This is a genomic window from Stenotrophomonas sp. LMG 10879 (assembly GCF_002750935.1).
In the GTDB taxonomy this organism is placed as follows: domain Bacteria; phylum Pseudomonadota; class Gammaproteobacteria; order Xanthomonadales; family Xanthomonadaceae; genus Stenotrophomonas; species Stenotrophomonas lactitubi_B.
This window is the reverse complement of sequence record NZ_PEJT01000004.1, coordinates 172,766-228,171: the sequence shown is the minus strand read 5'-3', so window position 1 is coordinate 228,171 and position 55,406 is coordinate 172,766. Positions and strand designations below refer to the sequence as shown.

Below are 55,406 nucleotides of genomic sequence, written 5' to 3'. Positions count from 1 at the left end.
GATTGCTTTGTCCTTCCTGCGCCAGCAAGGGCTTCAGACAAAACCTGACTGAAGACTGAACAAAAGCAGGAAATCGAAAATTCCGCTTGCATCCCCAGAACTGGTGTTCTACCTTACTACCACACCACTGCTCACCAACACTAAACAGGCCCCGTCATGAACGCCAAGACCATTGCCATCGCCATCGCCCTGATCGCCGGCACCGCGGTTGTTTCGTCGGTGCAGGCCTCCGAATCCATCAAGACCCTGTCCACCGTGCAGGTCCGCCCGGCCCCCGACCAGCTGGTCCAGCAGGCCTGGGAACAGGCCAGCGGCATCCGCACCCTGGCCACCGTTGAAGTGCGCCCGAGCGCGGACCAGCTGAGCGAGCGCGACGGCTTCATCGCCGCCCCGGTCGCCGCCGCGCTGCCGATCACCACCCTGGCCTCGGTTGAAGTCCGCCCGAGCCTGGAGCAGCGTGTCGCCCTGGCTGCCGAGCAGGAAGCCCAGCGCTACGCCGCCACCCTGGCCGCCGCCGCCACCAGCGTCGCCAACCAGGTGATCGTCAACCTGCCGGCCCTGCAGGTGCGTCCGAGCGCCGCCCAGCTGCAGGCCTTCGCTGCCGAAACCGCCCAGGTCCTGCTGCGCCCGTAAGCGACGTCCGCCCTGCCCATCGCAGGGCGTGCGTCGTAAAGGCGGCGGCCGTCGCAGGTACACTGCGCCGATGAATGCCGCGCCCCAGTTCCACGTGATCCTGTTCCAACCGGAAATCCCGCCCAACACGGGCAATGTGATCCGGCTCTGCGCCAACACCGGCGCGCAGCTGCACCTGGTCGAGCCGCTCGGCTTCGCACTGGAAGACAAGCAGCTCAAGCGCGCCGGCCTGGACTACCACGAGTACTCGCGCCTGCAGGTGCATCCCGACCTGGACACTGCGCTGGCACGGATCGCACCGAAGCGGTTGTTCGCCCTGAGTACGCGTGCCAGCGTCCGCTATGACAGCGTGGCGTTCGACGACGGTGATGCCTTCCTGTTCGGCCCGGAAAGTCGTGGCCTGCCGCAGGAGGTGCTCGATGCCCTGCCCGATGGTCGCCGCCTGCGCCTGCCGATGCGGCCGGACAACCGCAGCCTCAATCTTTCCAACACCGTTGCGGTGGTGATGTACGAGGCGTGGCGCCAGCACGGGTTTGCCGGCGGCGCGTAGATCCACGCCATGCGTGGATGATCGTCTGGTAGATGCCGACCTTGGTCGGCACCGGAGCGCCAACCAAGGTTGGCGACTACCGTCATCCCGCTTGATCCACGCCGTGCGTGGAGGGCTTTCAGAACGCGTTGATGCCGGTCAGCTCGCGGCCGATCACCAGCTGATGCACGGTCTCGGTGCCTTCATAGGTGATCACCGATTCCAGGTTCAGCGCATGGCGGATCGCCACGTGCTCGGTGGTGATGCCGGCGCCACCCAGCAGATCGCGACATTCGCGGGCGATGTCGATCGCCATGCGGCAGTTGTTCCACTTGGCCAGGCTGACCTGTTGTGGCTGCACCTGACCGGCTTCCTTCAGGCGGCCCAGCTGCAGCGCCAGCAGCTGCGCCATGGTGATGCGCCGGGCCATCTCGGCCAGCTTGATCTGCGCGCTCTGCGTGGCGGCCAGCGGACGGCCGAACAGCACGCGCTCCTTGGCATAGCCCAGCGCTTCGTCCAGGCAGGCGATGGCCGAGCCGATCGGGCCCCAGCTGATGCCGAATCGCGCCTGGGTCAGGCAGCCCAGCGGCCCCTTCAGGCCCTTTACATTCGGCAGGCGGTGGCTGTCGGGCACGCGCACGTCGTCGAAGAACAGCGCGCCGGTCAGCGACGCACGCAGGCTCATCTTGTGCTTGATTTCCTGGGTGGTGAAGCCGGCCATGCCCTTTTCCAGCACGAAGCCCTGGATGCCGTCTTCGGTCTGCGCCCAGATGATGGCCAGGTCGGCCACCGGGCCGCTGGTGATCCACATCTTGCTGCCGCTGATGCGCCAGTCGCTGCCATCGCGCACCGCGCGGGTCTTCATGCTGGCCGGATCGGAACCGCCGTGCGCCTCGGTCAGGCCGAAGCAACCGATCAGTTCGCCGCGCGCCATTGCCGGCAGCCACTGCCGGCGTTGCTCTTCACTGCCGTACGCGTAGATGGGATACATGCACAGCGAGCTCTGCACCGACACGAAGCTGCGCAGGCCCGAATCACCGCGCTCCAGCTCCTGGCAGATCAGGCCGTAACTGACCGCGCCCAGATCGCCGCCGCCGTACTCGGCCGGCAGCGTGGCGCCGAGCAGGCCAAGCGAGGCGATCTCCGGCACCAGTTCCGACGGGAACCGCGCCTGGTCGAAGGCATCGCCGATGATCGGCAGCACGCGCTCGTTGGTGAAGCGGGCCACGCTTTCCTGGACTGCGCGCTCTTCCTCGCTGAGCAGGGAACGGACATCGAACAGGTCGTACGGATCCAAAGCCATGGCACTCACACGCAGACGGGACCTGGCCATTGTCGGTCATCCGGGTGGGTTTGGTGTGCCGGTAGAGACCGACCTCGGTCGGCGCTGGCGTTTCCGCGGACGCCAACCCAGGTGGGCGGCTACCGACGCTGCGTACGCTGCACTGCAGCAATCGCGGTGTGAACATCGGCGATCTAGCTCGATCACGCGCAGCCCGGTACCCTGACAACATTCAAACAACCGTTTCGCCCGTGGCTGCACGCGCGATTCCCAGGCAACCGCCGGTGGCCCCGATGCCGGCACTACCCACGAGTCATGCAATCGATGAGTGCTGAAGCCAACGCCCTGCCCCCGCGTGAAGTCATGGAATTCGACGTGGTCATCGTCGGTGCCGGCCCGGCCGGCCTGGCCACCGCGATCCGCCTGCGCCAACGCGCGATCGAAGCCGGTCGTGAACTGTCGGTCTGCGTGCTGGAGAAGGGCTCCGAGCCCGGTGCGCACGTGCTGTCCGGCGCAGTGATGGACCCGCGCGCGCTGACCGAACTGTTCCCGGACTGGGCCGAGCGCGGCGCACCGCTGAAGCAGAAGGTCACCCGCGACGAGTTCCTGTTCCTCAGCGAGACCGGCGCGCGCACCACGCCGCACGCGCTGTTGCCCGAGTGCTTCCACAACGAAGGCAACTACATCATCAGCCTCGGCGAGGTCACCCGCTGGCTGGCGCAGCAGGCCGAAGCGCTGGAAGTGGCGATCTTCCCCGGCTTTGCCGCCGCCGAAGTGCTGTACGGCGATGATGGCGCGGTGATCGGCGTGGCCACCGGCGACATGGGCATCGAAAAGGACGGCAGCATCGGCCCGGCCTTCGAACGCGGCATGGCGCTGCAGGCGAAGTACACGATCTTCGCCGAAGGCGCGCGCGGCCATCTGGGCCGCCAGCTGATCAGCCGTTTCAAGCTGGACGAAGGCAAGGATCCGCAGGCCTACGGCATCGGCATCAAGGAACTGTGGCAGATCGACCCGGCCAAGCATGAGCCGGGCCTGGTGGTGCACGCCGCCGGCTGGCCGCTGGACACCGATACCTACGGCGGTGCGTTCCTGTACCACGCCGACGGCGGCAAGGTCGCCATCGGCTACGTGGTCGGCCTGGACTACAAGAACCCGTGGCTGAGCCCGTTCGAGGAGTTCCAGCGCTTCAAGACCCATCCGTCGATCCGCAAGCACCTGGAAGGTGGCACCCGCATCGGTTACGGCGCGCGTGCGATCACCGCCGGCGGCCTGATGTCGCTGCCGAAGACCGTGTTCCCCGGTGGTGCACTGGTCGGCTGCGAGGCCGGCTACCTCAACGTCAGCCGCATCAAGGGCAGCCACGCGGCGATCAAGACCGGCATGCTGTGCGCCGATGCCGCCTTCGACGCGCTGGTGGCCGATCGCCAGCACGACGAGCTCAGCGCCTACCCGGCCGCCTTTGAAAGCAGCTGGCTGCACGACGAACTGAAGCTGTCGAAGAACTTCAAGCAGTGGTTCAAGAAGGGCCAGACCGTGGCCACGCTGATGACCGGCATCGAGCAGTGGCTGCTGCCGAAGCTGGGCGTGCGCAATCCGCCGTGGACCCTGCGCCACAGCATCCCGGACCATGCCTGCCTGGAGCCGGCATCCAAGCACGCGCGCATTGCCTATCCCAAGCCCGATGGCGTGCTGACCTTCGACCGCCTCAGCTCGGTGTTCCTGAGCAGCACCAACCACGACGAGAACCAGCCCAGCCACCTGACGCTGAAGGATGCGAGCATCCCGGTGAAGGTGAACCTGGCCGAGTACGCCGGTCCGGAAGCACGTTATTGCCCGGCGGGCGTGTACGAGTTCGTCGGCGACGGCAACGATGCGCGGCTGCAGATCAACGCGCAGAACTGCGTGCACTGCAAGACCTGCGACATCAAGGATCCGACCCAGAACATCGTCTGGGTGACCCCGCAGGGCGGCGGCGGACCGAACTACTCCGGCATGTGACCGGTGAGGGGGCTGCGACCGCCGGTCGCAGCCCCACGTTGCGTGCGACCGGTATCCTGCCCGCCATGCGCGCCTTTCATCTGCTTCTTGTTGCTGCCATGGCCCTGGCCACCAGCGCGTGCCAGCGCCCACCGGCTGCGCCCAGCACGCCGGAACAGGCGCGCCAGCAGGCGATGCAGCAGGCGTTCGAACTGTGTGCCGGCTGCCACACCGTCAAGGCCGGCGGCATCCACCGCTACGGACCCAACCTGCACGGAGTGATCGGCCGTCGTGCAGGCAGCCTGCCCGATTACGGCTATTCCCCGGCCATGCGCCGCGCCGACATCGTATGGAGTGCGCAGACGCTGGACACCTTCCTGCAGTCGCCCACCCATCTGGTACCCGGCACCCGCATGTACAACGCGTTCCCCAGCGCGGAGCGTCGCGCGCTGGTGATCGCCTACCTGCAGGAACACGCAGCTCAGTGAGCCAGGCGCTGCAGCTGCTGCTGCAGATGCGCCACGAACTGTCCGGCCTCGGCGATCACCGCTGCGATCTCTTCCTCGCCTGCTGCCTGCAACCGTTCCACCAGCGCGTTGGCGCGATCGGCCAGGCCGCGTGCGCCCACCGCCCCCAGCGCGCCGGCCTGCCGATGCAGGTGCAGCGCGGCCGTCACCCGGTCGCCTTCGTGCAGCGCGCGCTGCAGGACCGCGATGTCCTCGTCACTGGCCTTCAGCAGGCTGTCGCGCAGTTGCCGGGCGATCTCGCGTGAACCAAAGCGCCGCTGCAGGGTCGCCAGGTCGGGGAGTCCCTCATCGCCATCGGGTTCATCGTCGCTGTCCACGGCGGCCTGCTCATCCTCCGCACCGTCGGCGCGCGGCAGCCAGCGCAGCAGCGCCTGTCGCAGCGTCGCCAACGACAACGGCTTGGCCAGCACGTCATCCATGCCGGCTTCGCGGCAGCGGCGCGCGTCGTCGTCGAGCACGCTGGCGGTCAGCGCCAGCACCGGCATCCGCGGCTGGCCGTTACGCCCCTCGCGCTCGCGCAGCAGGCGGGTGAAACCGAATCCATCCAGCACCGGCATGCGGCAATCGGTGATGACCAGATCGAAGGATTCCTCCGCCAGCCGGTCCAGTGCCTGCTGCCCGTCATCGACCAGCACATGCGGTACGCCCAGCTGCTGCAGGCGCCAGGCCATCATCGCCTGGTTGGTGGGATGGTCTTCAATGACCATCACCCGCGCCTGGCGCAGATCAGGGGGCAGCAGCGCGCTCTGCTGATGCTCGGCCTGCAGCGCCATCACATCCTCGCTGCGCGCCTCCACCAGCGACAGTAGTACTTCAACCCGCGTCCCTTCGCCCAGCGTGCTTTCCAGCTTCAGTTCGCCGTCCATCTTCTGCACCAGGCGCCGGCAGATGCTCAGGCCCAGCCCGGTGCCCCCGTGGTCGCGCTGGATGTACGCGCCGGCCTGGGTGAAGGGTTCGAACAGGGTCGGCAACTGCTCCGGCGCAATGCCGATGCCGGTATCGGTGACGCTCAGGCGCAGCGGCTGGCTGCCATCCTCCGCAGTAGGGCCCAGCACCTCCAGCTGCAGCCGCACCGAGCCCTTCACAGTGAACTTGATGGCATTGCTGAGCAGGTTGAACACGATCTGCCGAAAACGCACGCCATCCACTTCATGCGCCTGCGCCAGCTGTTCGTCGATGTCCAGCTGCAGGTCCAGGCCGCGCGCCGTGGCCTGCGGCAGCAACAATCGATGGACCCCCTCCAGCAGTGGCCGCACCGGTAGCGGTACCGGCTCCAGGCGCAGTGCGCCCGCTTCCATCCGCGAATAGTCGAGGATGTCGTCCAGGATCTGCCGCAGCATCTGCGCGGAGTCTTCGATCACGCCGAGGATGCGTTGCTGTTCGGCGTCCAGAGGCGAATGCGCCAGCACTTCCAGCATGCCCAGCACACCGCTCATCGGCGTGCGGATTTCATGGCTCATGGTGGCCAGGAAGCGCGACTTCGCTGCCGCTGCCTGTTCGGCTTCGACCATCGCCGCGGCAAGCGCGTCAGCCTGCGCGCGCGCCTGGCTCACGTCCACCCAGTAACCGCTCCAGGTCACCGCGCCCGCTTCGGTGGAATACGGGTGCGCCTGGCTGCGCACCCAGCAGGGTGCGCTTCCTTCACGATGGACCTGGAACTCGAAGGAAAGCGGTGCGAAATTGCGCGCCGCCAGTTCCATCGCGCACAACACCTTTTCGCGGTCATCGGCATCGATGCATGCCAGCAGCGCCTGCCCATCCGTCTCCGCCTGCTGGCGGCTGATGCCGAACATCGACTGCACATCGCCGGCGATGAAGGGGAATCTCAAGGTGCCGTCCGCTTCGCGGCGGGCCTGGTAGACGATGGCAGGCAGGTTGTCGGTCACCTCGGCCAGGCGCTGCTCCAGCTCGCGGCGGCCGGCCACCTCGCGGCGCAACCGCCAGTGGCCCAGCCCGTGCACCGCCACCGCGGTGGCCAGCACCAGCAGCAGCGGAAGACCCCAGCGCAGGAGGGTGCGCCAGTCCACCCCATCGCGGTATTCCACCGACAGCCAATCGCCGCGCAGGGCCTCGCGCTGGCGTGGCCCCATCTGCAGCAGCAGGCGGTCGAAGGTGGTGGCCAATGCCGCATGACGACGTTCCACCGCCAGCACCAGCTGGTCGTTGAACCCGGCCGGCGCGGCCAGTTGCAGGCGCCCCGGGAAGCGGTTGCGCAGCAGTTGGTCGACCAGCGCCAGGTTGCCCACGTAGGCATCGGCCTCGCCATCAGCAAGACGTTGCAGGGCCTGCTCGGCGCTGCGCGCGGCGACGATCTTCACCGACGGCGCCTGCTGCTGCACGTAGCCACGGACGCGCTCCGGATCGGACAGCAGCACGCGTTTGCCGTCCAGGTCCGACAAGCCCAGCATCGACGGACTGTCGGTGCGGGTGACGATCACATTGGGCACGGTGATGAAGGGCTGGCTGAACACCCATTCCGGGCCCAGATAGCGCGAATCGGCAGGAATGCCGATCACCGCCTGCAGTTCCCCGCGACGCGCCTTCTCGCGCACCTCGTACCAGTCATGGCTGTTTTCAACCTGCAGGTTGGCGCCGGCCTGCAGCAGGCGCTGCAGGTACTCATTGGTCAGGCCACTGGGCTTGCCATGCCTGTCGGCGAACGACAGCGGTGCGGCATTGGGCGCAAAACCAATCTTCAACGGCTGCTGCAGCACGCGTTTTTCGGCCTGGCTCAACGCCAGCTGCGCCGATGCCGACCATTGCGGAGGCGGCAGCCAGCGCTGCGCGAGGGCGTCGCGCTGGGCCTCGCTGATGGCGGCGAGCGCCAGATCCAGTGCTTCGGACAACGGCTGCTTGCTGTTGGGCACACCGAAATGCAACTGCTCCGGGGGCAGATCGCTGGGCCGCAGCAACGCCACACCCTTCAGTCCGGTGGCGGCGATCAGTTCGGTTGCCACGTAGGCATTGCCGATGAAAATGTCGGCTTTGTCGTCTCTGACCATATTCAAGGCGGTCAGCGTGTTGTCTGCGACAAGTTGGCGTGCCCGTGGGAACCGTGCACGCACCTGCGGTCCGGTCATGAAGTCCTGCTCGACCACGACGCGCAGCCCATCCAGATCGGGTGCCTCCGAGGCACGCAGGTCCTGGGGGCGCCCAACCATGGCCAGCGGTGCTTCGGCATAGGCGGCGGTGTAGACCATGCAACGGGTACGCTCGGCACTGAGCGCGATGTTCATCACCACGTCGATCTCGCCGCGGCATGCCGCATCCAGCACCGAAGGCCAGTCCGGATAGCGGCGCGTCTCCACCTTCAGGCCAAGCTGACGGGTCGAAAGCGTCAGGTAGTCGGGGCCGAGCCCCACCTGCTTGCCGTCCTGGATCGACTCAAAAGGAGGCCAGCCACTGTCATACTGTCCAACAACGACAACAGGATGTGCGGCCAGGTATTCGCGCTGCAGGGGGCTGAGCGGCAACGGCCCCGGTACGGACGCGGACTGGGCCAGCGCCGGCAGAGCCAGCAGGGTCGTCAACAGGATCAGTCCACGAGCCGCCCAGCTGCACATCTGCAACGATCTCCTGGAAGTCCTGCCAGGGACCGCGACAGTCGCGGTCCGGCGTGCCGGTGGCCATACTAGAGCATGACCTTGCGCATCATCATCGCAGACGATCACCCCGTGGTCCGCATCGGTACCCGCGCCGTCATCGAGTCCAGCGGCGTTGGCAAAGTCGTTGGCGAGGCCGACAACGCCCAGGCGCTGATGACGCTGCTGACCACCCAGGCCTGCGATCTGCTGGTTACCGACTATTCGATGCCCGGCAGCCCCCAGGCCGATGGCTTCGCCATGATCGGCATGATCCGCCGCCGCCATCCCGACCTGCCGGTGCTCATGCTCAGCGTCTCCAACAACCTGGCGATCCTGCGCATGGTGCTCGACAGCGGCGTGCTCGGCCTGGTCGACAAGAGTTCGTCGATGGATGAACTGCCGCAGGCGATCCAGGCGGTCTACCGCGGCCAGTCCTACATCAGCCGCAGCCTGCGCGAGCGGGTGGAGGAAGCCGGCAGCTGGCGCATGCGCGAGGGCGATGGCAAGCCGTTGTCGCCGCGCGAAGTGGAGGTGCTGCGCCTGCTCGGTACCGGCATGACGGTGAAGGAAATCTCGCTGCAGCTGCACAAGAGCGTCAGCACCATCAGCCGCCAGAAGGGTGATGCCATGCTCAAGCTGGGGCTGAAGGGCGATGCGGAACTGTTCGACTACCTGCGCGACGGCAGGATCTGAGACGCCGTTCACAGCTCTCTGGGGGAGGCTCCCCCTGCCCCCCCCCTGTGATCGCCGTCGCATCTGTGCCATCATCCGCCCCGATGGGTTTTCCTATGCGAGGTCGAAGGAATCGACCGGCTCATCACGACGTTCCCCCTCATCGAGGGCGGGGCGTGTTCTGCGTTGGCCTTCCTGCCCGACGCCCGCAAACCATGGAGAGGTGCATGAAGATCCTTCCGCAATCCCGCTTGGCCCGTGTCCGCCCACGCCTGTGTGCGACGTTCGCTGGCCTGCTCGTTGCGTTGCTTGCCAGCGCCTGCACCCCCTCGACTTCGACCGCGTCACCACAGGGCGCCACCGCGCCACGACAGGATGTTGCCCCGATGCAGAGCTCCGCCACACCCGCCACCACGGCCACCGCCACGCCCCCCGATGCCGGCAGCGTGCTGTATTTCATCTACGACGTCGACGGCGATGGCGCCGTTTCGTATGAAGTAGCCAATGGCAGTGTCGCCACCTTCTGGTTCGGCCATGCCTTCGAAGTGGCCGGCACCCGCTATTACACCGGCTTTGCCTGGAACACGCCGCAGAAGTACGGCAAGCCCGGCGAGGACGATGTCGGTCCGGACAGCCAGGTCACCCTGACCGAGGCCACCTTCACCCTGACCGGCGACAAGCCGGACCGGCCGTGGGTGTTCAAGGGTGCCGAGCCGTGGATCGGCACCGTCGGCGCCAACGGCACCGCGCCGGACATCGACAGCAAGCGCAAGCCGCTGGAGTACCGCACCCCGGCCGGCAAGCTGGTGCTGGCGGTGCCGACCAGCACCTTCGCCACCGGTACCAGCATCGAAAGCTACACCGTGCTGGTGTTCAACCCGGACTATGAGAAATCCGAAGACGGCCAGGTCTGGGCCAGCCTCGGCACGGTGATCACCGGCGAAGACAATTCGGCCGCCTGCGACGACGGCCAGGTGATGCCGTGCGTCAGCAACCGGGGCGTTCTGGCCTTCAACGCCGTCGCCGGCAGCGACCTGCCCAGCATCAGTGTCACCGCCACCGGCACCACCATTTCCGGCCCGGGCCAGACCCGTGCCTTGGGTGCGGCCGATGCACGCCAGTACCACTACGACGCCGCCCGCAAGGCCTACGTCGAAAAGTAAGACGCACCACCCCGCAGCACCTGTTGACCGACATGTTGAAGACTCACGGATGAGTCCGGTTGGCGTATCGCGGCAAAGGCCGCACCATCAACCCCAGAGGAAGTGTCATGGCACAACGTGACTACAGCAGAAAGGAAGTTCTCGACATCATCGAGCAGGTTGCACAGCGCAAGGGCATCGCCAGCGAGGACTTCCTGCGCTTTGCCCACATCGAGACCGGTGGCCGCTTCAACGAACGCGCGCACAACGACAAGACCGATGCCAAGGGCCTGTTCCAGTTCCTGCCGTCGTCGGCCAAGCAGTACGGCCTGAGCGGCCACGAGTACGACCCGACCCGCAACACCGAAGCGGCAGCGGAGATGTTCAAGCGCAACCTGGTGGACATGGAAAAGCGCCATGACCGCACCGGCCACCCGTACCTGTCCGGTGATGACAAGCCGAGCGGCCTGGACCTGTATCTGGCACACCAGCAGGGTGCGGCCGGCTACGGTTCGATCCAGACCGCAATCGCCACCGGCACGTTCGGCCTGGTGCGCGACGGCCACGGCGATCCGATCGACATGCGCCCGCGCATCATGGGCCAGATCGGCGGTGACGTGGAAGCGCTGACCGGGCATACGCGCGCCGAGATGCGCACGATGAATGATCGTGACCTGGCCAGCACCTTCGCCCAGTACTACGACCGCAAGTACGACGCGATCAGCATCCCGGAAAAGAACATCGCGCCGATCACCGAGGCCCAGGCACGTCCGGCACCGGTGCAGGCCGCACCGACGCAGACCGTGACCCCGGCCGCGCAGGCCGCTGTTGCCGCCGGTGCCGCGACCATCGCCGCCACGGCTGCCGCAGCCAAGCCGGATGCACCCGGCATTTCGCTGGATGCGGCCTACAACGCCGGCGTGAAGTACGACAACGTCAAGTACGCGATCAACATCGAATCCAGCCAGTACTACCGTGGCAAGGGCGTCACCGGCAAGAACGTCGAGCAGGGCTACATCGACTGCTCCGGCTGGGTCGGCACGATGCTCAACAAGACCCAGGACGAGATCAACCAGAAGGCCGGCCATGCGGTGTTCGCCGACGCCGACAAGATCAAGCTGGGCTTCGCCGGCTCCGGCGGTATCGTGCACGAGGCCTACAAGGACTCGGGCGTGCTGCTCAAGCGCGACGACATCCTCAAGCCGGGTGCGCTGAAGGAAGGCATGGTGATCGGCCTGGATACGGCCAAGACCAAGCACGAGCACTGGAATGGCATCGACCACATCGTGATGGTGGTGCGTGACCCGAACACCGACAAGCTGCTGATCAGCCAGTCCACCGGCAAGCTGGGTGTGCACACGATGCCGGTGGAGGATTACCTCAAGCAGGTGAAGGACCACCCGAACTGGAAGCTGTTCGCCTCCGATCCGCTGCACCAGGCACGCGACCTGCTGGAAAACCGCAGCCAGACGCATGAGCAGGCGCAGGCCAAGGGCGCGACCGAGCCGAAGCCGGCGGCGCAGGAAAAGCCGCAGGCCGGCAACGAAGTGCATAAGCAGGGTGCGCACGGCGAAGGTGTGCGCAGGGCACAGGAACAGTTGGGCCACCTGGGGTATGTGGGTGCCGACGGCAAGCCGCTGGTCGAAGATGGAAAGTTCGGTCGCAACACCGAGGCTGCCGTGCGCCAGCTGCAGAAGGACAACGGCCTGGCGGTGGACGGCATCATCGGCCCGAAGACGCTGGATGCGATCAAGGACGCGCGCGAGCGCCCGCTGCTCAATGACGAGCGCCATCCGCAGAACCCGATGTACAACCAGGCCGTGAAGGGCATGGAAGGCCTGCCGGCAGGCACCTTCAAGGACCGCCATGCACTGGAGGCCGCTGCCGCCGCACTGACCAAGGAAGCGCAGGCCAGCGGCATGCAGCGCATCGACTCGGTGGTGCCCAGCACCAATGGTGAGCGCATGTTTGCCGTACAGGGTACCGCCGGCGACCCGGCCGCCTGCCGCGCGGCGGTGGACACCCGCGCTGCCAGCGAGCAGAGCATGGCGCTCAGCAGTGGCGCGGTGCACGGTGCACCGAATGTCCTGCAGCAGCAGGACGCCCAGCAGGAGCAGGTCAAGCAGGCCCAGCGCGCCATGGGCCACTGAGCCAGGCCGGGGGAGACCAGGGGAAGGGCCGCGTACTGCGGCCCTTTTCCTTTCTGGCAGCTGAGCGGCCGCGGCGCTTTCAGCCTCGCTTCATGCCGCCTGACGCTAGATGAATGCGCAAGCCGCACGGGGATCGCGCGCAATGTTCCGGCAATGTCCGGGCACCAGCGTGGTCCCTACGGCAGCAGGGGCGCCCAGCGCCCTCCCTGCCCACCGTGGCATGCACCTCACAGGAGAACCCAACATGCTCAGCACTTCCGCACTCAGCTTCCGTGGTCTGGCGATGGCCCTGGCACTTCTTGCCGGCGTGGCCGTGGTCAGTGATGCCAGCGCGATGTCGAGGAAGGACAAGCGCACCGTGGTCGGTGCCGTCGTCGGCGGCGTGGCGGGTCACCTGATCTCCAACGGCGACCCGGCCGCCACCGTCGGCGGCGCGGTTGCCGGCGGCGCCATCGGCAACCTGACCACCTCCGACCGCCATGATCGCCGCTACGACGGGCGCTATGACCGCCGTTACGATCGTGGCTACGATCGCCGTTATGACCGGGGCTACAACCGGGGTTATGGCTACGACCGCCGCGATGACCGTCGCTGGCAGCGCGAGCGCCATGACAACCGTTACTACCACGACCGCGGCCGCCATCGCGGCTGGTAAGCGTGCCGGCCGCAGGCCGCACATGATGTCCCTGACGGGCGGGTCGATGACCCGCCCGTTTGCGTCTGTGGCGTCCATGGCGTTGAATGCGCAGCCTTGGATGTTCCTTTACTCACCAGCGGCCGTGGCATGACTTCTTCCCCCCATCGCGTGCAGGGCCTCAACAACGACGAGGTCGCCGCCGACTGGCCGGCGATCGACGCGCAGGAGATCACCTGGCTGCGTGGCCACTTTCCGCAGCTGGGCGCGGACAGCACGCTGCGCTGGCACAGCCCGCGTCCGTTGTCGGCCGCGGCCATCGTCGACGGCACGCGCGGTCCGGTCTTCATCAAGCGCCACCACCACAGTGTTCGCAGCGCTGGAAGCCTGGAAGAGGAACACCGTTTCATCGCGCATCTGGCGACTGCCGGCATGCCGGTAGTGCAGGTACTGGCCAGCAACGAGGGCCGCACCGCACTCGAACACGGCCAGTGGACCTACGAACTGCATGCGGTGGGCGCCGGCATGGACCTGTATCGCGAGCTGCCGTCATGGTCACCGCTGACCGACGTCGCCCAGGCCCGCGAGGCAGGGCGCATGCTGGCCACGCTGCACCGCGCGGCAGCCGGCTACCAGGCCCCGCAACGCAGCACCCACCTGCTGGTGGCACGCGACGACCTGATCCGCGCCGATGACCCGATCGCCGCGTTGAAGGCCGACCTCGGCAACCGCCCCGGGTTGGCCCGCTACCTGGCGCGCATTCCCTGGGAAGAACAGCTGCGCCGCGACGTGCTGCCCTGGCACCACGGCCTGGCCGCGCGCCTGCAGGACGAACCACGGCTGTGGGCGCACAACGACTGGCACGTCTCCAACCTGCTGTGGAACGACGACGGCACGATTGCCACGGTGCTCGATTTCGGCCTGGCCTCACCGACCAGCGCGCTGTTCGATCTGGCCACCGCCATCGAACGCAACGCAGTGGCCTGGCTGCAACTGGAGCGCGGCACCGACGCGGTACGCATCGATATCGCCCTGGCCCTGCTGGAGGGCTACCGGCAGGAACTGCCGCTGTCGCCCACGCGCGTGCACCTGCTGGCCGACCTGCTGCCGATGGTCCATTTCGACTTCGCTCTGTCCGAAGTGGAGTACTTCGAGGGCGTCACCGGCTCCACCGCGAATGCCGACGTCGCCTGGCAGCCGTTCATGCTCGGGCATCCGGCCTGGTTCGCCACGCCCCCTGGCCAGGCCCTGCTGGCGGCCCTGCACGCCGCCGCGTAAGCCGCGAGCCACCCAACACGCTGGGTACCCAGTAGATCGACGCCATGCGTCGATGATGCGCTCGGCCGGGGTCAGATCCCTTTCCGCTGGAAAGGGATCTGACCCTGGCTGAAGGGCGGTAGCTCGCAAATCCGTACCATTTGTAGTGAAATGGTCACCTGAAGCGGGGGTGCCTGGATCTGCCAGGCTGAGAGAGTCCCTTGGAACCTGATCCGGTTTGCACCGGCGTAGGGAGCTTTGAGCCGCAGCCACACCCCCGTCATGGGCCGGTGCACCTGCGCGCCGTCGCTTCGTCTCCCTTGTTGTCTGAAGACGAATCGAATGAACCGCTGCCTGCGCCCCACCCTGCTCGCCCTTGCCCTCTGCGCCGCCCTGCCGCTGTACGCCAGCGAGGCAGGCACCGACGCCGTTGATGCTCCGCCGTCCTCGCCCACCGATCTGGCGGCAGTGCGCGTGCAGGCCGGCAAGCCGGCCACCGACACCTCGCGCGTCAACGCCTTCGGCGGCGGCTCCTGGAAGGACACGCCCGCCTCGGTGAACGTGCTGGAGCGCGACTACCTCGACCGTCGCCAGGTACGTTCGCTGTCCGAGCTGGCCAGCAATGACGCCTCGCTGGGCGATGCCTATGCGCCGGTGGGCTACTACCAGAACATCGCCATCCGCGGCTTCGCGCTGGATGCGGCCACCGGCTACCGCTTCAACGGCATGTCCATCGCCGGCGAACAGCGGTTGGCGCTGGAGAACATCCAGGAAGTGCAGATCCTGAAGGGCGAAGCCGGCCTGGCGGCGGGCGTGATGGCGCCCGGCGGCATCATCAACTACGTGGGCAAGCGCCCGGCGGAAGTGCGCACGGTCACTCTGGGCACCGATTCGGAAGGCTCGCGCTATGCCGCCGTGGATGTCGGCCACTGGCTGACCCCGCGCTTCGGCGTCCGCTTCAATGCCGCCTGGGATGCCAGTGATTCCTACGTCGAGCATGCCGACGGCCGCCGCAACTTCTATTCGCTGGCCACCGACTGGCTGATCGGCGAACACGGCAAGCTGGAAGTGGATGCCAACTACCAGACCAGCTCGCAGCGCTCGGTGTCCGGCTTCCAGCTGCTGGGCGCGCGCGACCTGCCGCGCGGCGTCGACCGCGAGCGCCTGCTCGGCTACCAGCCGTGGCAGCGGCCGGTGGACATCGCCAGCACCAACATCACCGCCCTGCACACCTACGACTTCAACGACGCCTGGCAGTCGCGGCTGTCGATCGGTCACAGCCGCTCGGTGATCGATGACAACGTCGCCTTCGCCTATGGCTGCTACTACACCGCAGGGTGCGCAGACGGCAGTGTGCCGGGCAACTATTTCGCCCCCAACGGCGACTACGACATCTACGACTACCGCAGCCCGGATGACACCCGCCGCAACCAGCAGGCGCGTGCCGAACTGCGCGGCAGCTTCGACACCGGCAGCGTCGGCCACCAGCTGAGCATCGGCGCGGACTACTTCCGCCGCACCGTCGACAAGCGCCCGAGTGTCAACGAGTACGTCGGCACCAGCAACATCCACGATGCGCAGGTGCCGGTGTTCGAGCCCTCACCGAAGATGCCGGGTGCATCGGCACGGCGCCTGGACAGCCGCCAGACCGCGTTCTTCGCACTGGACCGGATGAGCTTCGGCGATGACTGGCAGTGGCTGGCCGGTGGCCGCTTCGTGCGCCTGGACGAGCGCGCCTACGACAAGCGCGGCACGCCGCAGCGCCACAGCCGCCTGTCGCGCTTCCTGCCGCAGACCGCGCTGGTGTGGAAGGCTACTGACCAACTCAACGCCTACGCCAGCTACGTGCGCGGCATTTCGCTGGGCCAGGAAGCACCGTTCTGGACGTCCAACGCCGATACCTTCCTGCCGTCGATGCAGTCGCGGCAGCTGGAAGTGGGTGTGAAGTACGTGCCGGTGGACGCCCTCACCCTGGGTGCCGCGGTGTTCCGCACCACCCAGCCCTACCAGTACGCAAAGCCCGACGGCAGTGATGCCGGCTACACCTTCGTCGAAGAAGGCCAGCAGACCCATACCGGGCTGGAACTGACCGCCAACGGCCAGCTGACCGATGCGCTGCAGATCGTCGCCAGCGCCAGCGTGCTGCAGGCGCGCGCCCGCGACAGCGGCACCCCGGCCTATGAAGGCCATCAGCTGGTGAACGTGCCGAAGGTGCGCGCCAGCGTGCACCTGGCCTACGCGCTGCCGTTCGTTGAAGGCCTGGATGTGACCGGTGGCTGGCGCTATGCCGCCGCCAATGTCGCCCGCGCCGACGGCGGTGTGCGCGCACCGGACTACCCGGTGTTCGACGCTGGCCTGCGCTTCCAGCACCGCCTGCACGAGCGTGCCGTGACCTGGAACCTGTCGGTGGACAACCTGTTCAACCGCTTCTACTGGCGCGACACCGGCAGCAGCGGCGGTGACTACTACCTGTTCCCGGGTGCGCCGCGACAGGCTCGCCTGTCGGTGACGTTCGCACTGTGAGCGGCGTCGCGCTCGAGTGGACTGCGGCCCTCTTCAGCATCCTCGGGGTGTGGCTGATGGCAAAGCGGCGGCTGGCCGCGTGGCCGGTCGGCCTGCTGTCGGTCGCGCTGTATGGCGCAGTGTTCGCCGAGGCCAAGCTGTACTCGGACACGCTGCTGCAGGTCGCCTTCGGTGGTTTCCTGGTCTACGGCTGGATCAACTGGCGCCAGCACGCGGCCGATGAAGGCAGCATCCGCATCGTGCCGCTGGCGCGCGGCACGATGCTGCGCGACCTCGCCATCGGCCTGTGTGGCGGCGTCGCGCTTGGCGCCGGCATGCACACCTTCACCGATGCGGCGCTGCCGTGGCTGGACGCGATGCTGACCGCGCTGAGCCTGGTCGGACAGTGGTGGCAGGCACGCCGACACGCCGCCTGCTGGTGGGTGTGGATCGTGGTGGACGTGGTCTACGTGGGCGCGTACCTGTTCAAGTCGCTGCACGTGACTGCTGCGTTGTACGTGTTCTTCCTGGGCCTGGCGCTGTTCGGGCTGCGGGCGTGGCGTGCCGCCGCACGGGAACCGCAGTTGGCAACGCGGTAGCGCCACGCCATGCGTGGCTGGCGGGCCCGGTAGACGCCAACCTTGGTTGGCGCGCTCCCGCCGACCAAGGTCGGCATCCATCAGGCTCATCCACGCATGGCGTGGATCTACCGGGGTTGCAGTACCAGCCCCAAGCGCAGCGGCTGGCGCAGGTCCTTCGGCGGCGCCGCCGGCAACGCCGTGGCCTGCAGCGTCGCGCGCAGATCGGCATCCACCTGGACATCACCCAGGCTGTCGAATTCCAGTTTGGAGATCGCGCCATCGCGGGCGATCCACACGCTCACCACCAACGGCGCCGGCGTATCGGGATGCTCCTGCAGCCAGGCCAGCAGGCGCTGGGCGCGTGGATCCTGTTCCTGCTGCAGGCGCTGCTGCAGTTCGCCGCTGACGGAGGCGGCATAGGCCATCCAATGCGCAGGCGCGTCCTGTGCGGACACGCTGGCGCTGCCCAGCGCCAGCAGGCCCAGCAACCATGCCAACGGGCGCCAGCCACGGCGCGTGCTGCGCCTGTTGCCTGCAGAAACCATCACCCACGCCTCCACTGCCGTCCAACGCATCATGGTCGGCGCTGTAGATGACAGGCAGATGGCGGACGCCGCAGTAGAGCCACGCCATGCGTGGCCGTTCTGGGCAACCGGTTGATCCATCCACGCATGGCGTGGATCTACCTGGCTGCCCCACCCGGCGTGATCAGTCGCCCAGGTCGGCCAGCACCTTGCGCGAGGGGGCGAAGAAGGTGACGCCGGTGGTCGCGGTGGAGAAATCGAGGATGCGGTCGTGCAGCGGCGCGGGATTGCCGATGAACATCCGTTCCAGCATCTGCTCGATCACCCACAGCCGACGCGTGTAGCCGATGAAATAGGTGCCGTACTCGCCGCGCCCCGGATTGGCGAACGGCATGTTGTCGCGCAGGATCTCGTGCTCGCCGTCGGCATCCTCGATGGTGCACAGCGTCTTGTGCGACTTCTGCGCGTCGGCCGGCGCGTCGTCCAGTTCGATGTTGTCGTGCTTGGTGCGGCCGATGATCGCTTCCTGCGCTTCGGTCTTCTGCGCACGCCAGGCATCGAGGTTGTGCAGGTACTTCTGCACCACCACGTAGCTGCCACCGGCATGGTCGGGATCCTCGTCGCCGACGATGGTCGCCGCCGGCAGCGACAGTCCCTCAGGGTTGGCGGTGCCGTCGACGAAATCGAGCAGGTCGCGGCCGTCGAAGTAGCGAAAACCGGCCACGTCATCCACCGCTTCCACGGCATCACCAAAGGCCAGCAGCAGGTTCTTCTCGAACGCCACGATCAGGTCCATCGTGCGTGCACGGATGTGGTACAGCAGGTCGCCCGGCGTGGAGACTGCCGTGTGGGTCGCACCCTTCACTTCCTGGAACGGCTTCAACTCGCGCGGCGGCGTGCTGCCCACCAGCGGCGCCCACACGCGGTGGCCGATGGCCACGTTGCAGGTGAAGGTGCGCTCGATCTCGCGGATGGCGGTGTTCTTGATCAGGTCATCGGTGCTGGCCAGCACCTCGCGCACTTTCGCCAGCGACGCTTCATCGTCCTTCACCGTCAGCACCAGGAACGCGGCCGAATGGGTCAGCGGCGCGGTGATCTGCTGCGGCTCGTTGTCGAGCGTGTGGTTGAGGGCGGTGATGGGGGCGGGCTGGGCGTTCACGGCAGTTCCTGCTGGCTTGAGGCGGGCACATCGCATGCGGCGATGTGCGGGCGATCATAGCGGAACGGCCTTGCCGGCGACGGAGCGGTTCTCAGTTCGCGGCGAGCGTGAGCCATTCGTTGGCGAGCGCGCGTGCCCGCTGTTCGCTGTCGGTGATCGAATGCTCCGGCTGCTGCAGCCACCACTCTCCCTGCCATTGCGGCAGCATGTGTCCGCGCAGGAAACGCTGGACGCGGAAGCTCTGCCCGACAGCATGGATGCAGACCAGCCGGATGCCGTCCTGGGAGACAACAGCGTCCAGCAGTTGCCAGCCATCCGCCGCATCGCGCAGCAGATGCGCCCCGGCGATTTCGATCACGTCCATGCTGTGCCACTACGCCGTGGTCACGGTGAACTGTTGCGGCGTGCGCCACGCAACCCGGAGGTAGGCGCCCTGCAGCAAGCCGCCATCGCGAAAGTGTTCGAACACGTCGGCCGGGCACCACTCCCTGCCCGCCGAGAAGGCTACGCCGAGGTCACGCAGACGGATGAAGACGATGGCCTTGGCTGCGTCGTCGGCGACCGGCAGGGTGAGGGTGTCTGCCTCGCCAGCGGTGAAGCCCAGCGCCTGCAGCGAGGTCCGCGGGCGGCCGTTCAACAACATCACCTTGATGCAGTTGCCGTCGGCCTGCCTCACGTAGGCGTCGATGTGCGTTTCCATTGGCCGATTGTAGAGGCAGCGCGCGCCCAGAGGCATCGCGCTGCTGACCGCACATCAGGTGGCATCGCTCCACACCGCCAGCACATAGCCGTCCAGATCGCGGAAGTGGAAGCGACGGCCACCGGGGAAAGCAAACACGTCCTGCACGATCTCACCGCCGGCGGCGAGGATGCGCTGCTGTGCCTCTGCCAGATCCGAACAGTAGAGAATCACCAGCGCGCCTCCCGTGGCTGTCACCGCCTCGTCAGCGACGAAACCCCCTTTGAGGCGGCCATCATCGAACTCGGTGTAGGCCGGGCCGTAGTCGGTGAAAGACCAGCCGAAGACCTGCCCATAGAACTGCTTGCTGCGGGCGATGTCGGCGACGTTGAATTCGATGTTGTCGATGCAGCGTTCGGCAGCGGTGGTCTCTGCGTGGCTCATGGTGCGGCTCCGTGGTTGGAGCGCACAGCATCGGTCAGCGTTGGGCTGCGGTCTTGAACGAAACGGCCATCAACGCCCCCACTCCTGGCGCAGCGCACTGGCGGTCAGGCCGGACAGCTCGCGGGCCTCGCGGCTGAGATGCGCCTGATCGGCATAGCCTGCCTCTGCGGCCAGCATCGCCAGGCTGTGCGCGGGCTGCGCCTGGCTGCAGCGCAGGAACCGTTGCAGGCGCAGGATCCGCTCCAGCGACTTTGCACCGTAACCGAACTGCGCCTGGCTGAAGCGACGCAGCGTGCGCGGGCTCATCGCCAAGTGGGTGGCGAGTACATCGATGCTGACGTCGCCCTTGGCAGCGTGCGCGAACAGCACATGCGCACGTTTCGTGTGTTCGTCCACCACGGCCGCGGTCATGTTCTGTTGCAGGCAATCGGCCAGGCGTTGCAGGCGCTGCTCAGGCGCGGCATCACCAATCGAGGCCGCAACCTGCGTTGCCCATCGGGCATTGAATTCAACAAGAGGCACGGCTTGGCCGACGATGTCGGACAAGTCGATGCCGAGCGCAGCCGATGCCTGCCCTGGCCGGAAACGCGCGCCCAGCACCTGCGCACCGGGCGCCAGCTCCGGATGTGCGGCGGTACGGTCGGGACCTACCACGAACAACGCGCCATCACGCCAGAGGATATCCACACAGCCATCCGGCAGCACGGTGATGCTGCCGCTGGCGTCGGCCGACAACTGGCTCTGCCAGAGCTGGCCGAACTGGCCACGCAGCGGCATGGGCGCCAGGTGTTCCTGGTAGGCCGTGCCGGTGCCAGCGAGAGTGGAAGGTTCGCCCATGCCCCATTGTGGCAAAGCGAAACCGGAAAAAGAGAAGCCCAGCACGAGGCCGGGCTTCACTGGCGTATGGGAGAGAGGTCACACGCCAGTTATACGCACTAACGACAGGCGTTTGTTACCAGCTGAAGCGCGGGCCCACGAACCACTCGCGGTCGCCGGCCTTGGCCAGCTTCACTTCGCCACTCAGGCCCCAGTTCTGGTTGAACTTGGCGGTGGCGCCGACGCGGCCGTAGAACTCGCCGTCCGGGTTGATACCGTGCTTCTTGCTGTAATCCTCGTAACCGGCCAGCGCATAGCCTTCCAGGTACGGGTTGAACGCGGTGCGCACGCCCACTTCAGTGGAGTAGCCGTTGAAGTCCAGGCCGTGCTTCATATCAAACTTCTGGTACGCAACACGAGCCACCAGGTCGGTGTTCGGTGCGATGCCGTAGTTGTAGCCGGCACCGATGCGCCACTGGGCGACATCGTTCTTGAAGGTGTCGGTTTCCTGCTTGCTGTAATCACCGAAGACGTGGAAGTTCGGGTGCACGGCAACCGAGCCCTTCACGCCCCAGCCATCAGCGTCGCCGCCCTTGGCATCGGTGTTCACATAGCCGCCTTCAACGTAGTTGTACGACAGACCATCGGCAGCCGATGCGGCGAACGGCAGCGCGGCCAACAAACCCAGGGCAAGCAGCGAATTCTTGATCATCGGGATACACCTTTAATTATTTTGGTTTCGTCGAACGCCCCTCGGGAGGGGAGGGATAAGGGGCGTTCGACAGGTGTGAATTATCCGTTTGTTGATGAAATCAGCCCTGAATATTGAACTGACCGGTACATGAATGAGGTTCCTGTTCAGGGAACTCTCGATACGTCATGTAGTAGCCCGCCGGGCGCAGGACGAAGGGCATGACCGCTTCGTGCATCTGATCGACGAGGAGAACTGCACGTGTAGCAGTGAGGTGCGGGCGTCGATGTTGCGCGACGCTCATCTGCGCCCATTCATTAGGACAGCGTGAGCCCACTTCATCCTGATGAATTGGCAGTATCGAAGCGGCGCAAGGGCATCGACCGATGCAGCACAGCGTGCGTGTTCCCGCTTGTTAAGGTTGGCTGCCTGCCGCACCTTCACAGCCCATCCACGTCTTCCAACTGCAGCTGAAAGCACTTCGCAGCGGCGGGAACAAACGCCGCTATATTCCAGACTCCCCAGACGAAGGAGGGAGTGGAATGTTCCTGACCAAGCAGCACATCAACGCGGCACGTGCCGTCACCGTAGCCATCGTTGCTACCGTAAGCCTCGGTGCTTGCGCCACCTACAAAGACGAATTTGCGACGATCAACTCGCGTCTCGATCAGCTCGACGTGAAGGTGCAGGGCGCGGCGCAGAGCGCCGAATCCGCCAACCAGTCCGCACAGCAGGCCAACCAGCGTCTGGATCAGATTGAAGGCCGCGTCCAGCAGCTCGAAAGGGTCCCGGGCCGCAAGCCGCGCGGGTAACCGCTCTCCCACCCACTTTGATGAACGCTTGAACCAGACACCAGTGGCCTTCACCGGCCACTGGTGTCTTTCAGCCTCCCGGTCTTGATCCGAAGGAGCCGACCCATTCGTACGTACTCATTCCCTGCACGCCGGGCCGTGTCGGCCGCGCTGACCATCGCGCTGGCATTGGCAGGCACCAGCGTGGCCAGTGCCAAGAATGGCAAGGAAGCAAAAGAAGCACCTGCCGCAGAAGCGGCGAACGCCGCCGATGAACTTCCGCAGGGCCAGGAAGTATCCGAGACCGTGATTGCACTGGCCGGCTGGGTCGTCGCCAGCAAGGACAACCAGGGCTATCCGTTCGCGATCATGGACAAGGCCGCTGCACAGGTCCTGGTCTTCGGCGGTGACGGCAAGCTGCGTGGCGCGGCGCCAGCATTGTTTGGTTCGGCCATCGGCGATCACTCGGCGCCCGGCGTCGCCAAGCTCGCGCTGAGCGCGATTCCAGGCCACGACCGCACCACCCCGGCCGGCCGTTTCATTGGCGGCTATGGGCCGTCCGAGGACGCCGGACGCGTGCTGTGGGTAGACTACGATTCCGCCGTGTCGATGCACCCGCTCCCCCCGGGCACCCCGAAAGAGAAGCGCAGCGAACGACTGGCATCCGCCACGCCGGACGACAACCGTGTCACCCACGGCTGCATCAACGTCTCGCCCGGGTTCTACGAGCAGATCGTGCATTCCACGTTCGAGAAGGGCGGCGTGTTCTACGTGCTGCCGGACAAGGACTCGATCGAGGAAACGTTCCCGGAGTTCGCGCAGAGTCGCGCGGCTGCGAAGGGCGACGATGAGAAGGACGCACGCCACGCCCGCAAATGAAGCGCGGCGGTGAAGGCTGAGGAAGCAGTCGCGTCAGACCGCAGCGAGGAGTGCTTCTTTACGGAAGCTCCAGCCTGGGCATCTTGAACGTGAACAAGGTGCCGGTGGCGGCGCTGGACTCCACCTCCAGCGTGCCGCCATGAGCGCGCGCAATCTCCGACGCAATGTAGATGCCGAGGCCGAGGCCGGGCCGTGGCTGCTCACTCTTCTCGCGAGAGAACGGACTGAATATGGCCTCCATCCTCTCTGATGGAATGTGTCCGTCGTTGTGTACGTCGAGCGCAAGCATTTCGGGCGTGGCGTTGACGGTCAGCGCAATTGGCGACGAGCGCACTCCGTGTTCGGCTGCATTGGTGAGCAGGTTGGCCAGGAGCTGCGCCAATCTGCTCGGATCACAGACCACGTTGTCGTCCATCTGCATGCGGACCTTGATCTCCTGGCGGCCAGTGGCGATGGCCACCTCTTCCACAACCTTTTTCAGGTCTTCTTCCAGCGTGCTGGTCAGCTGCAGCGCGATGGGAATGCCGCCACCCAGGCGCCCCCTGGCGAAATCAAGCACGTCGTTGATCAGTCCATCCATTCTGGCAACGCCCGAGGCGATGTGCGCGAGCATTCGTTGCTGACGCTCAGCGTTCAGCTCACATGCCAGCGAATCCGCAGCCATGCTGATTGCCTGCAGAGGGCTGCGCAGGTCATGACCCAGCACGGCAATGAACTGGTCGCGCAGGTCGGCGACGCGGTGCGCGTCGGAGAGCGCAGTTTCCGCTCGCTCGAGGCGATCTTCCTTGTCGAGGTAGCTTCCTACCAGATCGGCCAGCAGCTCCATCGATCTCTGCACGTGGGCGACGTCGAAGTTGGCCGGTGCCGAATCAATCGCGCAGAGCGTGCCGAAGAAGCTCCCGTCTGGCCGATGGATGGGAACGGACGCATAACTCTCGAGCCCGTATATCCGCGGCGTGTGATGCGTGGAGTAAACCGGGTGCTTGCTCGCATGCGCAAATACCACCGACGTCGCCGACTGCCTGATTTCATCGCAGATGGTTGTCTCGAGCACCAGTTGGCCACCGGGAACCAGCCCAAACCCCAGGGTGTCGAACGTGGCGCACGCGGTCCAGGTGGTCTGGGTCACGCGGGCAATGGCCGTGAATCGTGAGCCCGTGATGTGGGCTACGGTCTCCAGGATGCGCGGCACGGCCTGGATTCGACCAATCTCGGCGATGTCGTCCAGCAGATGGGGGTCCGTCAGCTTCTGCATGGTCGTTCGTCCGATGGGCAGCGCATCATCCCATGGAACCCGGGCGAAGGCTGATGCGAGGGCGATTGCCGCCTTTTCAGGCCAAGCCGTGGCGGGCCCTGGGTCGAATACCCGGATCTGCCAGGCCAATCCATGGGTTGGCACGGGCATGGGGGACGCAGGCGGCCACACCTGACCGGGATCGGACGCGCCGTGTGCCGATCACATTGTCCAAGGGATGTCAGCCTCGCGGGCGGCAGACTCGAACTGCGGCCGACCGAACCAGTAGCCTTGCATCAGGCTGATGCCGAGATCCGACAGACAGTGCGCCTCATCGCGGGTCTCGATGCCTTCGGCAATGACATCGATGGCCAGTTGCCCGCACATGGACACCACGCCCTCCACGATCGCGCGACGCGAGGGGCTATGGTCGATTCCCCGGATCAGCGCCATATCCAGCTTGACCATGTCCGGCTGGAAGTCGGCCAGCAGATTCAGGCCGGCAAAACCGGCACCGAAATCATCAATGGCCGTCTTGAAGCCGATACGTTTGTACTCGCTCAGGATCTCGGCCAACCATTTTCCATCGCTGATCTGCTCTCCCTCCACGGTTTCAAAGATGATTCGCTCAACAGGAAAACCATGCCGAGCCGCAGCTTGCAGCGTGGAACGGATGCACACCTCGGGCCGATAGATCGCATTGGGCAGAAAATTGATTGAAAGATGAGAGCGCAGATTCAACGACGCCGCGATCCGGATCGCCTTCTCACGGCAGGCCTGGTCGAACGAATAACGGTTGTCCGCGGTGATACGTGACAGCACCGAACCTGCGGGCTCTCCGGCCGGACCGCGGACCAGCGCCTCATGCGCGAACACCTTGCGTGCATGCACATCGACGATCGGCTGGAATGCGTAACTGAATTCGAACTGCAGCGGATCCGCATTGCGGCACTGTGCACATCCGGCGCGCATATCGGAGGGAGGCATGCGGTTGATTCCATGTTCGGGCTAACGCCACGAGAATAGCCGACGCCCATCAGCGCCATGTGGAGGCCATCGGCGCGCCCATTCCTGTTATCGGCAGTGCTCGCGCGCGGAGCGCGTAGAGCATGCAGCTTCGCCGCCGATGTGAGGCGCCTGAGCAGGGTGGCGGGGTCGGCGCCGAACCTGCGGGCCAGAAGGCAACAGCAACGCCTGCGCTCGTTCTGAAAGCGGGCAGCCCTGCTGGTGCAGCAGCGTGATGGCTTGCCTGGCCCGCCGAACCAAGCCGGTATTGGCGATGAAAGTCATCTTCGCTCCGTGGAACTCCAGCACCACGTTCTCGGTTCCGGGGGCCTTCCGATCGTCCACCCTGGCGATCTCGCCGTAGTGTCGGGTGCGCGTCATCCAGTTGCGCCCGCTTTTTGGCGGCTCTGTCGTTATTGCCTCGCTGAGGTGACAGCACACCACGCTGGCAACCACGACCCGTGTCGCATATTCCTCTATCGCTTAGGGCCCTTGCGCCATCGGCGTCTGGGGCGGCTTAACAGCGTGGGAGAATGCTGAAAGCGTCTTGCATCAAGCGTTGAATGCAACTCTTCTGATTGGCGCTACGCGTCGGCACAGGTACAGATGACGGGCCACCTCATCTGGGGTGGCCGGGCCTCGAAAACCCGTATCGACAATGAAGTGATTACGCTTGCCGGCCGGCGTCACCTCGCGTGGCGCCGGTCGGCAATCCGTCTGCCGGCTGCGGCGGGCGGAGCGTGGAGGCCCTGTGCCTGCCGGTTCATTGTCCCGGTTTTCGAGCCACGTCTCCGCCCGCCACCTTTGTGTGGCGGCTACCGTCTGTCCTGCACGGAGCCCCAGCCATGACTGCACCGGAATTCCCTCGCCCCCAGCCCTATCGCGTTGCGGGCGATGAGGTATCAGAGCAACCACCTGCGCTCGACCCCACGGCTTTCATTGCCACCCTGACGCGGATCGGCAACGGAGCAGCCGCCGACGGCCAGCCCTGGCCGGAGCGTCATCAGATGGCGGGCCGTCGCATGGCACTGGCCGATGCGGACTGCGCACTGGCAGGCCTGCGCATCGCGCTGGAGGTGCTGCTGGCGGCCGAGCGCGTCCGCCAGAACGGCCCGGACGACGAATACGTGGGCGATCGGGTGATGGAGGGTTTGATGATGGCGTGCCTGGCGCTGACCGCGCAGGTCAGTGCGCGGATGCGACCGGAGGAATAACGCCGGAACCTCTTCCGGCGTTAGCGCCCATCACTCGCAGGAATCGCCTTCTTCCTTCAGCATCGCTTCGTCCACCGGTCGCTCGCGATCGATCAGGGCACGCTGCTCCGCGTTCGGCTCGCCCAGCCACCACACCTTGCAGCGGGCGGTAAGGCGGCCGACCATCTTCGACTGCGTCGGCGAGTACAGCATCGCCAACGCGGTGGTCGGGCACTGGTGCGCCTGGCAGGCGGTGTAGAGCCACCACGGCTCGCCCTGCAGCACCATCAGTTCGCCAGGCCCGCTGGGACCGCTCAGCAGGCGTTCGCGCAGGGAGGGGATGCTCTTGTCGGGCGATTCGGCCGCCGCAGTGTTCTTCATCAGAGCATTGAACGTGGCCAGCACCTTCGGATCCTTGCGGCCGCAGTCGTCCACGCTATTGCCGCCGACCAGGGTGAAGAAATAAGTGGCCAGCGGATTGTCCTTGCAGGTGAGCTCCGCGCCGGGGGTCTCTCCTTCCGGCTCGCCTTCGTTGTCCCACACCGAAGGGTCCACGCCGTCTTCGATGGAAGGCTCGTTCTCGACCACCGTGGCCGTAGCGGCTGGGGCTTCCGTTGCCGGTGCGGCGGTGGCGGCGGGCGTGGCAGCGGTGCCTGCGTCCGGTGCCGGGGTCTGCGTGCAGGCGGCCAGTAACGCGACCATCGCCGCCATTCCCATCATTCGAGACGTCATTCCCTGTCCTGTGTGCATTCGCCCAGCTGGCGACCGTGTGATTCTACCCGCCGGCCAAGATGGATACTCTGGCAGTCACGCCTTCCATCGCCGCCAGGATGCAGACGCATGCTCTGTTCAAGACTTGCCGTGATTGTTCTCAGTGGACTGTTGCTGGCCGCGCCTGTCGTTGCGCAGGAGCCCGCCGCACCCTCGCCCGCCGCACGCCTTGCCGATGTCGCCCTGCCCGCTGCGCTGGATCGGGTGCTGCGCGATTACGAACAGGCGTGGCGCACGGGTGATGCGAAGGCGTTGGCCAGGTTGTTCGCCGAGGACGGTTTCATCCTGCAGAGCAACCAGCCGCCTGTGCGCGGGCGCGCAGCCATCGAGGCAGCGTATGCCAGCCAGGGAAGCAGCCCGTTGCGGCTGCGCGCGCTGGCCTATGCCGCCGAGGAAACCACCGGTTACGTCATTGGTGCCTACACCTACGGCAACAACGTGGGCGATACCGGGAAGTTCACGCTGACGTTGAAGCGGGTAGCGGGTGGGCCGTGGATGATCTTTTCGGACATGGACAACACCAACGCGCCGCCGCGGTCGCGATGATGGGCGATACGGGTTCCACAGTAGATCCACACCATGCGTGGATGGGTTCGCGCACGCACAAAAAAACCCCGGCGCTGGGCCGGGGTTTTCGATTCACTTGAACAGCGTGTCCGGATACTCCGGTTTCTGTTCGCGTGCCAACAGCGCACGCAATCCTTCTTCCGGGGTCTGCTCGCCATGCAGCACGGCGCGCACACGGTCGGAGATCGGCAGGTCGATGCCATGACGGCGCGCCTGTCGCATCACTTCGTCGGCGGTCTGCACCGACTCGACCACCTGGCCGATTTCGCGGATGGCGTCCTGCAGCGTCTGCCCGCGGCCAAGGGCCAGGCCCAGGCGGCGGTTACGCGAGAGGTCGCCGGTGCAGGTCAGCACCAGGTCGCCCAGACCCGCCAGGCCCATCAGCGTTTCCGGCTTGGCGCCGATCGCTGCGGCCAGGCGCAGCATCTCGTTGAGGCCGCGGGTGATCAGGCCGGCACGGGCGTTCAGGCCCAGCTGCATGCCATCGGCCACGCCGGTGGCCACGGCCAGCACGTTCTTCATCGCACCGCCCAGTTCGGCACCGACCATGTCGTCGCCGGTGTAGGCGCGGAACGCCGGGCCATGCATCGCCTCGGCCACCGTCTGCGCGAACTCGGGCACGTCGCCGTGCACGGTGATCGCGGTCGGCAGGCCCAGGGTGACTTCCTTGGCGAACGACGGCCCGGTGACAACGGCCAGCGGCACGTCCTCACCCAGCACTTCGCGCGCCACTTCATGCAGGAAGCGGCCAGAGCCGGGCTCGAAGCCCTTGGTCGCCCAGGCCACGCCGGCACCGGCCGGACGCAGCGGCGCCAGCGCGCGCACGGTTTCACCGAATGCGTGCGACGGGGTCACCACCAGGATCCAGGCGGCACCCTCCACCGCCGACGCCAGGTCGGTGGTGGCGCGCAGCGATTCCGGCAACGGAATGCCCGGCAGGTAGCGCGGATTCTCGTGGCGCTGGTCGATGGCTTCAACCACGGCGGCATCGCGCCCCCACAGCACGGTCTGGCGACCGTGCCGGGCGAGCAGCGTAGCCAGCGCGGTTCCCCAGGAACCGGCGCCGAGTACGGCAATCTTGTCAGCGGTAGTGCTCATCCGTGACGTCGCGGCCGGGATCAGGCGTTGCCGGCCGGCTCGGAGTCAGCCAGCGACGGTGCGTCGCCCTGCTCCTGGCGCTGGCGCAGGGTTTCTGCGTACAGGCCTTCAAAGTTGATCGGCTGCAGGAAGAACGGCGGGAAGCCGCCGGCCTGGATCAGGTCGCTGACCAGCTGGCGCACGTACGGGAACAGAATGTTCGGGCACTGGGTGCCGAGCAGCACGTCGATCGACTGCGGGTCCAGGCCGACCAGGCCGAACACGCCGGCCTGCTTCACTTCGGCCACGTACGCGGTGCGCTCGCCGGCCTGGCAGGTCAGGGTCACGGCCAGCACGACTTCAAAGGCATTCTCGCCCAGACGCTGGACCTGCTGGTTCAGGTTGAGCTGCAGTTCCGGCTGCACCTGGTCGTTGAAGATCGACGGCGCATTCGGCGACTCGAAGGAAACGTCCTTGACGTAGATCTTCTCGACGGTGAACGCGGGGCCGGTGGCGGCATCGACCGGCGCGACAGCGCCGTTGGTGGTCTCTTCGGACATTTCCAGTAACTCCAGTGAATGCAATGAAAACGATGGTCGAATTACTGCGATGGGGGCGGCGGAGGGCGCAAACAAGGCCACATCCGCCACCGCCTGCGATCAGTTGCGGCCCTTGACCAGCGGCAGTTCTGCCTGCTGCCATGCGGGGATGCCGCCGTCGAGCACGAAGACCTTCTCGAAGCCGGCCTTCTTCAGCGCCTTGGCGGCGGTCTCGGACGCGTTGCCGCTGCGGCACACCAGTACCACCGGGGCCTGCTTGGCGTTGGCCACCAGCTTGTGCTCGGGGCCGAACGCACTGGCCTGGGCACTGCGGCTGCCGGCGATGTGGCCCTTTTCGAAATCGGCGCTGGGCGACAGATCCACCACCACCGTGCCGCCCGCGTTGATCAGCTGGGTCAGTTCGGCGGGCTTGATGCCCTTGAAGCCCCGGAACAGGCGGCGGATTTCGGTGACGATGAGGGCCACGGTCAGGCCGACCAGGGCCGCGGACAGCATCGGGTTTCGGCCTGCGAAGGCCAGCAACTCTTCGTAATTCACTCAGGTCACGGGTCGATTAAGCGGGCGCCGATTGTCGCACAAGCCGGACGCGCGCCGTCACTGCCCCTGCCAGAGGTCCGGCAGGCCTGCACTCTGCCACCAGCGCTTGGCTTCCGGATCCCAGCGCCAGCGCTCGGTGACCACCACGGTGCGCTCGGCCTGGGTGTTCTGGTTGATCACCCCGATTTCGACCCGGCGCTCGACCACGCCACCCTCCAGCGCTGCCGTGCTGCGCTCGCGGTAGGACGACACGCGCAGCTGCGCATAGCGGTTGAGCTCGAACTCGGTCGGCGGCTTGGACTTGCGCAGCTGCGGGTCCAGGTAACCGATGGCATCGTCCATGCTGCCCCAGCGGATGGTGGCGCCGTAGGCGATCTGGGTCTCTTCCAGCAGCTTGCGCTGCTTGCGGCTGAGGTCGTCGGCGGCAGCACCGGCAGCGGCGCTGAGCAGCAGCAGGGAACACAGGAGGATCTGGATGAGGCGGCGCATCGGTGGGTTCCGCAGGGCGTCAGCCTGCCATCCTACCCTTTGGCGAAGGCAACGAAACGACCGCTGAATTCGGCCGCGGCCTTGCCATCGGCGCCGGGCTGGGTCGCAACAATGCTGATGCGGGCCTTGCCGCGCTGGCGGAAGGTGGCCAGGAAGGTGTCCCAGGCGCCGCTTCCGGTGGCTTCGGCGTGGGCATGCAGGTCTTCATAGACCGGCGCCAGGTAGCGCAGGTTGCTGTCGGCCACGTAGACCTCGGCGTCGTGGCCGGCCAGGCGCAGGCGCAGGCTGACCAGCGCCCAGCCGGACAGGGTCAGCACCGAGGCCAGGCTGCCACCGAACGCGTTGCCCTTGTCGTTGACGTTGGCCACCAGCGGCGCGGTGATGCGCAGCACGCCGTCGGCATAGCCATCCAGGCGGATCTGCATCGCGCGGACCGCCGGCATGCAGTCCAGCACGTCCTGCAGGGCAGCCAGCGAAGAGGTCAGGGCATCAACAGCCATCAGCAGCAACCACGACAACAAAGGGCCCGCATAATGACGGGAATGGCCGACCATACGATACCCACTGGCTGGACCCTGATCTCACTGCGCCCGCAGGGTCAGCAGGCGGCGCTGCGCCACGCTGCAGCAGGGCTGGGAGGCCGTACCGTCGCGCTTTCGCCCTGGCGGCTGCAGCGCTTGCAGGACATTGCCGCATTGCAGCAACTACAACGGGCGCTGACCAGCGAGCGGGTGGTGTTCACCAGCCCGGCGGCCGTCGCGGCGGCGGCCAGCCTGATACCGCTGGCAGCTGCGCAACGCAGCCCGTGGCTGACGGTGGGCGAAGGCACCGCGCGCGCGCTGCTGGCGCATGGCGTCGCCGACGTCCATGCGCCCCAGCGGATGGACAGCGAAGGCCTGCTGGCGCTGCCGGTGCTGGGCGATGTACGCGGCATGCGGATCGGGCTGGTGACCGCACCGGGAGGCCGTGGCCTGATTGCTGCCGAACTGCAGGCCGCCGGCGCACAGATCATCCGCGCCGATGTTTACCGACGGCTGCCGCTGCGCTTGTCGCGGCGCATGTTGGCGCGTTTGGCCCGTTCTCCGACGCCCTGGCTGCTGGCCATCAGCAGCGGCGAGGCCTTGCAGCGTTTCTGGCAGCAGCTGCCTGCGCACTGGCAGCAGCGGCTGCAGGCGAACGCGATCGCGCTGGTGGCCAGCGACCGGCTGGGCGTGCAGGCGCAGGCGCTGGGGCTGACCCGGGTAGTACGCAGCGAGGGTCCCACCCACCTTCAGTTGATCGCCGCTGCACACGCTGCGCTCACCGGCCCGGCAGCGACCTGAACAGGCACCCGGCAGCGGCTTGCCGGTGTCGTCGGCAACAGTGATGCTGTGCACAACGCTGCCTGCCGGATCTGTTCCGGTGTTGCCGCCGACAAGGAAGCCCGATGAACGACACTCTGCCGCCCGCTCCATCGCCCCATCGCCCCATGCGCTGGCTGCTGCCGCTTGCCGCGCTGGCGGTGCTGGGCGCGGGCGGCTATGCCGGTTACCACTATTGGCAGAAGCAGCAGAGCGACCAGCTGGCGCAGGCGCAGACCACCGCCGTGCAGCTGAAGGGGCTGGAGGACACGGTCGAGGCCCTGCGCCGCGACCAGCGCGCCGCCAGCCAGCGCCTGCAGGATGCGGCCACCACCAACCGGGTGCTGCGCGACGAAGTGCTGGGCCTGTCGCAGCGCAGCGCCCTGCTCGAAGAAAACCTGGCCAAGCTGGCCGACAGCGCCAACCAGGGCCGCCAGGCGGTGCAGCGTGATGAGGCCGAACTCCTTCTGACCCAGGCTGCGCAGCGTCTGGCCTTCGCCGATGACGTGGAGGGCTCGCGCCGACTGTATGCGCTGGCCGCCGCGGCATTGGCCGATCTTCCCGACAGCGACGGCCTGAACCTGCGCCAGGCACTGGTGCAGGAACGCAACGCGCTGGATGCGTTGGGCGCGGGCCCTCGCGTGCAGTCGCTGCAACGCCTGGACGCACTGGGCAAGGCGCTGCAGGGCCTGCCTTCGCAGATCGCGCAGACGCCGGCCGACAACACCGCAAAACCGTGGTGGCAGGCCGCGCTGGCGCCCTTCGTGGACATCACCCCGAGCCGTCTGAACGGCCCGCTGACCTCGGCCGAGCGCACCTCCATCGACACGGCGCTGCAGCTGGAACTGACCCTGGCCCGCGCCGCGATCGAGCGCGGCGACGGCAGCGGCCGCGACGCCGCGCTGAACAGAATCGATCTCTGGGCGCAGCGGCGCTGGCCGGATTCACCGGACCTGCGCGCGCAACGTGCTGAACTCCATGCCCTGCGCACGCTGCCATTGCAGGCCGACGACACCGTGCTTGGCAGCACCCTGCAACAACTGCGTACCCAGACCGACCGGAGGTAAGCCCGTATGAAACCCCTGCAATCACTGGTCGTGCTGTTGCTGGCAGTGGCCATTGGCGTGGTTGCCGCGCAATGGCTCGGCACCGATGACCTGAACCGCTACGGCGAAGTGACCCTGCGCTACGCCGGCTACGACTACCACAGCAACCTGCCGAAGGTGGCGCTGCTGTCGGTGATCGGCGTGCTGGTGCTGTGGCTGCTGTGGAGCCTGATCGCCGCACCGTTCCGTGCCTGGGGCCGCTACCGCCGCAAGCAGGGCCGGGTGCGCCTGATCGATGGCCTGCTGGCGTACGAGCATGGCCAGTGGCAGCGCGCGGAGAAGCTGCTGGATGGCGCCGCCAAGGATCCGGAAGTCAGCGGGGTTGCCCTGGCCAATGCCGTGCGCAGTGCACAGGTGCGCGCCGATGCACCCGCTGCCGAGGCGCTGCTGCAGCGTCTGGGCGAAAGCGATGCGACGTTGCAGGCGTTGCTGCGCGCCGAACAGCTGCTGGCCAACGATCTGCCGGTGGATGCGATCAACGCACTGGACGTGGCGGCGATCCAGCCGCTGCCGCCGCGCGGTCTGTGGCTGCGTACCGAAGCGCTGGCACGCGCTGGCCGCGCGCACGAGGCTTACGGCCAGCTCGGCGCACTGCGCCAGACCAAGGTGCTGCCGGCCGAGGCCAGCAGCGAACTGGAAGCCCGCCTGGCCGCGCAGGCGCTGCTGGAAGCAGGCGACGTCAACGCCCTGGCTACGCAATGGGAAGCCACGCCGAAGGCGCTGCGACCGACCCCGGACGTGGTTGCCGCCTACGCCACCCGTGCGGTTGCACTGGACTGGGACGAACCGGCACTGCTGGCGCTTGAGCAGGCGCTGGACCATCGCTGGGATGACGAGCTGGTGGCCGTGTATGGCCGTCTGCCAGCCGAGCGTCTGGCTACACGCCAGGCCAACCTGCAGCGTTGGCGCAACGTGCACGACGACTCGGCCGCCCTGCGCCTGGCCCAGGGCCGCATCGCGCTGGCGCAGCAGCAGTGGGATGCCGCCGATGCGTTCCTGCATGAAGCCATTGCCGCGGGTGCCGGCGCCCCTGCATGGGAGGCGCTGGGTGAAGCCTTCGCACAACGTGGCGAGCACGTGCTGGCCGCGCAGTGCCTGAGCAACGCACTGCGCCTGCAGCGCGGCGAGGACAGCGTGGCCCTGGTGCGCGCATCGGCAGCAGTGGTCGACCCGCCGCTGCATGCGACCGTTGAAGAGCAGTCGATTGCACCGTTGCCGCCGGTGTATGACGCCAACGAGGAACGCGACGAATTCGGCAACCCGCGGATGCCGTAACCATGGCTGAAGTGTGCCGACCAACGGTCGGCACCCACCAGAGGATGCAATCAACGAAAACGCCGCCCCTCGGGCGGCGTTCTCGTGTGTAGATCCACGCCATGCGTGGATGCTCTTCGAGCAGTGCCAAGCGAGCTTGGCATCTACCCGAGCAGTCGCATCAACGTTCGACGATCGCCACCACGCCCATGCCGCCGGCGGTGCAGATCGACACCAGCGCACGGCCACCGCCGCGCTCGGCCAGCTGCTTGGCGGCCGTGGCGATCACGCGTGCGCCGGTAGCGGCGAACGGGTGGCCGGTGGCCAGCGACGAGCCCAGCAGGTTGATCTTGTCCGGGTCGATGCGCCCCATCGGCGCATCCAGGCCCAAGCGGTTGCGGCAGTAATCCTCGCTCTCCCACGCGCGCAGGGTGCACAGCACCTGTGCGGCGAAGGCTTCGTGGATCTCGTAGATGTCGAAGTCCTGCAGGGTCAGGCCGTTGCGCTTGAGCATCTCCGGCACGGCCACGGTCGGTGCCATCAACAGCCCTTCGCCGTGCACGAAATCGACGGCCGACACGTGTGCGTCGCGCAGGTAGGCCTGCGGCTCGTGGCCATGTGCACGTGCCCACTCTTCGCTGGCCAGCAGCACGGCGGCGGCGCCGTCGGTCAGCGGGGTGGAATTGGCAGCGGTCAGGGTGCCGCGGCCGGACACCTTGTCGAAGGCCGGCTTCAGCGTGGCCAGCTTCTCCAGCGAGGTGTCGGCGCGCAGGATGTTGTCGCGCTCGACGCCGCGGAACGGTGCGATCAGGTCGTTGAAGAAGCCGCGCTCATAGGCGGCAGCCAGCTTCTTGTGCGAAGACACCGCCCACTCGTCCTGCGAGTCGCGCGAGATGTTCCACTCCTTGGCCATGTCCTCGCAATGGTCGCCCATGCTCTTGCCGGTACGCGGCTCGGCCACGCCCGGGAACTCCGGCTTGAGCTCGGCGAACTTGAAGCCCGAGGTCAGCGCGCGGATCTTGTCGCCCGTGCTCTTGGCACGGTTGGCCGCCAGCAGGCGCGCACGCAGCTTCTTGCCGTACACGATCGGCACGTCGGAGGTGGTGTCCGAACCGCCGCCGATGCCGGACTCGATCTGGCCCAGGGCGATCTTGTTGGCTACGGTGATGATGCTGTCCAGCGAGGTGCCGCAGGCACGCTGCAGGGTGATGCCGGGGGTCAACGGCGACAGGCCCGAAGACAGCGTGGCTTCGCGGCCCAGGTTCCAGTCGCTGGAGTGCTTGATGACCGCACCCATCGCTACTTCGCCCAGCTGCTGGCCGTGCAGGCCGAAGCGCTCGACCAGCGCTCCCAGCGTGCGCACCGACATGCCGAGGTTGCCGACATCCGAATACGCGGTGTTCTGACGGCAGAACGGAATGCGGACGCCACCGAGGATGGCGACGGGACGAGCGTTGGGCATGGAGATACCTGGCATGGATGAGGGTGTCTGCAACATGGCCTGCACGACAGAGCAGGCATAATGGGGCCAAGTGTAGCTGCCGCCCTGTGATGGGCCAACCGTGGAACCATGAGCAAACCCGACCCTGCGATGAATGCCCTTGGCGTGCTGGCCCTGGAACTGGCCGGCGGCGAAATCCCCCGCCAGGCGGTGCTCAGCGCTGAACAGGCCGGTGAACTGGCCGAACGCGTCGGCCGCGACCTGTCCAAGCTGGTGCCACAGGTGGCCGAGCTGGACCTGGTGTTCGCCGCCGCCCATTTCGATCCGGCCGAAGTGCTTCGCCCGGGCTGGCCGATCCATCGCCGCCTGGAAGAACTGCAGATGCGTGCGCCCGGCCGCAACCAGGGCCCGCGCGTACTGGCCTTCGGCGCCGATGCCAACGGTGATGTGCCGCTGCCGTTCCAGGCCGACGCAACCCTGGTCGGCGGTGGCCTGCGGGTGGTGCCGTTCCTGCTGACCGGCAGCGAGGTGGCAACCACGTCGGCCGTGGCCGATGCACTGGAAGACGTGCTGCTGGCCAATGGCATGGCCCATGCCGATACCGCGCTGATGGCACAGAACACGTTCGGTGCGCGCGTCGAGCACGCGCGCTATTTCACCGTGAACGACCTGGCCGCGATGATGTCGATGCAGTACGACAACCAGGGCCTGGCCGCGCTGTGGCCGCTGATTGAAACCGCGATCATGGCCCCGGGCCAGGACGAGTGGCTGAGTGACGCGCCGGAGCCGTTGCTGCGCTATACGCAGGGTGAAGCGCGCATGGCGCTGTTCGACCCGGCCGGCTGGTGCGCGCATTACAACCACGGCAAGGGTGACTGCGAACGCCTGCAGGGCATCTACGAGCAGTTCCTGATGCGCCAGCGGCAGATGGCCGCAGTGCTGGAAGCGCACGGTGTGCCGGTGCTGTTCGTGCATTGCGAAGCTGGGCAGGACGCACGCGAGCTGCTGGCGCGCTGATAGAACGGTGGCCGCGACGTGTTGTAGAGCCGAGCCCATGCTCGGCTCAGGGCCCCGGAAGAGCAGCCGAGCCTGGGCTCGGCTCTACAGGAAGCAGTGCAAAGAAAAACGCCGGCTTGCGCCGGCGTTTTCCGTTTTCTTACGGAGCCTTGTTGATCACCGCGCACGCCAGTCGCGCACCGGCGTTGCCGGTCGGCTGGGTCTTGTAGTCGTCTGCGTCGGCGTGGACGATCAGGCCGCGGCCGATGATGTCGAAATCATCACCCTTGCCGATGTTGACGTTGCTCGACACCGGGCCATCGATGGTGGCTACACCCTTGTCGTCGGCCTTGATGTTGGGCATGTCACCGCCGTGGTGCGGATCGGTGGCCACGTTGCCGTGGTCCTGCTTGCCCGGGTTGAAGTGGCCGCCGGCGCTCATGCCGTCCGGCGCGCTGCAGTCGCCCTTCTCGTGGATGTGGAAGCCGTGCTCGCTGCCTGGCTTCAGGCCGGTGATCTGGCCGGATGCGTGAACCTTGCCGTCGACCAGCTTGAAGGTGATCGAACCCTTGGTTTCATTGCCCTGGGTCGGTGCCAGCTCGGCGGTAGCCGAGGCATTGGCTGCCGGGGCCGGTGCGGTAGCCGGTGCGGTGGCCGGATCGGCCGGTGCTGCCGAACCTTCGGCCGGGGTGGTGGCCGGGGCTTCGGCGGCCGGTGCGGCCGGTTGCTGGTTGCAGGCGGCCAGGCCCAGTGCAGCGATGGCGGCGAACAGCGAAGTGTGGATCAGACGCATGGAAACTCTCCTTGGAAAATGCCGGGGGTGTGATCAGCGGGTTACCCGGATCACGCCGCAGGCGATGCGGACGCCGGCATTGCCGGCGGGCTGGCTGCGATAGTCGTCGGCCCTGGCGTGCACCACCAGCGAACGTCCGGCGATATCCGTGGCGGCGCCTCCGCCCAGGGTAACGCCCTTCAGGTGCACATCGATGTTGGCGCGGCCCTGCGCATCGGCCTGCAGGTTGTCGATGTCGCCCAGGTGGTGCTTGCCGCTGCCGGCACGACCGTGCGCGACACCGGCGGGATTGAAGTGGTTGCCGGCGCTGCTGGCATCCACCGCGCTGCAGTCGCCGCGCTCATGGATGTGGAAACCGGCCTGCTGCATCGGCTGCAGGCCTCCCACCAGACCGGTGAGGTGCACGCCACCGGGTTCCACCATCAACGCCAGGCGGCCACTGACGATGCTGGCCGAGGCAGGCGCCAGATTGGCTTCGGCCTGCTTGGCGGTGCTGACCACCGTTGCCGGCGGAGGTGTGGGCTGCGGCTTCTTCGGCGCGCTGCCACAGGCAGACAGGAGCACGGCGGCGGACAGCGGCAGAAGGGCGAAGGACAAACGCATCGAGGACTCCTTGCAGGTAACACTACGGACGGCATCGTCCATGGAGGATCAACAGTTCGGCAAGCGGGTGCGAGGATCGCGTGCAGGTATCGTTCAATGGCCGCCGCGACGGCGACCGGCGCCCAGCTTGCGGGTAAGCGTATTGCGGCCGAGGCCCAGCCGCGCGGCGGCTTCGGCGCGACGGCCGTGGGTGATCTGCAGGGCGGCCTCCAGCAGGGCGTGGTCGACCCGTTCGCGTACCTGTGCGTGCAGGCCCTCGGTGCCTTCGGCCAGCTGCCGGCGTGCCCATTCGGACAGCAGCGCTTCCCATTGGCCCGGATCGCCGGCAGCCGTGCTGCTGCGTCGGCTGCGGGTGCGGTTGAGCGCGGTATCGACATCGGCCACGCCAATCGTGTCTGCGGCAGCCAGTGCAGCCATCCGCCAGCACACGTTTTCCAGTTCGCGGACGTTGCCCGGCCAGTCGTGCTCGCGCAGCGCCTGCAATGCAGCCGCCGTCAGGCGCTTGGGCGGCGTATCGAGCTTGCGTGCGGCAGCGGCCAGGAACGTTGTGGCCAGCTGCGCGATGTCCTCGCGGCGCTCGCGCAGCGGCGGCAGCTGCAGGCGCACCACATCCAGGCGGTGCAGCAGGTCGGCACGGAATTTTCCCTGCGCGACCAGGCCTTCCAGATCCTGATGAGTGGCGGCGACCACGCGCACATCGACGCGGATCAGTTCGCGCCCACCCACGCGGAAGAATTCGCCCTGCGCGAGCACGCGCAGCAGGCGCGTCTGCAACGGCAACGGCATGTCGCCGATTTCATCGAGGAACAGGGTGCCGCCGTTGGCCTGCTCGAAGCGGCCGATATGGCGCCGCTGCGCGCCGGTGAACGCACCCGCCTCGTGGCCGAACAGCTCGCTTTCCAGCAGCTCGGCAGGAATGGCGGCGGTGTTCAGGGCGACGAACGGATGCTGCGCTCGGGGCGATTCGCGGTGCAGCGCGTTGGCCACCAGCTCCTTGCCGGTACCGGTCTCGCCGATGATCAACACCGCCAGCGGCGCCTGCGCGAGGCGGCCGATGGCGCGGAACAGCGCGCGCATCGGTGGCGTGTCGCCCACCAGCTGCGGCGGCTGGTCGCTGGCTGCGTCTGCGGCGGGAGTGGGCGCAGCCAAGGCCGGCTCCACTGCAGGCAGCACGCGCTGGGCCAGCGCTACCGCATCATCCAGGTCGAACGGCTTGGACAGGAACTCGTGCGCACCGCCGCGGAACGCACCGGCGGCACTGGCGACATCGGTGTAGGCCGACATCACCACCACCGGCAGCTGCGGCAGCGCGGCCTTCAGCTTGTCCAGCAGCACCAGGCCATCGTCGCCGGGCATGCGCACGTCGGTGAACAGCAGCGCCGGCGGCGGGCTTTCGGCCAGCGCTTTCAACGCGGGTGCCGCGCTGTCGAAGTCGACCACCTGGTAGCCGGCTTCGCGCAGCGCGGTGCACAGCACGAAGCGCACGGCGCGGTCATCGTCGACGACCCAGATGCACGGCGCGGACGAGGAAGACTCAGACATCGCGCGGGGCCTCCTCGGCGGCAGCGGTGCCGTTGCCGATCGGCAGCAGCAGGGTGAATACGGTATGGCCCGGACGCGACCGGTAGGTCAGCGTGCCGCGATGCTCGCGTGCGACCTGCTGGGCCAGCGCCAGGCCCAGGCCAGTGCCTTCGGCGCGGCCACTGACCAGCGGCAGGAACAGGTGTTCGGCCAGTTCCTCGGGCACGCCACGGCCGTCGTCGGCGATTTCCAGGCGCAACGCCAGGGTGTGCAGCTGTTCGGCGATGCGCACCCCGTGTTCAACGCGGGTGCGCAGGGTGATGTTGCCGGCGCCGGCCTGGATGGCATTGCGCACCAGGTTCCATACCGCCTGGGTGAGGCGGTCGGCGTCGCCGTCGAATTCGGGGATGCTGGGGTCGTAATCGCGCTGCAGGCGCACCGCCCAGCCGGCCTCGTTCTCGGCCAGGCGCAGCACGCGCTCCAACGCGGCGTGGATGTTCAGCGCCGCGTGCGGTGCGGCCGGCGCCGGTGACAGCAGCTGCTCCAGCAGGCCATTGAGCCGCTCGATCTCCGAACCGATCAGATCGATCAGCTCGCGTTCGCTGGCGTCGCGCTGGGCCGCGCGGCGCGCCAGCAGCTGCGCGGCGCCCTTCAACCCGGCCAGCGGATTGCGCAGTTCATGCGCCAGACCCTTCAGCGCCGCACTGAGCGCGCTGGGCAGGGCCTGGGTCGGGTCAAGCCCGGGGAACTCATCGACCGGATGCGCCTCCAGCAGCCAGCCGCCATCGTCGCGGCGGCTCATCCAGCCTTCGGCGAAACGCGCCGCCTCGCCGGGCAAGGCCAGCGCCAGCCGGTTCAGGCGCAGGCTGTCGCGCTCGTCGCGGGCCAGGAAATGGGCCAGCGCCTCGCCCTGCACTTCCAGCGCGGCCAACGGCTGGCCGAGCAGGCGCCGGCCGCTGACGCCCAGCCAGCGCGCGAAGGCCGGATTACAGCCGGCGATGCGGCCATCGGGCCCGGACCAGGCCAGCGGCGTGCCGAGGGCGTCGAGGGACGGCGGGGGTGCAGGGTCGGACATTGCACCAATGTAGTGCAAAACAGGGGCACGGGGTCCGGGGTCGGATCCCTTTCCACAAGGAAAGGGCTCTGACCCCATCAAGCCGAATGCGTCGAGCGTGGTCGGATTACCCGATTCCCACAGCAACACGCCGTCGACACACTGCCCTCTGCATCAGTTTTCGAGCAGCCCTCCCATGCGAACCGTTCCCTACCCCACTCCCGGCGAGATCCTGCTCCACGAATTCCTGGAGCCGCTGGGCATCACCCAGCACCGCCTGGCCAAGGCGATCGGCGTGTCGCAGCGCCGGATCGGCGAGATCGTCACTGGCCATCGCGCCGTGACGGCGGCCACCGGGCTGCGCCTGTCCCGCCACTTCGGTGTGTCCGACATGTTCTGGATCGGCCTGCAGGCCGATTTCGATGCGGTGACGAGCAAAGCAGCGACGTGAGGTTGTTCCGGGGTCAGAGCCCTTTCTTTGAAGAAAGGGATCCGACCCCTTGCACCAGCGTTGCGGATTACAGCTTCATGTTGAGGCCGACGAAGACCGCGCGGCCCGGGGCGGGCGAGAACATCGGCCGGGCGCTGTCCCAGAAGAAGCTGTCGTACCACGCGTAGGCGTACTCACGGCCGGTGACGTTCTTCAGCTGCAGGTCCACGCTCCAGGCCGGGGTGATCTGGTAACTGGCGCTGAGGTCGAGCACGGCGAAGCCACCGAACTTGCCCGTGACGTTGCGCTCTTCCAGGTAGTAATCGCCCTGCGCACGCGCCTGCAGGCCCAGCTGCAGGGCGTCGCTGGCCTGGTAGTCCAGGCCGAGGTTGCTGATGTGGCGCGGCGTGGCCGCGACTTCGCGTCCCTGCAGGGACACGCCGGGGGCGCGGTCGTCGCGGGTGATCTTCGCTTCCTGGTAGGCATGCGAGGCCCACAGGGTCCACGCGTCTCCCAGCTGCGCGCTGATCTGCGCATCCACACCGCGGCGACGGGTCTTGCCCAGCGTGACCGTCGTGCCGGTGGCCGGCATGTTGGACACTTCGTTTTCCGCGTCCTGCTGCCAGACCGCCAGGCGTGCCTGGCTGCCGGCGAAGGGCTGGAATTTCAGGCCCAGCTCCATGCCGGTGTTGGTGGAGGGCTGCATCGGTGCCTGCCCCGGGGTGAGATAGGCCGGCGCGGTGGAACCGGTCAGCACCTGGAACGTGCGCCCCCAGTTGGCGTAGACGTGAGTGTGCTCACCCAGGCTGTGGATGACGCTCAGCTTGGGCTGGCCGATGCTGCCGTAGTCCTGCAGGCGGCCGCTGGTGCCGTTCAACAACCGGGTGTGGCCGCTGAAACGGTCCACACGGTAGGCCGGCACGATCTTCCATGCATCGGCTGGCTGGTAGATCGCCTGCACGTAGGCACCCCAGTTGTCGAAGCTGTGGCGGTCGTTGTTCTGCACGCGTGCCGGTGCACGGCTGAAATCGGTGGGTTCGGCGTAGGCGTAGCGCTCGCGGAGGTAGCCGTTGTCCTGCTGCTCGTAGTTCAGCCCGCCCTCCACGGTGAGCATGGGGCTGGCCTGCCAGGTGAGCGTGCCGAGCAGGCCGGTCTGGCGCTCGTCCCACACACGGCGCTGGCGCGGCAGATTACCGGTGGGCAGATCGCTGAAGGTCACCCGGCGGTCGTCTTCATAGCGGTTGTAGTACAGCCGCGTGCCGAAGGTCACCGCGTCACTGAGCTTCATGTCCAGGTGCGCGGCGAACTGGCGCATGTCGCGGTCATCGCCGTCGTTGCCGTTGCGCAGGTCGCTGCGGCGGCGGCCGGCGTGCAGCTCTTCGGCTGTCATGAAACCGGGCTCGTCGGCCTCGTGATGGTAGGCGCGCGCGGTCAGGCCGATGCGCAGCCCGTCCTCCAGCGAACCGAAGAACCACTTGCCGCCCAGCGAGTACTTCTTCGAGCTGTCGTGGTCGCGGTAGCCGTCGCTGGCCTGGGTGCCGACGAAGTAGTTCTGCGCGAAGCCGTTGGCTTCGCGACCCACCGCCAGCTGCGCGTCGCGGGTGTTGTAACTGCCGTAGGCCAGGCGCGCGTCGGTGTAGGTGCCGCCCTGGCGCGTGCCGAAGTTCACGTTGCCACCGATGTTGTGCAGGCCGTAGCGCGGGTCGTTGGTACCGCGCACGACTTCGATGTAGCTGATTTCCAGCGGAAACAGCATGTCGATGAAGCGCTGGTTGCCACTGTTGACGTTGCTGGGGATGCCGTCGATCAGGGTCTTGATGGCATTGAGGTAGCCCTCGCCGTTGAAGGCGCGGAAGCTGACCTTGCCCGACTCGGCACCCTGCCGGGTTTCGGTCAGCTGGATGCCGGGCATCTGCCCGAGCAGTTCCCAGCTGTGTGACACGTTGCGGCTTTCGATCTGGTCCGCGCCCAGCACGTCCACCGAAGTCAGCACCTGGTGCGCGCTCAGTTGTCCCTCGCTGTGCTGGTGCACATCGACCTTGCCCAGGGTGAGCGCGGCGTCGGCGGACTGGGCGAATGCTTCAGGGGCGAACGGGGCGGCCGCGAGCGCGGCCACCAGCGTGGGAGTCTTCATCGGGAAGGGGGCGGGAGGCTGGAAATGAAACTTTATAACATTTCGATTTCGCCAGCTATCTGATGATTGCAGGCCCCTCGACCTTAAACGGGGTAGCCGGTGGCTTCCCGGGCCTTCTTCCAGGCAATCTCAAACTCGCGTGCGCTGATCTCGTCGTCTTCGTCGAAATCCATGAACGACACCGGCTGGTCAGCCAGCAGGAAGCGATCATCGCTGTGGGCATGCTCATCGGCCCAGACCATCTTGGTGCCGTAGATTTCGACCTGGCGCACGATCTTCTCGCCACGGGCTTCCATCAGCACGTTGCCCTTGCCCAGGCCCGACTCGGCCCAGTGCTTGTAGTACTTCTTGGTGTTGGATTTTGCGTTGTTCTTTGCGTATTTCATTGCATTTGTCCTGGCCACAGGTGCGGCCGGAGAGATCGGAAGGGCGCCATTATCAGGCATATGGGGTCAGATCCCTTTCCTGCGGGAGGGGATCTGACCCCCGCTGACCTACTGCGGCAACGCCACGCCCTTCGGCCACAGCATCCAGATATTGCCCTGCTGCTTCATGTCGCCCGCCAGCTTGCCGGCGGCATCGCCACTGCCCCAGTACAGGTCGGCGCGTACCTCACCGGCAATGGCGCCACCGGTATCCTGCGCGGCCACCGGGCGCACCACCGGCGTGCCGTCCGGGCGCGTGGTCGACAGCCACAGCAGGCTGCCCAGCGGCACCACGGTGCGGTCCACCGCCACGCTGTAGCCGGCGGTCAGCGGCACGTTCAATGAACCACGCGGGCCTTCCGGGCTGTCCGCGCTGCGCACGAAGAACACGTAGCTGGGATTGCTGCGCAGCAGCTCCGGTACGCGTGCCGGATGTGCTTTCGCCCATGCGCGGATCGCGTCCATGGTCACGTCTTCCTTCTTCAGCTCGCCCTGCTCCACCAGCCAGCGGCCAATCGCGCGATAGGGATGGCCGTTCTGTTCGGCGTAGGCCAGCCGCACCTGCCGGCCATCGGCCAGGCGCACACGCCCCGAACCCTGGATCTGCAACAGCTGCAGGTCCATCGGATCGGTCAGCCAGGCCAGCACCGGCGCCTTGGCGCCCTTGGTCGCAATGCTGCCGGCATCGTCGTAGGGCTTCAGCACCTTGCCCTCCACGCGGCCGCGCAGGCGCTTGCCCTTCAATTCGGGATAGACACTCTCCAGCTGCACCACCACCAGATCATCGGGTGTGCCGTACACCGGCACGGTGGCGGTGTCGGTGCGGGTGAGGCTGCCCGGATAGATGGGTTCGTAGTAGCCGGTGATCAGGCCGTCGGCGCGATGGCCGCCGGCGCGCAGGGAATAGACATCGAGATCGCGCTGCAGGAATGCGCGGATCGCGCTGGCGTCCTTGTCGGACACGGTGCTGGCGGTCGCGCAGGGTTTTGCCCAGATCGCATCGTTCTTCAACCGGGTGCAGCTGCTGCGCCAAGCGGCGAAGCCTTCCTGCAGGTCGCTATCGGATACGGTCGGCAACGTGTTCCAGTCGACCTTGGCGTAGGTGGCGGCAGGCCTTGCTGCAGCAGGGGCTTCAGGACGGGTGCCGGTGCTGGAACAACCAGCAAGCACGGCAAGCGCGAGCAGGCTCCAGCACGTGCGGTTGAAGGGGGCGATGAGGTCAGTCATTGCCCCAATGTAGTGCAATCGGGCGTGGCGCAGGACCGGGATCGCATCCTGCACCACACGAGGGGCCTTATCGCTTGCCGCCCAGCAGCTCACTGCTGTGGGTGGCGAACACCGGCGGCGGCACGTCCAGCGCGGTTTCGCTGACGACGCGGCCGGCGAGGAAGTCGACGATGCTGCGGGCGATGGCCGGGTTGCCTGTCCACAACTCGTTGTGATGGCTTGCATTGCGCACCAGCATCGAATGACCGTTGCTGAAGCCCGGCCGCAGAGCCTCGGCATTGGCCGGGGGCGTACGCCCATCCAGCGTGCCGCTGATGAACAGCACCGGCACCTCACTGTGCAGCGGGCCGCGGAAGCCCGCACCCAGATCGGCCAGGCCGAGGCCATCACCGATGGCCGGGAACGGGAAGTTCAGCCCGTCGCCGAACAGGCTCTGGCATGCCTGTGCTTCGGCCAGCGCCCGGCGCTGCGGGCTCTGCCCGGAGGCGACGTCCATCGCCAGGCCCATGGCCGGGAACTGCGCGAACTGGGCGCGCCCGATCAGCACCAGGTCGGCCAGCGGGTCGTAGTTGCCCGTCTCGGCCTCGCGCAGCACCAACGGCAGCCATTGCTGGGTGATGCGCTGCCCCAGCATGTTGGCGATGACGATCTGCGCGTCGAACAGGCCGATGTTGACCTGGCGGCCCTCATGCATGTGGCTGCGGCCCTGCCGCGGCTGCTCGCGCAGCGCCTGCAGCACGCGGTTGGCCGATCCGGCCAGATCATCGAAGCCGTCCTTGCGCGCAAGCACCGCCAGCTCCTGCAGCAGCGCGTCGCTGCTCAGCGGCAGCTTCAGCGTATCGTCGGGACCTTCGGATCCCATCAGCACCACGCGCTCAAGACCGGCGCCGTGCAGGCGCACCGTGGCCAGGGCCAGATGGGTGCCATAGCTCATGCCCCACAGGCTGATCTTCGGCACGTCCAGCGCGCGCCGCAGGTCGTCGAGGTCGCCGGCACTCTCGGCCGTGGTGTAGGCACCAAGGTCGACACCGGCCTGCCGCCAGAACGCTACGCACTTGGCGGCCGTCGCCTGCAACACCGCCAACGCGGCATCGCGCTGCAACGGCTGCGCATCGTCGAAACGGCTCTCGTGCGGACATTCCGGCGGCGGCTCGGACAGACCCGCACCGCGCTGGTCGAGCAGCAGCACGTCCGTCTCGCGGCGGACCTGGTCGAACACTGGCCAGCGCGGACCACGTGCGGTATCGATTCCAGAACCACCCGGACCACCGGCCAGGTAGACCACCGGTGCAGTGCGGCCAGTGCCAGCCGTCGCACGCAGGCGCAACACCTTCAGGTGCAGGCGCGGACCGTCCGGCTCGCTGTGCCGTCGCGGGACCTCCAGCGTGGCGATCTCGGCGGCAATATCGCCATGGTTCTTGGTCTGCAGTGTGTAGGGCTCGAAGGCCAGAGTCGCCGGACCGGCCTGCGCAGGAAGGGCGGCGGCAAGGGCCAGGCAGAGTGCGGCGAGGGCGACGGCCACGACGGGGCGACGAACCTGGAAACTGCCGGAAGACGTACAGGCGCTGCGGGTCATGTTGGGCTCCGATGGAGGGATGTGCGCCGCCAGCATCTGCTCCCGCGCAGCGCTGCGGACGCGTCCCTCTGCCGAACGTCTCCAGGCGCCGGTCCAATGTCTCCACGCAACCGATACGATGGCCGCCATGCAGATCACACGAACCCTGGCTGTCCTTGCTGTACTGCTTGCGGCCGTGGCTGCGTGGCTGATCGTGTCGACGCCGCCACCGGAAATGAGGGTTGTGCAGGGAGCACAGATGGCACCTGCGAATGTCGGGGCATCCGGCGGCCTGCCAACGCACCCGCCGCGGAACCTGGCTTGGCGGCCGCTGGACCAGCAGCAGCTGGCGGAGTGGCATGGCCCGTACTGGCTGCGCTGGCAGGTGCCGGCGCCGGAAAGCGACGCCGATCATGGACGCACAGTGAGGCTGTCGTTGCGCGCTGCCAGCCAGCTGTACTGGAACGGGATGCCATGGATCAGCAATGGCGCTGTCGGTCGCACGCCGGAAGAAGAGAGGCCCGGGCGCATAGACGTCGTGCGCGTGCTACCGCCGCCGTCGGGAAACGCCACCGATGAACTGCTGGTGCTTGCATCCAGCCAGCAGCAGCATTTCGCCCTGCATGGCGCAGATGCGATGGTGCTTATCGCGCCAGCCCCCGTGCTGTACGGCCAGATCATCCTGCCATGGCTGATCGCGGCCTTCGCCACCGGCGCGCTGGCAGCCGCATGCCTGTATTTCCTGGCGGTGCTGCGTGGGCAGACACGCACGCCCGGCGCGCACCTGCTGCTGGCGTTGGGCGTGGTGGGGCTGGCGCTGCCCGCGGTCGAGGCGTGGCGATCATTGCTGGGCTACCCCTATCCCTGGCATGGCGTTCGCCTGGTCGCGCTGCTGGCCCTGCATGTGGCCGCAGCGCTGCTGCTGCCGGCCTATCTTGCGCGTCGCTTCGCGGTGGCCTTACCGAGGGCGGGTCGTTTCAGCTATCTGGCGCTGATCATGGCAGCGGCCATCGCGCTGCCGGGCTTCGACACCCGCTCAGCGGCGGTGCTGCTGTTGAGCCTGCTCGCCTCGGCGTGGGTGCTGATGCGCGCGCCCGCCGACCAGGAAGACCGATGGCCGATCCTGGCGCTGCTGTCTGCCGGCCTGCTGGCGCTGCTGGTCGCACGCGGCGCCTTCCTTGATGGCCCGTACTTCCTGCTGCTGGCGGTGCTGATGGTGTTCCTTCTGCTGCGCCACGCTGCGCAGTTGCAGGCGCTGGACCGGCACAACGCCTGGCTGCGCGAAGAGCGCGCACGGCTTTCGTTGCAGTTGTTGCAACGGGGCATCCAGCCACATTGGCTGATGAACACGCTGACCTGCCTGCAGGAACTGATCGAGCAGTCGCCGATGCGCGCCAGCCGCCTGGTGGAGTCGCTGGCCGATCAGTTCAATCGCCTGCGCGACAGCAGCAGCCACCAGAGCGTTTCCCTGCAGGATGAGTTGGCCTTGTGCCGCAGCCATCTGGACATCATCGGCCTTGCCCTGGACCGGCGCATGGTGCTGGAGGTCGATGGCGGAGATGCGCCGATTTCGCTGCCGCCAGGCATCCTGCACGCACAGGTGGAAAATGCACTGACCCATGCCGGCGCTGTTGCCTGTGCACTGCACCCGTTCCGCCTGCACGTGCAGCGCGACAACGCGCGCTGGATACTGGAACTGCGTAGTGCGCGAGGCTCGGCCCCGCACCGCGGCCGTGGCACGGGTACACGTTACATCGAGGCCAGCCTGGCGGCGGCCAGCCCCGCCGGCTGGAGCTTCGTGCAGGGTATCGACGGTGACCATTGGTGTGGCCGGATCGAGCTGACATGCGCATCCTGATCGTCGAGGACGAACCCCTGGTGCAACAGCGCCTGCTGCGCATGTGCAGCGAGTTGGCCGGTGCACGCGCGCGTTTCGATGCAGCAGCCGATCTGGAAGCAGCCGGCGACCGCTTGCAGCGCAGCGTCTACGACGGCCTGCTGCTGGACCTTAACCTTGGCGGCGATGATGGCTTCGAGCTGCTGCGCCGCGCTGTTGCCGGGCGCTACCAGTGCGTGGTGGTGTCGGCACATCGCGAACGCGCATTGCAGGCGTTCGAGCACGGCGTGCTCGACTTCGTACCCAAGCCCTTCTCACGCGAGCGCCTCGCCCAGGCGCTGGAACGGCTGCTCGACGCAAGCCGCTACCGGCCCGGCCGCGCCCGCTATCTCGGCATCTGGCGTGCGCAGGGGACTACGCTGGTCGAACTGGCCGACGTGCAGTGGATCCGAGCGGATGGCGACTACAGTGAGCTGCGCATGCGCGATGGACGTATCGAACTGCATGACAAATCGCTTGCCGGCCTGGGGCCATTGCTGCCGCCGGAGTTCGTGCGTTGCCATCGCTCCCATGTCGTCAACCTGCGGCATGTCCGCAGCCTGCATGCCGCATCAGGCAGTCGTTACTGGGTCGTACTCAGCGACGGTACGGAGCTGCCCGTGGGCCGCGCGCATGTGGCGGCACTGCGCACTGAACTCAATCTGGACTGAGCCTGCGGCCCGCCCCCTCAGGGAGCTGCAACGACGGATGCGGGGCGCTGCGGCGAGCTTGCATTCCGACGGCTACCAGCGCATCCGCTTCAGGACCGGATTGCCCGAGGCATGGTGCTTGATCACCGCAGCGATGTGCAGGACAAGCAGGCCGGCAAGCACCATGCAGGCGTATTTGTGGGCCGCGTTGAACGCCGATGTCAGCTGAACGTCGATGAGCGGCGGTGGAAGGGTCAGCACGTTGAAGACGTTGATGTCCCTGTCCATCATCAGCACGCCGGTTATCAGCACCACGATCGTGGTCAGATAGATCGCGAAGTGTGCAAGGCGGGCAGCCCGCCCCTCCGCACTCGTCGGTTGCCCTGCGCTTGCCCGCAGCAGTGCCAGCAGCACACGAAGGGCGAAGAACGGAATCAGCGTAAAGGTCAGCGAGACGTTGAGGAAGCCGATGGCTTGCCGGGTAGCGTCCGCGACATCGAACAACGCCACGTAGAAGCCGCTGAGGGTTGCCCACAGAATGATGATGGCTGAGAACCAGTGCAGCAGCACCTGGATCCTGGTGTAGGTCATTGAATATTGCTCGCCGGTAAGGCCGAGCGACATTAGGGGTTTACCTATCCAGATTGAATCGGACAGCTTGCAAAACGCAGGGTGAGCGTTCGATTCGGTGAACCTGATCCGCTTTCAGGGCGTCTGCAGCAGCAGCGAATGCAGGATGCGGGCGTCTTCGGCGTCGAGTGTTTTCGGCAGGGTGTCACTGCCACGGAAGCGACGGTGGAACGCTCGTACCGCTGCTTCGCGGTTGTCCAGCGGATAACCGAAGCGCGCCAACGCAGCCCATGCATCGAAGCCTTCCGGCGCAGCACCATCGGCCGCGCGCGGCCATACGCCGAAACCTGCTTCGGCCAACTGTTGCCACGGGAAGAAGCGACTGGGATCTTCCTTGCGCGTCGGCGCCAGGTCGGCGTGGCCGATCACCTGCCGCGGCGGGATGTTCAGCCGTTCAGTGAGATCACGCAGCAGCACGATCAGCGATTCGATCTGCGCCGGGCTGAAGGGCGTACCGCCATCGTTGTCCAGTTCGATGCCGATGGACGCGGAGTTGAGGTCGGTGATGGTGCCCCAGCGCCCGGAACCGGCATGCCAGGCGCGGCGCTCGTCGGCCACCAGCTGGTAGCGATGGCCATCGGCGCCGATCAGATAATGCGCGCTGACCCGACCGCCGCTGTTGGCGGTACGCAGCGTGTGCAGGCTCTGCTGCACCGATTTCTGCTCGGTGTGGTGGATGACGATGATGACCGGCGTGCGCGCGTTCTGGTTCGGTGACGGCACCCAGGTGGCGAGCGGGTTGCGGATTTGCTGCGGCGTGGAGGCGCAGGCGGCCAGCAGCAGGCAGGCCGAGAGCATCAGGGAGGTGCGGATCGGGTGCATGCCCTGATTGTGCGCGATAAGCGCGGACGATGCAGTAGAGCCACGCCATGCGTGGCTGGGCCCCCGACCGTGCCGACCAACGGTCGGCACCCACCAGAGCAGAGCAGTCCAGAGCAGGAGCAGTGCCAAGCAAGCTTGGCACCTGCCAGAGCAGGTGCAGTGCCGACCAACGGTCGGCACCCACCCTGTAGATGCATCAGGCCTCGTAGGCCGATTCACCATGCGAGGTCACATCCAGGCCGGTACGCTCGGCCTCCTCGGTCACCCGCAGGCCGACCACCACCTTGACCAGCAGCAGGATGGCCGCGGTCACCACCGCCGACCAGACCACGGTGAGGCCGACGCTGACCACCTGCACCCACACCTGGTGGCCGATATCCAGATCGGCCTTGGTGCCGCCCAGCGACTGCGCGCTGAACACACCGGTGAGGATCGCGCCGACGATGCCGCCCACGCCATGCACACCGAACACGTCGGCGGTGTCGTCCACCTTAAGCAGACGCTTGAGGCCGGTCACGCCCCACACGCAGACCACGCCGGCCACCAGGCCGATGACGATCGCCCCGAGCGGGCCGACGGTACCGCACGCCGGCGTGATGCCGACCAGACCCGCCACCGCACCCGAGGCCGCGCCCAGTGCCGACGGCTTGCCCTTGCTGATCGCTTCCACCAGCGTCCAGCCGAGCACCGCTGCGGCCGTGGCCAGCACGGTGTTGAGGAAGGCCAGCGAGGCAACCGTGTCGGCTGCAGCGGCAGAACCGGCATTGAAGCCGAACCAGCCGACCCACAGCAGCATCGCGCCGATATAGGTGAACGGCACGTTGTGCGGCTTCAGTGCAGTCTGCCCATAGCCCAGGCGCTTGCCGACGAACCATGCAGCGACCAGACCGGCCACGCCGGCGTTGATGTGCACCACCGTGCCACCGGCGAAATCGATCGCGCCCATCTCACCCAGGTAACCGCCGCCCCAGACGATGTGCGCCATGGGGATGTAGCTGAGGGTGAACCACAGCGCCGAGAACAGCAGCACCGCGCGGAATTTGATGCGCTCGGCGAAGGCACCGACGATCAGCGCGGTGGTGATGCCGGCGAAGGTCGACTGGAAAGCGACGAACAGGTAATCCGGCAGGCCCTTGATCGGCGTGTTGCCCACCGACTCCGGGGTGAAGCCCTTGAGGAAGGCGAATTCGGTGAACGAGCCGAAGAACGGATTGCCGGCGCTGAACACTGCGCTGTAGCCATAGGCCACCCACAACAGCAGCACCAGCGAGAACACCACGAGGATCTGGCTGAGCACCGACAGCACGTTCTTCGAACGCACCAGGCCGCCGTAGAACAGGGCCAGGCCCGGTACCACCATCAGCAGCACCAGCAGGGTGGAGGTGAGCATCCAGGCGACGTCGCCATGGTCATAGGCGGGTGCTGCCACCGCTTCGGCGGCAGCCGGCGCAGCGGCAGTCGGGTCCTGCAGGGGCTCGACGGCCACGGCCTCGCTCTGCAGCGGCGTGACCTGGGCCTGGGCATGTGCACTGCCGGGCCAGATACCGGCGGCCAGCGCGCTGAGCAGCATCAGCAGGCACACCAGATGGAACCGGGCTTGCCACCCGGTGAGAAGGCGCATCTTCATGGGGGAGTCTCCGGAAGGGGGTTTACAGCGCGTCGGCGCCGATTTCGCCGGTGCGGATGCGGATGACCTGCTCGACAGCGGTCACGAAGATCTTGCCGTCGCCGATCTTGCCGGTGCCTGCAGACGACTGGATCGCTTCGATCACGGCGTCGGCACGCTCATCGGTGACGACGGTTTCGATCTTGATTTTGGGCAGGAAGTCGACAACGTACTCGGCACCGCGATACAGCTCGGTGTGGCCCTTCTGGCGGCCGAAGCCTTTCACTTCGGTCACGGTGATGCCCGACACGCCGGCATCGGACAGGGCCTCGCGGACCTCGTCGAGCTTGAACGGTCGGATGATGGCGGAGATCAGTTTCATGCGCATGTCCCGATGGTGGATGGGGCCAGCGCGCGAACGCGCGATGGCATCAGGCAACCACGGGCCATCGTGGTGATGGCCGTGGCTGTTGCACCGGACACGAACCGGGCCGGGACAGCCGTGCCTCTCTCCTTGCACGGCCGACGCGGGAGGGAGGGCGGCCCATGTCGCGTATCCGGTCTCTCTCTTGCCCCTGGATCAGGGGTCCTTGGCGTGGGGTCAGAGCCCTTTCATGCATGAAAGGGATCCGACCCCGTGCAACGACCCCGATCTGACCGCGGCTCCCCAGCCGCGAAGACGGATGCGATGGCGGCAGGTGGGAGGGGGTACCCACCGCCATCGCAACCGGTCAGCTGGCGTAGTACAACTGGTATTCCAGCGGGTGGGTCGCCGCGCGGAACTTGGTCACTTCCTGCATCTTCAGCGCGATGTAGCCGTCGATGAAGTCATCGCTCATCACGCCACCGGCCTTGAGGAACTCGCGGTCCTTGTCCAGCGCTTCCAGGGCCTGGTCCAGCGAGGAGCAGACCTGCGGGATCAGCTTCTCTTCTTCCGGCGGCAGGTCGTACAGATCCTTGTCGCTCGGTGCGCCCGGGTCGATCTGGTTCTTGATGCCGTCCAGGCCGGCCATCATCAGCGCGGTGAAGGTCAGGTAGCCCGACTGGATCGGATCGGGGAAGCGCATTTCAATGCGGCGCGCCTTCGGGTTGGACACCCACGGAATGCGGCACGAGGCCGAACGGTTACGGGCCGAGTAGGCCAGCATCACCGGGGCTTCGTAACCCGGCACCAGGCGCTTGTAGCTGTTGGTACCCGAGTTGGCGAAGGCGTTGATGGCCTTGGCATGCTTGAAGATGCCGCCGATGTACCACAGCGCCATCTGGCTCAGGCCGCCGTAGCCGTCACCGGAGAACAGGTTGGTGCCGCCCTTGGACAGCGACTGGTGCACGTGCATGCCGCTGCCGTTGTCGCCGACGATCGGCTTGGGCATGAAGGTGACGGTCTTGCCGTTGCGGTGGGCGACGTTCTTGATGACGTACTTCATCCGCAGCAGTTCGTCGGCCTTCTGCACCAGGGTGCTGAACTTGGTGCCGATCTCGCACTGGCCGGCGGTGGCCACTTCGTGGTGCTGCACTTCCACTTCGATGCCGACCTGTTCCAGGGTCTTGCACATCTCCGCACGCAGGTCGTGCAGGGTGTCGGTCGGCGGAACGGGGAAGTAGCCGCCCTTCACGCCCGGACGGTAGCCGCTGTTGGCGCCGTCGTACTTGGCGCCGCTGTTCCACGCTGCTTCTTCCGAATCGACCTGGAAGAAGGTGTGGCCCATTTCATTGGCGAAACGCACCGAGTCGAAGATGAAGAACTCCGGCTCCGGGCCGAAGAACGCGGTTTCGGCGATGCCCGAGGACTTCAGGTACGACTCGGCGCGCTTGGCGATGCCGCGCGGGCAACGGCCATACGGCTGCATGGTGGCCGGGTCGAGGATGTCGCAGCTGATCACGATGGTCGGATCGGCATAGAACGGGTCGACGTAAGCGCTGGCGGTATCCGGCAGCAGCACCATGTCCGACTCGTTGATGCCCTTCCAGCCGGCGATCGAGCTGCCATCGAACATCTTGCCTTCTTCAAACAGCGACGGCTCGACGATGCTGACCGGGAAGGTCACATGCTGTTCGACACCACGCATGTCGACGAAGCGCAGATCGACGAACTCGATCTGGTTGTCCTTGATCAGCTTCTCTACGGTTTCCACGGACATCGGTACGACCTCGGATGGGAATGAATGCCTGCTGAGGTACAGCAATGACCGTGCCAACTTTTCGGCCTTCACAAGTCGTTGATTTCAAAGCCGCTGCCCCAGCGAGGTGCAGAACCATGCGCACCAAACGGGTGCGCCGATGACCAGACGCACCCGTTTGGTGCGGCATGGATCGTCTATTCTTTCGAGCTTCTTCCGCCGCCCGCGCCCGCACCGTCCATGTCCGATCTGCTCTCCGCCCTGCTGCTGGGCATCCTCGAAGGCTTGACCGAATTCCTGCCGATCTCCAGCACCGGCCACCTGCTGATCGCCCAGCACTGGCTGGGCGCGCGATCGGACTTCTTCAACATCATCATCCAGGCCGGTGCGATCCTGGCCGTGGTGCTGGTGTTCCGCCAGCGCCTGCTGCAGCTGGCCACCGGCTTCGGCCAACGCGAGAACCGCGAGTACGTGTTCAAGCTCGGCGCGGCCTTCCTGGTGACCGCCGTGGTCGGCCTGGTAGTGCGCAAGGCCGGCTGGTCGCTGCCGGAAACCGTCAGCCCGGTGGCCTGGGCGCTGATCATCGGCGGTATCTGGATGCTGCTGGTGGAGGCCTATACCGCGCGCCTGCCCGACCGCGACCAGGTGACCTGGACGGTGGCCATCGGCGTCGGCCTGGCGCAGGTGGTGGCCGGTGTGTTCCCGGGTACCTCGCGCTCGGCCTCGGCGATCTTCCTGGCCATGCTGCTGGGCCTGAGCCGCCGCGCGGCCGCCGCCGAGTTCGTGTTCCTGGTCGGCATTCCCACCATGTTCGCCGCCAGCGCCTACACCTTCCTGGAACTGGCCAAGGAAGGAAACCTGGCCAGCGAGAACTGGACCGACGTCGGTGTCGCCTTCGTTGCCGCCGCCGTCACCGGCTTCGTCGTAGTGAAGT

54 protein-coding genes and 1 riboswitch (1 of these 55 cut by a window edge) are annotated in these 55,406 nt (G+C 66.7%); of the genes, 23 read left to right on the top strand and 31 right to left on the bottom strand.

Features of this window, described 5'->3' with window-relative positions; translation table 11 throughout:
• Positions 1 to 156: 156 nt before the first annotated feature.
• Together CR919_RS07975 and CR919_RS07970 are read left to right on the top strand one after the other, a co-directional pair.
• Positions 157 to 633 (top strand): hypothetical protein, encoded by a 477-nt coding sequence (locus CR919_RS07975; RefSeq protein WP_099819556.1) that lies wholly within the window; start codon positions 157 to 159, stop codon positions 631 to 633.
• A 70-nt stretch (positions 634 to 703) separates the two neighbouring features.
• Positions 704 to 1,183, top strand: a complete 480-nt coding sequence (locus CR919_RS07970; RefSeq protein ID WP_099819555.1) for a tRNA (cytidine(34)-2'-O)-methyltransferase — start codon at positions 704 to 706, stop codon at positions 1,181 to 1,183.
• A gap of 118 nt (positions 1,184 to 1,301) precedes the next feature.
• Here the strand turns inward: CR919_RS07970 and CR919_RS07965 are convergent, their stop codons facing one another.
• A complete protein-coding gene (locus tag CR919_RS07965) occupies positions 1,302 to 2,465 on the bottom strand; it encodes an acyl-CoA dehydrogenase family protein (protein WP_099819554.1) in 1,164 nt (387 codons plus the stop codon).
• A 303-nt stretch (positions 2,466 to 2,768) separates the two neighbouring features.
• On the opposite strand from CR919_RS07965, the gene CR919_RS07960 reads away from it, so the two are divergent.
• Both CR919_RS07960 and CR919_RS07955 read left to right on the top strand, forming a co-directional pair.
• Positions 2,769 to 4,445, top strand: coding sequence for an electron transfer flavoprotein-ubiquinone oxidoreductase (locus CR919_RS07960; RefSeq protein ID WP_099819553.1), 1,677 nt, complete (start codon positions 2,769 to 2,771; stop codon positions 4,443 to 4,445).
• A gap of 65 nt (positions 4,446 to 4,510) precedes the next feature.
• Complete coding sequence (locus CR919_RS07955; protein ID WP_099819683.1) at positions 4,511 to 4,912, top strand: c-type cytochrome; 402 nt, start codon at positions 4,511 to 4,513, stop codon at positions 4,910 to 4,912.
• Here the strand turns inward: CR919_RS07955 and CR919_RS07950 are convergent.
• Positions 4,906 to 8,514: a transporter substrate-binding domain-containing protein gene (locus CR919_RS07950; RefSeq protein WP_099819552.1), complete on the bottom strand. Its 3,609-nt coding sequence runs from the start codon at positions 8,512 to 8,514 to the stop codon at positions 4,906 to 4,908. The genes CR919_RS07955 and CR919_RS07950 overlap by 7 nt on opposite strands.
• Before the next feature lie 75 nt (positions 8,515 to 8,589).
• On the opposite strand from CR919_RS07950, the gene CR919_RS07945 reads away from it, so the two are divergent.
• From CR919_RS07945 to pnuC, 7 genes are all read left to right on the top strand, one after another.
• The gene (locus CR919_RS07945; protein ID WP_099819551.1) at positions 8,590 to 9,228 is read left to right on the top strand and encodes a response regulator transcription factor; all 639 of its coding nucleotides are present in this window, start codon (positions 8,590 to 8,592) and stop codon (positions 9,226 to 9,228) included.
• A gap of 365 nt (positions 9,229 to 9,593) precedes the next feature.
• Positions 9,594 to 10,370: a hypothetical protein gene (locus tag CR919_RS07940; RefSeq protein ID WP_099819550.1), complete on the top strand. Its 777-nt coding sequence runs from the start codon at positions 9,594 to 9,596 to the stop codon at positions 10,368 to 10,370.
• Between the two features lie 107 nt (positions 10,371 to 10,477).
• On the top strand, positions 10,478 to 12,499 hold the full coding sequence (locus tag CR919_RS07935) for a peptidoglycan-binding protein (RefSeq protein ID WP_099819549.1): 2,022 nt from the start codon (positions 10,478 to 10,480) through the stop codon (positions 12,497 to 12,499).
• Positions 12,500 to 12,743: 244 nt separating this feature from the next.
• Positions 12,744 to 13,154, top strand: coding sequence for a glycine zipper 2TM domain-containing protein (locus CR919_RS07930; RefSeq protein ID WP_059063181.1), 411 nt, complete (start codon positions 12,744 to 12,746; stop codon positions 13,152 to 13,154).
• A 129-nt stretch (positions 13,155 to 13,283) separates the two neighbouring features.
• On the top strand, positions 13,284 to 14,411 hold the full coding sequence (locus CR919_RS07925) for a phosphotransferase (RefSeq protein WP_099819548.1): 1,128 nt from the start codon (positions 13,284 to 13,286) through the stop codon (positions 14,409 to 14,411).
• Positions 14,412 to 14,566: 155 nt separating this feature from the next.
• Positions 14,567 to 14,662: riboswitch (TPP riboswitch) on the top strand.
• A gap of 70 nt (positions 14,663 to 14,732) precedes the next feature.
• The gene (locus CR919_RS07920; RefSeq protein ID WP_099819547.1) at positions 14,733 to 16,913 is read left to right on the top strand and encodes a TonB-dependent siderophore receptor; all 2,181 of its coding nucleotides are present in this window, start codon (positions 14,733 to 14,735) and stop codon (positions 16,911 to 16,913) included.
• Entirely contained in the window at positions 16,910 to 17,491 is a 582-nt protein-coding gene (pnuC, locus tag CR919_RS07915; RefSeq protein WP_099819546.1) for a nicotinamide riboside transporter PnuC, read from the top strand. The genes CR919_RS07920 and pnuC overlap by 4 nt, the downstream gene beginning before the upstream one ends.
• Positions 17,492 to 17,598: 107 nt before the next feature.
• On the opposite strand, the gene CR919_RS07910 is transcribed toward pnuC, so the two are convergent.
• The 7 genes from CR919_RS07910 to CR919_RS07880 all read right to left on the bottom strand — a co-directional run bounded on the left by CR919_RS07910 (position 17,599) and on the right by CR919_RS07880 (position 21,804).
• Positions 17,599 to 18,018, bottom strand: a complete 420-nt coding sequence (locus tag CR919_RS07910; RefSeq protein WP_099819545.1) for a hypothetical protein — start codon at positions 18,016 to 18,018, stop codon at positions 17,599 to 17,601.
• Positions 18,019 to 18,181: 163 nt separating this feature from the next.
• The gene (locus CR919_RS07905) at positions 18,182 to 19,156 is read right to left on the bottom strand and encodes a Dyp-type peroxidase (RefSeq protein ID WP_099819544.1); all 975 of its coding nucleotides are present in this window, start codon (positions 19,154 to 19,156) and stop codon (positions 18,182 to 18,184) included.
• A 91-nt stretch (positions 19,157 to 19,247) separates the two neighbouring features.
• On the bottom strand, positions 19,248 to 19,520 hold the full coding sequence (locus tag CR919_RS07900) for a hypothetical protein (RefSeq protein ID WP_099819543.1): 273 nt from the start codon (positions 19,518 to 19,520) through the stop codon (positions 19,248 to 19,250).
• A 9-nt stretch (positions 19,521 to 19,529) separates the two neighbouring features.
• Complete coding sequence (locus CR919_RS07895; protein ID WP_099819542.1) at positions 19,530 to 19,856, bottom strand: hypothetical protein; 327 nt, start codon at positions 19,854 to 19,856, stop codon at positions 19,530 to 19,532.
• Between the two features lie 54 nt (positions 19,857 to 19,910).
• Entirely contained in the window at positions 19,911 to 20,279 is a 369-nt protein-coding gene (locus CR919_RS07890) for a VOC family protein (protein ID WP_099819541.1), read from the bottom strand.
• Between the two features lie 69 nt (positions 20,280 to 20,348).
• Positions 20,349 to 21,116, bottom strand: a complete 768-nt coding sequence (locus CR919_RS07885; protein WP_099819540.1) for a helix-turn-helix domain-containing protein — start codon at positions 21,114 to 21,116, stop codon at positions 20,349 to 20,351.
• A gap of 115 nt (positions 21,117 to 21,231) precedes the next feature.
• The gene (locus CR919_RS07880; RefSeq protein ID WP_176022450.1) at positions 21,232 to 21,804 is read right to left on the bottom strand and encodes an Ax21 family protein; all 573 of its coding nucleotides are present in this window, start codon (positions 21,802 to 21,804) and stop codon (positions 21,232 to 21,234) included.
• A 524-nt stretch (positions 21,805 to 22,328) separates the two neighbouring features.
• On the opposite strand from CR919_RS07880, the gene CR919_RS07875 reads away from it, so the two are divergent.
• Both CR919_RS07875 and CR919_RS07870 read left to right on the top strand, forming a co-directional pair.
• On the top strand, positions 22,329 to 22,598 hold the full coding sequence (locus tag CR919_RS07875) for a hypothetical protein (protein WP_099819538.1): 270 nt from the start codon (positions 22,329 to 22,331) through the stop codon (positions 22,596 to 22,598).
• Positions 22,599 to 22,754: 156 nt separating this feature from the next.
• Positions 22,755 to 23,456: a hypothetical protein gene (locus CR919_RS07870; RefSeq protein ID WP_099819682.1), complete on the top strand. Its 702-nt coding sequence runs from the start codon at positions 22,755 to 22,757 to the stop codon at positions 23,454 to 23,456.
• Positions 23,457 to 23,514: 58 nt separating this feature from the next.
• Here CR919_RS07870 and CR919_RS07865 read toward each other — a convergent pair whose 3' ends face one another.
• Positions 23,515 to 24,711 carry an ATP-binding protein gene (locus CR919_RS07865; RefSeq protein ID WP_099819537.1) on the bottom strand — a complete coding sequence of 399 codons (1,197 nt, stop codon included), beginning with the start codon at positions 24,709 to 24,711 and terminating at the stop codon, positions 23,515 to 23,517.
• Between the two features lie 201 nt (positions 24,712 to 24,912).
• Positions 24,913 to 25,662, bottom strand: coding sequence for an EAL domain-containing protein (locus tag CR919_RS07860; RefSeq protein ID WP_207761026.1), 750 nt, complete (start codon positions 25,660 to 25,662; stop codon positions 24,913 to 24,915).
• Between the two features lie 878 nt (positions 25,663 to 26,540).
• On the opposite strand from CR919_RS07860, the gene CR919_RS07850 reads away from it, so the two are divergent.
• Positions 26,541 to 26,909 (top strand): hypothetical protein, encoded by a 369-nt coding sequence (locus CR919_RS07850; RefSeq protein ID WP_099819535.1) that lies wholly within the window; start codon positions 26,541 to 26,543, stop codon positions 26,907 to 26,909.
• A 30-nt stretch (positions 26,910 to 26,939) separates the two neighbouring features.
• Here the strand turns inward: CR919_RS07850 and CR919_RS07845 are convergent, their stop codons facing one another.
• Positions 26,940 to 27,620 (bottom strand): hypothetical protein, encoded by a 681-nt coding sequence (locus CR919_RS07845; RefSeq protein ID WP_099819534.1) that lies wholly within the window; start codon positions 27,618 to 27,620, stop codon positions 26,940 to 26,942.
• A gap of 108 nt (positions 27,621 to 27,728) precedes the next feature.
• Here CR919_RS07845 and CR919_RS07840 point away from each other — a divergent pair, with 108 nt between their 5' ends.
• Positions 27,729 to 28,205, top strand: coding sequence for a nuclear transport factor 2 family protein (locus CR919_RS07840; RefSeq protein WP_207761020.1), 477 nt, complete (start codon positions 27,729 to 27,731; stop codon positions 28,203 to 28,205).
• 93 nt (positions 28,206 to 28,298) lie between these two features.
• On the opposite strand, the gene CR919_RS07835 is transcribed toward CR919_RS07840, so the two are convergent.
• From CR919_RS07835 to CR919_RS07815, 5 genes are all read right to left on the bottom strand, one after another.
• Positions 28,299 to 29,324 (bottom strand): NAD(P)H-dependent glycerol-3-phosphate dehydrogenase, encoded by a 1,026-nt coding sequence (locus CR919_RS07835; protein ID WP_025875929.1) that lies wholly within the window; start codon positions 29,322 to 29,324, stop codon positions 28,299 to 28,301.
• Between the two features lie 20 nt (positions 29,325 to 29,344).
• Positions 29,345 to 29,863 (bottom strand): protein-export chaperone SecB, encoded by a 519-nt coding sequence (gene secB / locus CR919_RS07830; protein WP_025875931.1) that lies wholly within the window; start codon positions 29,861 to 29,863, stop codon positions 29,345 to 29,347.
• A 99-nt stretch (positions 29,864 to 29,962) separates the two neighbouring features.
• Positions 29,963 to 30,400, bottom strand: a complete 438-nt coding sequence (locus CR919_RS07825) for a rhodanese-like domain-containing protein (protein WP_025875933.1) — start codon at positions 30,398 to 30,400, stop codon at positions 29,963 to 29,965.
• A gap of 57 nt (positions 30,401 to 30,457) precedes the next feature.
• On the bottom strand, positions 30,458 to 30,889 hold the full coding sequence (locus CR919_RS07820; RefSeq protein ID WP_099819532.1) for a hypothetical protein: 432 nt from the start codon (positions 30,887 to 30,889) through the stop codon (positions 30,458 to 30,460).
• A gap of 32 nt (positions 30,890 to 30,921) precedes the next feature.
• A complete protein-coding gene (locus tag CR919_RS07815) occupies positions 30,922 to 31,389 on the bottom strand; it encodes a YiiD C-terminal domain-containing protein (protein WP_089242022.1) in 468 nt (155 codons plus the stop codon).
• A 33-nt stretch (positions 31,390 to 31,422) separates the two neighbouring features.
• Between CR919_RS07815 and CR919_RS07810 the strand changes: the two genes are divergently transcribed.
• From CR919_RS07810 to CR919_RS07800, 3 genes are all read left to right on the top strand, one after another.
• Complete coding sequence (locus CR919_RS07810) at positions 31,423 to 32,211, top strand: uroporphyrinogen-III synthase (RefSeq protein WP_099819531.1); 789 nt, start codon at positions 31,423 to 31,425, stop codon at positions 32,209 to 32,211.
• Positions 32,212 to 32,315: 104 nt separating this feature from the next.
• The gene (locus CR919_RS07805) at positions 32,316 to 33,296 is read left to right on the top strand and encodes a uroporphyrinogen-III C-methyltransferase (protein WP_099819530.1); all 981 of its coding nucleotides are present in this window, start codon (positions 32,316 to 32,318) and stop codon (positions 33,294 to 33,296) included.
• A 6-nt stretch (positions 33,297 to 33,302) separates the two neighbouring features.
• Entirely contained in the window at positions 33,303 to 34,610 is a 1,308-nt protein-coding gene (locus CR919_RS07800; RefSeq protein ID WP_099819529.1) for a heme biosynthesis HemY N-terminal domain-containing protein, read from the top strand.
• 160 nt (positions 34,611 to 34,770) lie between these two features.
• On the opposite strand, the gene CR919_RS07795 is transcribed toward CR919_RS07800, so the two are convergent.
• Complete coding sequence (locus CR919_RS07795) at positions 34,771 to 36,066, bottom strand: acetyl-CoA C-acetyltransferase (RefSeq protein WP_088100805.1); 1,296 nt, start codon at positions 36,064 to 36,066, stop codon at positions 34,771 to 34,773.
• 93 nt (positions 36,067 to 36,159) lie between these two features.
• Here CR919_RS07795 and CR919_RS07790 point away from each other — a divergent pair, with 93 nt between their 5' ends.
• On the top strand, positions 36,160 to 37,047 hold the full coding sequence (locus CR919_RS07790) for a hypothetical protein (protein WP_099819528.1): 888 nt from the start codon (positions 36,160 to 36,162) through the stop codon (positions 37,045 to 37,047).
• Positions 37,048 to 37,186: 139 nt separating this feature from the next.
• Here CR919_RS07790 and CR919_RS07785 read toward each other — a convergent pair whose 3' ends face one another.
• From CR919_RS07785 to CR919_RS07770, 4 genes are all read right to left on the bottom strand, one after another.
• Entirely contained in the window at positions 37,187 to 37,819 is a 633-nt protein-coding gene (locus tag CR919_RS07785) for a superoxide dismutase family protein (protein WP_099819527.1), read from the bottom strand.
• A 33-nt stretch (positions 37,820 to 37,852) separates the two neighbouring features.
• Positions 37,853 to 38,422 (bottom strand): superoxide dismutase family protein, encoded by a 570-nt coding sequence (locus CR919_RS07780; RefSeq protein ID WP_099819526.1) that lies wholly within the window; start codon positions 38,420 to 38,422, stop codon positions 37,853 to 37,855.
• A gap of 93 nt (positions 38,423 to 38,515) precedes the next feature.
• Entirely contained in the window at positions 38,516 to 39,964 is a 1,449-nt protein-coding gene (ntrC, locus tag CR919_RS07775; protein ID WP_099819525.1) for a nitrogen regulation protein NR(I), read from the bottom strand.
• Positions 39,957 to 41,018 carry an ATP-binding protein gene (locus tag CR919_RS07770; protein ID WP_099819524.1) on the bottom strand — a complete coding sequence of 354 codons (1,062 nt, stop codon included), beginning with the start codon at positions 41,016 to 41,018 and terminating at the stop codon, positions 39,957 to 39,959. The genes ntrC and CR919_RS07770 overlap by 8 nt, the downstream gene beginning before the upstream one ends.
• 175 nt (positions 41,019 to 41,193) lie before the next feature.
• Here CR919_RS07770 and CR919_RS07765 point away from each other — a divergent pair, with 175 nt between their 5' ends.
• Positions 41,194 to 41,448, top strand: coding sequence for a HigA family addiction module antitoxin (locus tag CR919_RS07765; protein WP_099819523.1), 255 nt, complete (start codon positions 41,194 to 41,196; stop codon positions 41,446 to 41,448).
• 67 nt (positions 41,449 to 41,515) lie between these two features.
• On the opposite strand, the gene CR919_RS07760 is transcribed toward CR919_RS07765, so the two are convergent.
• From CR919_RS07760 to CR919_RS07745, 4 genes are all read right to left on the bottom strand, one after another.
• On the bottom strand, positions 41,516 to 43,561 hold the full coding sequence (locus CR919_RS07760; protein WP_099819522.1) for a TonB-dependent receptor: 2,046 nt from the start codon (positions 43,559 to 43,561) through the stop codon (positions 41,516 to 41,518).
• 83 nt (positions 43,562 to 43,644) lie between these two features.
• On the bottom strand, positions 43,645 to 43,947 hold the full coding sequence (locus tag CR919_RS07755; protein ID WP_089241703.1) for a hypothetical protein: 303 nt from the start codon (positions 43,945 to 43,947) through the stop codon (positions 43,645 to 43,647).
• A gap of 108 nt (positions 43,948 to 44,055) precedes the next feature.
• Positions 44,056 to 45,213: an MltA domain-containing protein gene (locus CR919_RS07750; RefSeq protein WP_099819521.1), complete on the bottom strand. Its 1,158-nt coding sequence runs from the start codon at positions 45,211 to 45,213 to the stop codon at positions 44,056 to 44,058.
• Positions 45,214 to 45,280: 67 nt separating this feature from the next.
• Positions 45,281 to 46,789: an alpha/beta hydrolase gene (locus CR919_RS07745; protein WP_099819520.1), complete on the bottom strand. Its 1,509-nt coding sequence runs from the start codon at positions 46,787 to 46,789 to the stop codon at positions 45,281 to 45,283.
• Between the two features lie 238 nt (positions 46,790 to 47,027).
• On the opposite strand from CR919_RS07745, the gene CR919_RS07740 reads away from it, so the two are divergent.
• Together CR919_RS07740 and CR919_RS07735 are read left to right on the top strand one after the other, a co-directional pair.
• Positions 47,028 to 48,626 (top strand): sensor histidine kinase, encoded by a 1,599-nt coding sequence (locus CR919_RS07740; RefSeq protein WP_243379987.1) that lies wholly within the window; start codon positions 47,028 to 47,030, stop codon positions 48,624 to 48,626.
• Entirely contained in the window at positions 48,614 to 49,315 is a 702-nt protein-coding gene (locus tag CR919_RS07735) for a LytTR family DNA-binding domain-containing protein (RefSeq protein ID WP_099819519.1), read from the top strand. The genes CR919_RS07740 and CR919_RS07735 overlap by 13 nt, the downstream gene beginning before the upstream one ends.
• Positions 49,316 to 49,387: 72 nt before the next feature.
• On the opposite strand, the gene CR919_RS07730 is transcribed toward CR919_RS07735, so the two are convergent.
• From CR919_RS07730 to glnA, 5 genes are all read right to left on the bottom strand, one after another.
• Complete coding sequence (locus CR919_RS07730; protein ID WP_207761019.1) at positions 49,388 to 49,918, bottom strand: cytochrome b/b6 domain-containing protein; 531 nt, start codon at positions 49,916 to 49,918, stop codon at positions 49,388 to 49,390.
• 81 nt (positions 49,919 to 49,999) lie between these two features.
• Positions 50,000 to 50,746, bottom strand: a complete 747-nt coding sequence (locus CR919_RS07725; protein WP_099819517.1) for an N-acetylmuramoyl-L-alanine amidase — start codon at positions 50,744 to 50,746, stop codon at positions 50,000 to 50,002.
• 196 nt (positions 50,747 to 50,942) lie between these two features.
• On the bottom strand, positions 50,943 to 52,373 hold the full coding sequence (gene amt, locus CR919_RS07720; RefSeq protein ID WP_089241711.1) for an ammonium transporter: 1,431 nt from the start codon (positions 52,371 to 52,373) through the stop codon (positions 50,943 to 50,945).
• A gap of 22 nt (positions 52,374 to 52,395) precedes the next feature.
• Complete coding sequence (locus CR919_RS07715; RefSeq protein ID WP_004134334.1) at positions 52,396 to 52,734, bottom strand: P-II family nitrogen regulator; 339 nt, start codon at positions 52,732 to 52,734, stop codon at positions 52,396 to 52,398.
• 349 nt (positions 52,735 to 53,083) lie between these two features.
• On the bottom strand, positions 53,084 to 54,493 hold the full coding sequence (gene glnA / locus CR919_RS07710) for a type I glutamate--ammonia ligase (RefSeq protein ID WP_099819516.1): 1,410 nt from the start codon (positions 54,491 to 54,493) through the stop codon (positions 53,084 to 53,086).
• A 219-nt stretch (positions 54,494 to 54,712) separates the two neighbouring features.
• Between glnA and CR919_RS07705 the strand changes: the two genes are divergently transcribed.
• Positions 54,713 to 55,406 carry the 5' portion of an undecaprenyl-diphosphate phosphatase gene (locus CR919_RS07705; protein ID WP_099819515.1) on the top strand. 101 nt of this gene lie beyond the right edge of the window, so only the first 694 of its 795 coding nucleotides appear in the window; the start codon lies at positions 54,713 to 54,715; its stop codon lies off the right edge, out of view.

What these genes read in the sequence shown, in the direction of transcription:
- CR919_RS07975 (WP_099819556.1), top strand. Translation starts at nt 157, where the DNA reads ATGAACGCCAAGACCATTGCCATCGCCATCGCCCTGATCGCCGGCACC.
- CR919_RS07970 (WP_099819555.1), top strand. Translation starts at nt 704, where the DNA reads ATGAATGCCGCGCCCCAGTTCCACGTGATCCTGTTCCAACCGGAAATC.
- CR919_RS07965 (WP_099819554.1), bottom strand. Translation starts at nt 2,465, where the DNA reads ATGGCTTTGGATCCGTACGACCTGTTCGATGTCCGTTCCCTGCTCAGC.
- CR919_RS07960 (WP_099819553.1), top strand. Translation starts at nt 2,769, where the DNA reads ATGAGTGCTGAAGCCAACGCCCTGCCCCCGCGTGAAGTCATGGAATTC.
- CR919_RS07955 (WP_099819683.1), top strand. Translation starts at nt 4,511, where the DNA reads ATGCGCGCCTTTCATCTGCTTCTTGTTGCTGCCATGGCCCTGGCCACC.
- CR919_RS07950 (WP_099819552.1), bottom strand. Translation starts at nt 8,514, where the DNA reads ATGTGCAGCTGGGCGGCTCGTGGACTGATCCTGTTGACGACCCTGCTG.
- CR919_RS07945 (WP_099819551.1), top strand. Translation starts at nt 8,590, where the DNA reads ATGACCTTGCGCATCATCATCGCAGACGATCACCCCGTGGTCCGCATC.
- CR919_RS07940 (WP_099819550.1), top strand. Translation starts at nt 9,594, where the DNA reads ATGCAGAGCTCCGCCACACCCGCCACCACGGCCACCGCCACGCCCCCC.
- CR919_RS07935 (WP_099819549.1), top strand. Translation starts at nt 10,478, where the DNA reads ATGGCACAACGTGACTACAGCAGAAAGGAAGTTCTCGACATCATCGAG.
- CR919_RS07930 (WP_059063181.1), top strand. Translation starts at nt 12,744, where the DNA reads ATGCTCAGCACTTCCGCACTCAGCTTCCGTGGTCTGGCGATGGCCCTG.
- CR919_RS07925 (WP_099819548.1), top strand. Translation starts at nt 13,284, where the DNA reads ATGACTTCTTCCCCCCATCGCGTGCAGGGCCTCAACAACGACGAGGTC.
- CR919_RS07920 (WP_099819547.1), top strand. Translation starts at nt 14,733, where the DNA reads ATGAACCGCTGCCTGCGCCCCACCCTGCTCGCCCTTGCCCTCTGCGCC.
- CR919_RS07910 (WP_099819545.1), bottom strand. Translation starts at nt 18,018, where the DNA reads ATGGTTTCTGCAGGCAACAGGCGCAGCACGCGCCGTGGCTGGCGCCCG.
- CR919_RS07900 (WP_099819543.1), bottom strand. Translation starts at nt 19,520, where the DNA reads ATGGACGTGATCGAAATCGCCGGGGCGCATCTGCTGCGCGATGCGGCG.
- CR919_RS07895 (WP_099819542.1), bottom strand. Translation starts at nt 19,856, where the DNA reads ATGGAAACGCACATCGACGCCTACGTGAGGCAGGCCGACGGCAACTGC.
- CR919_RS07890 (WP_099819541.1), bottom strand. Translation starts at nt 20,279, where the DNA reads ATGAGCCACGCAGAGACCACCGCTGCCGAACGCTGCATCGACAACATC.
- CR919_RS07885 (WP_099819540.1), bottom strand. Translation starts at nt 21,116, where the DNA reads ATGGGCGAACCTTCCACTCTCGCTGGCACCGGCACGGCCTACCAGGAA.
- CR919_RS07875 (WP_099819538.1), top strand. Translation starts at nt 22,329, where the DNA reads ATGTTCCTGACCAAGCAGCACATCAACGCGGCACGTGCCGTCACCGTA.
- CR919_RS07865 (WP_099819537.1), bottom strand. Translation starts at nt 24,711, where the DNA reads ATGCAGAAGCTGACGGACCCCCATCTGCTGGACGACATCGCCGAGATT.
- CR919_RS07860 (WP_207761026.1), bottom strand. Translation starts at nt 25,662, where the DNA reads ATGCGCGCCGGATGTGCACAGTGCCGCAATGCGGATCCGCTGCAGTTC.
- CR919_RS07850 (WP_099819535.1), top strand. Translation starts at nt 26,541, where the DNA reads ATGACTGCACCGGAATTCCCTCGCCCCCAGCCCTATCGCGTTGCGGGC.
- CR919_RS07845 (WP_099819534.1), bottom strand. Translation starts at nt 27,620, where the DNA reads ATGACGTCTCGAATGATGGGAATGGCGGCGATGGTCGCGTTACTGGCC.
- CR919_RS07840 (WP_207761020.1), top strand. Translation starts at nt 27,729, where the DNA reads ATGCTCTGTTCAAGACTTGCCGTGATTGTTCTCAGTGGACTGTTGCTG.
- CR919_RS07835 (WP_025875929.1), bottom strand. Translation starts at nt 29,324, where the DNA reads ATGAGCACTACCGCTGACAAGATTGCCGTACTCGGCGCCGGTTCCTGG.
- secB (WP_025875931.1), bottom strand. Translation starts at nt 29,863, where the DNA reads ATGTCCGAAGAGACCACCAACGGCGCTGTCGCGCCGGTCGATGCCGCC.
- CR919_RS07820 (WP_099819532.1), bottom strand. Translation starts at nt 30,889, where the DNA reads ATGCGCCGCCTCATCCAGATCCTCCTGTGTTCCCTGCTGCTGCTCAGC.
- CR919_RS07815 (WP_089242022.1), bottom strand. Translation starts at nt 31,389, where the DNA reads ATGGCTGTTGATGCCCTGACCTCTTCGCTGGCTGCCCTGCAGGACGTG.
- CR919_RS07810 (WP_099819531.1), top strand. Translation starts at nt 31,423, where the DNA reads ATGACGGGAATGGCCGACCATACGATACCCACTGGCTGGACCCTGATC.
- CR919_RS07805 (WP_099819530.1), top strand. Translation starts at nt 32,316, where the DNA reads ATGAACGACACTCTGCCGCCCGCTCCATCGCCCCATCGCCCCATGCGC.
- CR919_RS07800 (WP_099819529.1), top strand. Translation starts at nt 33,303, where the DNA reads ATGAAACCCCTGCAATCACTGGTCGTGCTGTTGCTGGCAGTGGCCATT.
- CR919_RS07795 (WP_088100805.1), bottom strand. Translation starts at nt 36,066, where the DNA reads ATGCCAGGTATCTCCATGCCCAACGCTCGTCCCGTCGCCATCCTCGGT.
- CR919_RS07790 (WP_099819528.1), top strand. Translation starts at nt 36,160, where the DNA reads ATGAGCAAACCCGACCCTGCGATGAATGCCCTTGGCGTGCTGGCCCTG.
- CR919_RS07785 (WP_099819527.1), bottom strand. Translation starts at nt 37,819, where the DNA reads ATGCGTCTGATCCACACTTCGCTGTTCGCCGCCATCGCTGCACTGGGC.
- CR919_RS07780 (WP_099819526.1), bottom strand. Translation starts at nt 38,422, where the DNA reads ATGCGTTTGTCCTTCGCCCTTCTGCCGCTGTCCGCCGCCGTGCTCCTG.
- ntrC (WP_099819525.1), bottom strand. Translation starts at nt 39,964, where the DNA reads ATGTCTGAGTCTTCCTCGTCCGCGCCGTGCATCTGGGTCGTCGACGAT.
- CR919_RS07770 (WP_099819524.1), bottom strand. Translation starts at nt 41,018, where the DNA reads ATGTCCGACCCTGCACCCCCGCCGTCCCTCGACGCCCTCGGCACGCCG.
- CR919_RS07765 (WP_099819523.1), top strand. Translation starts at nt 41,194, where the DNA reads ATGCGAACCGTTCCCTACCCCACTCCCGGCGAGATCCTGCTCCACGAA.
- CR919_RS07760 (WP_099819522.1), bottom strand. Translation starts at nt 43,561, where the DNA reads ATGAAGACTCCCACGCTGGTGGCCGCGCTCGCGGCCGCCCCGTTCGCC.
- CR919_RS07755 (WP_089241703.1), bottom strand. Translation starts at nt 43,947, where the DNA reads ATGAAATACGCAAAGAACAACGCAAAATCCAACACCAAGAAGTACTAC.
- CR919_RS07750 (WP_099819521.1), bottom strand. Translation starts at nt 45,213, where the DNA reads ATGACTGACCTCATCGCCCCCTTCAACCGCACGTGCTGGAGCCTGCTC.
- CR919_RS07745 (WP_099819520.1), bottom strand. Translation starts at nt 46,789, where the DNA reads ATGACCCGCAGCGCCTGTACGTCTTCCGGCAGTTTCCAGGTTCGTCGC.
- CR919_RS07740 (WP_243379987.1), top strand. Translation starts at nt 47,028, where the DNA reads ATGGCACCTGCGAATGTCGGGGCATCCGGCGGCCTGCCAACGCACCCG.
- CR919_RS07735 (WP_099819519.1), top strand. Translation starts at nt 48,614, where the DNA reads ATGCGCATCCTGATCGTCGAGGACGAACCCCTGGTGCAACAGCGCCTG.
- CR919_RS07730 (WP_207761019.1), bottom strand. Translation starts at nt 49,918, where the DNA reads ATGTCGCTCGGCCTTACCGGCGAGCAATATTCAATGACCTACACCAGG.
- CR919_RS07725 (WP_099819517.1), bottom strand. Translation starts at nt 50,746, where the DNA reads ATGCACCCGATCCGCACCTCCCTGATGCTCTCGGCCTGCCTGCTGCTG.
- amt (WP_089241711.1), bottom strand. Translation starts at nt 52,373, where the DNA reads ATGAAGATGCGCCTTCTCACCGGGTGGCAAGCCCGGTTCCATCTGGTG.
- CR919_RS07715 (WP_004134334.1), bottom strand. Translation starts at nt 52,734, where the DNA reads ATGAAACTGATCTCCGCCATCATCCGACCGTTCAAGCTCGACGAGGTC.
- glnA (WP_099819516.1), bottom strand. Translation starts at nt 54,493, where the DNA reads ATGTCCGTGGAAACCGTAGAGAAGCTGATCAAGGACAACCAGATCGAG.